This is a genomic window from Helicobacter sp. 16-1353, assembly GCF_003288815.1.
Taxonomy (GTDB): Bacteria; Campylobacterota; Campylobacteria; order Campylobacterales; family Helicobacteraceae; genus NHYM01.
In genome coordinates this window covers 57672-100967 of record NZ_NHYM01000008.1, presented here as the reverse complement: position 1 = coordinate 100967, position 43296 = coordinate 57672, and the positions used below count along the sequence as shown (strand labels likewise).

42 protein-coding genes, 1 tRNA gene and 1 pseudogene (1 of these 44 cut by a window edge) are annotated in these 43296 nt (G+C 33.5%); 20 read left to right on the top strand and 24 right to left on the bottom strand.

All coding sequences use genetic code 11. The features are described from left to right. Positions 1 to 282 precede the first annotated feature (282 nt). A complete protein-coding gene (locus CCY99_RS09590; RefSeq protein ID WP_181646869.1) occupies positions 283 to 459 on the top strand; it encodes a hypothetical protein in 177 nt (58 codons plus the stop codon). Positions 460 to 834: 375 nt separating this feature from the next. On the opposite strand, the gene CCY99_RS06355 is transcribed toward CCY99_RS09590, so the two are convergent. The 4 genes and pseudogenes from CCY99_RS06355 to CCY99_RS06340 form a co-directional block, all read right to left on the bottom strand. Further along, entirely contained in the window at positions 835 to 2064 is a 1230-nt protein-coding gene (locus CCY99_RS06355) for an ABC transporter permease (RefSeq protein ID WP_112060583.1), read from the bottom strand. A 230-nt stretch (positions 2065 to 2294) separates the two neighbouring features. After that, positions 2295 to 2957, bottom strand: a pseudogene (locus CCY99_RS06350) (ABC transporter ATP-binding protein); the annotation flags it as partial. A 9-nt stretch (positions 2958 to 2966) separates the two neighbouring features. Next, complete coding sequence (locus tag CCY99_RS06345) at positions 2967 to 4241, bottom strand: efflux RND transporter periplasmic adaptor subunit (RefSeq protein ID WP_112060581.1); 1275 nt, start codon at positions 4239 to 4241, stop codon at positions 2967 to 2969. Positions 4242 to 4251: 10 nt separating this feature from the next. Next, complete coding sequence (locus CCY99_RS06340) at positions 4252 to 5643, bottom strand: TolC family protein (protein WP_112060580.1); 1392 nt, start codon at positions 5641 to 5643, stop codon at positions 4252 to 4254. A 112-nt stretch (positions 5644 to 5755) separates the two neighbouring features. On the opposite strand from CCY99_RS06340, the gene CCY99_RS06335 reads away from it, so the two are divergent. Next, on the top strand, positions 5756 to 6706 hold the full coding sequence (locus tag CCY99_RS06335; RefSeq protein WP_112060579.1) for a glycosyltransferase family 2 protein: 951 nt from the start codon (positions 5756 to 5758) through the stop codon (positions 6704 to 6706). Positions 6707 to 6743: 37 nt separating this feature from the next. Here CCY99_RS06335 and cysE read toward each other — a convergent pair whose 3' ends face one another. From cysE to hemW, 5 genes are all read right to left on the bottom strand, one after another. After that, positions 6744 to 7436, bottom strand: a complete 693-nt coding sequence (cysE, locus tag CCY99_RS06330) for a serine O-acetyltransferase (protein ID WP_112060578.1) — start codon at positions 7434 to 7436, stop codon at positions 6744 to 6746. Further along, positions 7436 to 9283 (bottom strand): arginine decarboxylase, encoded by a 1848-nt coding sequence (speA, locus tag CCY99_RS06325; RefSeq protein ID WP_112060577.1) that lies wholly within the window; start codon positions 9281 to 9283, stop codon positions 7436 to 7438. Before speA ends, cysE begins: the two co-directional genes overlap by 1 nt. Before the next feature lie 116 nt (positions 9284 to 9399). Then, positions 9400 to 9783: a hypothetical protein gene (locus CCY99_RS06320; protein ID WP_112060576.1), complete on the bottom strand. Its 384-nt coding sequence runs from the start codon at positions 9781 to 9783 to the stop codon at positions 9400 to 9402. Further along, positions 9774 to 10223: an rRNA maturation RNase YbeY gene (gene ybeY / locus CCY99_RS06315; RefSeq protein WP_112060575.1), complete on the bottom strand. Its 450-nt coding sequence runs from the start codon at positions 10221 to 10223 to the stop codon at positions 9774 to 9776. The genes CCY99_RS06320 and ybeY overlap by 10 nt, the downstream gene beginning before the upstream one ends. 69 nt (positions 10224 to 10292) lie before the next feature. Next, a complete protein-coding gene (hemW, locus tag CCY99_RS06310) occupies positions 10293 to 11324 on the bottom strand; it encodes a radical SAM family heme chaperone HemW (RefSeq protein ID WP_112060574.1) in 1032 nt (343 codons plus the stop codon). Between the two features lie 68 nt (positions 11325 to 11392). Here hemW and CCY99_RS06305 point away from each other — a divergent pair, with 68 nt between their 5' ends. Genes CCY99_RS06305 through CCY99_RS06280 form a run of 6 tightly spaced genes read left to right on the top strand, consistent with a single transcriptional unit; the run spans position 11393 to position 16327 of the window. After that, on the top strand, positions 11393 to 11875 hold the full coding sequence (locus CCY99_RS06305) for an RNA pyrophosphohydrolase (RefSeq protein WP_112060573.1): 483 nt from the start codon (positions 11393 to 11395) through the stop codon (positions 11873 to 11875). A gap of 2 nt (positions 11876 to 11877) precedes the next feature. Next, positions 11878 to 13083: an aspartate kinase gene (locus CCY99_RS06300; RefSeq protein WP_112060572.1), complete on the top strand. Its 1206-nt coding sequence runs from the start codon at positions 11878 to 11880 to the stop codon at positions 13081 to 13083. Continuing rightward, the gene (locus CCY99_RS06295) at positions 13080 to 13625 is read left to right on the top strand and encodes a HobA family DNA replication regulator (RefSeq protein ID WP_112060571.1); all 546 of its coding nucleotides are present in this window, start codon (positions 13080 to 13082) and stop codon (positions 13623 to 13625) included. The genes CCY99_RS06300 and CCY99_RS06295 overlap by 4 nt, the downstream gene beginning before the upstream one ends. After that, positions 13597 to 14274, top strand: a complete 678-nt coding sequence (locus tag CCY99_RS06290; protein WP_112060570.1) for a DNA polymerase III subunit delta' — start codon at positions 13597 to 13599, stop codon at positions 14272 to 14274. Before CCY99_RS06295 ends, CCY99_RS06290 begins: the two co-directional genes overlap by 29 nt. Then, positions 14271 to 15374 carry a dihydropteroate synthase gene (folP, locus tag CCY99_RS06285; RefSeq protein ID WP_112060569.1) on the top strand — a complete coding sequence of 368 codons (1104 nt, stop codon included), beginning with the start codon at positions 14271 to 14273 and terminating at the stop codon, positions 15372 to 15374. The genes CCY99_RS06290 and folP overlap by 4 nt, the downstream gene beginning before the upstream one ends. After that, positions 15374 to 16327 carry a hypothetical protein gene (locus tag CCY99_RS06280; protein WP_112060568.1) on the top strand — a complete coding sequence of 318 codons (954 nt, stop codon included), beginning with the start codon at positions 15374 to 15376 and terminating at the stop codon, positions 16325 to 16327. The genes folP and CCY99_RS06280 overlap by 1 nt, the downstream gene beginning before the upstream one ends. An 18-nt stretch (positions 16328 to 16345) precedes the next feature. Here CCY99_RS06280 and CCY99_RS06275 read toward each other — a convergent pair whose 3' ends face one another. The 12 genes from CCY99_RS06275 to CCY99_RS06215 form a co-directional block, all read right to left on the bottom strand. Beyond that, positions 16346 to 17614 (bottom strand): MFS transporter, encoded by a 1269-nt coding sequence (locus CCY99_RS06275; RefSeq protein WP_181646867.1) that lies wholly within the window; start codon positions 17612 to 17614, stop codon positions 16346 to 16348. A gap of 299 nt (positions 17615 to 17913) precedes the next feature. Further along, on the bottom strand, positions 17914 to 18144 hold the full coding sequence (locus tag CCY99_RS06270) for a hypothetical protein (RefSeq protein WP_181646866.1): 231 nt from the start codon (positions 18142 to 18144) through the stop codon (positions 17914 to 17916). Further along, positions 18110 to 18823, bottom strand: a complete 714-nt coding sequence (locus CCY99_RS06265) for a class I SAM-dependent methyltransferase (RefSeq protein WP_346436933.1) — start codon at positions 18821 to 18823, stop codon at positions 18110 to 18112. Before CCY99_RS06265 ends, CCY99_RS06270 begins: the two co-directional genes overlap by 35 nt. Before the next feature lie 52 nt (positions 18824 to 18875). After that, the gene (locus CCY99_RS06260) at positions 18876 to 19112 is read right to left on the bottom strand and encodes a hypothetical protein (RefSeq protein WP_112060564.1); all 237 of its coding nucleotides are present in this window, start codon (positions 19110 to 19112) and stop codon (positions 18876 to 18878) included. Beyond that, positions 19113 to 21956, bottom strand: a complete 2844-nt coding sequence (locus CCY99_RS09585) for a YidC/Oxa1 family membrane protein insertase (RefSeq protein ID WP_181646865.1) — start codon at positions 21954 to 21956, stop codon at positions 19113 to 19115. It abuts the gene before it with no gap. Then, positions 21953 to 23638: a CDP-glycerol glycerophosphotransferase family protein gene (locus tag CCY99_RS06250; protein WP_258443678.1), complete on the bottom strand. Its 1686-nt coding sequence runs from the start codon at positions 23636 to 23638 to the stop codon at positions 21953 to 21955. Before CCY99_RS06250 ends, CCY99_RS09585 begins: the two co-directional genes overlap by 4 nt. Continuing rightward, positions 23610 to 23861: a hypothetical protein gene (locus tag CCY99_RS06245; protein ID WP_258443676.1), complete on the bottom strand. Its 252-nt coding sequence runs from the start codon at positions 23859 to 23861 to the stop codon at positions 23610 to 23612. The genes CCY99_RS06250 and CCY99_RS06245 overlap by 29 nt, the downstream gene beginning before the upstream one ends. Before the next feature lie 207 nt (positions 23862 to 24068). Then, on the bottom strand, positions 24069 to 25898 hold the full coding sequence (locus tag CCY99_RS06240; RefSeq protein ID WP_112060563.1) for an aryl-sulfate sulfotransferase: 1830 nt from the start codon (positions 25896 to 25898) through the stop codon (positions 24069 to 24071). Positions 25899 to 26710: 812 nt separating this feature from the next. Beyond that, positions 26711 to 27373 carry a protein-disulfide oxidoreductase DsbI gene (gene dsbI / locus CCY99_RS06230; protein ID WP_112060561.1) on the bottom strand — a complete coding sequence of 221 codons (663 nt, stop codon included), beginning with the start codon at positions 27371 to 27373 and terminating at the stop codon, positions 26711 to 26713. Positions 27374 to 27920: 547 nt separating this feature from the next. Then, positions 27921 to 28556: a thiol:disulfide interchange protein DsbA/DsbL gene (locus CCY99_RS06225; protein ID WP_258443692.1), complete on the bottom strand. Its 636-nt coding sequence runs from the start codon at positions 28554 to 28556 to the stop codon at positions 27921 to 27923. Between the two features lie 156 nt (positions 28557 to 28712). Continuing rightward, positions 28713 to 28789 (bottom strand) — tRNA-Ile (locus CCY99_RS06220). Positions 28790 to 28886: 97 nt separating this feature from the next. After that, complete coding sequence (locus CCY99_RS06215; RefSeq protein ID WP_112060559.1) at positions 28887 to 29996, bottom strand: FtsW/RodA/SpoVE family cell cycle protein; 1110 nt, start codon at positions 29994 to 29996, stop codon at positions 28887 to 28889. Between the two features lie 109 nt (positions 29997 to 30105). On the opposite strand from CCY99_RS06215, the gene CCY99_RS06210 reads away from it, so the two are divergent. From CCY99_RS06210 to CCY99_RS06155, 12 genes are all read left to right on the top strand, one after another. Then, complete coding sequence (locus CCY99_RS06210) at positions 30106 to 31059, top strand: RluA family pseudouridine synthase (RefSeq protein ID WP_112060558.1); 954 nt, start codon at positions 30106 to 30108, stop codon at positions 31057 to 31059. Further along, the gene (locus tag CCY99_RS06205) at positions 31010 to 32200 is read left to right on the top strand and encodes a fibronectin type III domain-containing protein (RefSeq protein ID WP_112060557.1); all 1191 of its coding nucleotides are present in this window, start codon (positions 31010 to 31012) and stop codon (positions 32198 to 32200) included. Before CCY99_RS06210 ends, CCY99_RS06205 begins: the two co-directional genes overlap by 50 nt. Position 32201: 1 nt before the next feature. Beyond that, on the top strand, positions 32202 to 33368 hold the full coding sequence (trmB, locus tag CCY99_RS06200) for a tRNA (guanosine(46)-N7)-methyltransferase TrmB (RefSeq protein ID WP_112060556.1): 1167 nt from the start codon (positions 32202 to 32204) through the stop codon (positions 33366 to 33368). Then, complete coding sequence (locus CCY99_RS06195; RefSeq protein WP_112060555.1) at positions 33369 to 34043, top strand: ABC transporter ATP-binding protein; 675 nt, start codon at positions 33369 to 33371, stop codon at positions 34041 to 34043. Beyond that, positions 34030 to 34842 (top strand): cell division protein FtsX, encoded by an 813-nt coding sequence (locus CCY99_RS06190; RefSeq protein ID WP_112060554.1) that lies wholly within the window; start codon positions 34030 to 34032, stop codon positions 34840 to 34842. Before CCY99_RS06195 ends, CCY99_RS06190 begins: the two co-directional genes overlap by 14 nt. Then, the gene (locus CCY99_RS06185) at positions 34842 to 36053 is read left to right on the top strand and encodes a peptidoglycan DD-metalloendopeptidase family protein (RefSeq protein WP_112060553.1); all 1212 of its coding nucleotides are present in this window, start codon (positions 34842 to 34844) and stop codon (positions 36051 to 36053) included. Before CCY99_RS06190 ends, CCY99_RS06185 begins: the two co-directional genes overlap by 1 nt. A gap of 70 nt (positions 36054 to 36123) precedes the next feature. Further along, positions 36124 to 36504, top strand: coding sequence for a flagellar protein FlaG (locus CCY99_RS06180; protein ID WP_112060552.1), 381 nt, complete (start codon positions 36124 to 36126; stop codon positions 36502 to 36504). Between the two features lie 66 nt (positions 36505 to 36570). Further along, complete coding sequence (gene fliD / locus CCY99_RS06175) at positions 36571 to 38595, top strand: flagellar filament capping protein FliD (protein WP_112060551.1); 2025 nt, start codon at positions 36571 to 36573, stop codon at positions 38593 to 38595. A gap of 24 nt (positions 38596 to 38619) precedes the next feature. After that, positions 38620 to 38994, top strand: a complete 375-nt coding sequence (fliS, locus tag CCY99_RS06170) for a flagellar export chaperone FliS (protein ID WP_112060550.1) — start codon at positions 38620 to 38622, stop codon at positions 38992 to 38994. Between the two features lie 11 nt (positions 38995 to 39005). Then, a complete protein-coding gene (locus CCY99_RS06165; protein WP_112060549.1) occupies positions 39006 to 39224 on the top strand; it encodes a hypothetical protein in 219 nt (72 codons plus the stop codon). After that, positions 39225 to 40115: a phosphatidylglycerol lysyltransferase domain-containing protein gene (locus CCY99_RS06160; RefSeq protein ID WP_112060548.1), complete on the top strand. Its 891-nt coding sequence runs from the start codon at positions 39225 to 39227 to the stop codon at positions 40113 to 40115. 15 nt (positions 40116 to 40130) lie between these two features. Then, positions 40131 to 41315, top strand: coding sequence for a tetrahydrodipicolinate N-succinyltransferase N-terminal domain-containing protein (locus tag CCY99_RS06155; RefSeq protein ID WP_112060547.1), 1185 nt, complete (start codon positions 40131 to 40133; stop codon positions 41313 to 41315). Positions 41316 to 41388: 73 nt separating this feature from the next. Here CCY99_RS06155 and CCY99_RS06150 read toward each other — a convergent pair whose 3' ends face one another. From CCY99_RS06150 to CCY99_RS06140, 3 genes are all read right to left on the bottom strand, one after another. After that, positions 41389 to 41856: a tRNA (cytidine(34)-2'-O)-methyltransferase gene (locus CCY99_RS06150; RefSeq protein ID WP_112060546.1), complete on the bottom strand. Its 468-nt coding sequence runs from the start codon at positions 41854 to 41856 to the stop codon at positions 41389 to 41391. A gap of 113 nt (positions 41857 to 41969) precedes the next feature. Beyond that, the gene (locus CCY99_RS06145; protein ID WP_112060545.1) at positions 41970 to 42830 is read right to left on the bottom strand and encodes a c-type cytochrome; all 861 of its coding nucleotides are present in this window, start codon (positions 42828 to 42830) and stop codon (positions 41970 to 41972) included. Beyond that, positions 42827 to 43296: the 3' portion of a cytochrome bc complex cytochrome b subunit gene (locus CCY99_RS06140; protein WP_112060544.1), read on the bottom strand. It continues 769 nt past the right edge of the window; only the last 470 of its 1239 coding nucleotides appear in the window; its start codon lies off the right edge, out of view; the stop codon is at positions 42827 to 42829. The genes CCY99_RS06145 and CCY99_RS06140 overlap by 4 nt, the downstream gene beginning before the upstream one ends.

The following is a 43296-nucleotide window of genomic DNA, read 5'->3' as shown; positions in this document are numbered from 1 at the left end:
ATGACGATTTAAAGAAAATTGGCAGATATATTTGGCAGTTAGGAAAAGATTATTTTAAGAAACATAAAGCCAAAGTGTAATTTCGTCCCGTTAGCTAATAGTTTCTTTTAAATTGAATTTAAGTTTATTGTTTAGATTCCCACAATCTTCGTGAGGGAAAAAGTGTAAGTGGGAATAAAATCAAAGCCTTATCAAAATAAAATCCTTTTTTCAAATGAAACTATTTGTTAAAATAAGCGAATCTTAAAATTTCAATTTGAACGTTTTGATGAATCTAGATTCTTGTTTGGTTTGGACTATGCGTATTTTATAGATTCTATGAAGTTGCCGAATCTTGGGAATCTCTATATTTTGAATTCTCATTTAGATTCGTTGAATCTATGGAATCTTGTGCGTTTTGTGAATCTAGATTCTCGCCATAGTTTAGATTCTACAAATCTTATGTGTTTTATATATTAATGCTTGGGAAGTGAACTTCGCTTATTTTCCAAGAAATTTTGCGTTTGAATGAAACTTCGCTTTCAAGGAAACTTTGTTTTCAAGGAAACTTCGTTTTGCTTTTGGAAAGTTTTCATTTAAGCCCTTCCCCTTGCTTACATTAAATCGCTAGAAAGCGTTGAATCTATATAAATCTTAGATTTACTAGAACATTTAAAATCTTATTTTTTATATGATAGGAAACTTCGTTTTACACAAAGATTCATTTTTCATTCGCTCATAATTTAGGGCAAGGAAACTCCACTTGTTTTTAAGGAATTCAAGAAAACTTTGCTTTAGAAAATGATTTAAGCGATTTTCCTTTTTTGAAATCCTATATTTTTAAAATTATAGGATTTACTCGTGTCTTAGGGCGTCTATTGGGTTTAGTTTGGATGCTCTTTTTGCTGGTAAATATCCAAATAAAACGCCGATAAATGCGGAAAATATAAATGCGATAATCGCCACAGAGACGCTATAAACAAATGGTAGATTCATCATTTGAGCTAGTGCAAAAGAGATGATAAATGACAGCACAATCCCGATAAATCCCCCAAGTGAGCTAATTACAATCGATTCAATCAAAAACTGCAATAGCACTTCCTTTTCCAACGCCCCGATTGCAAGGCGTGTGCCAATTTCTTTGGTTCGCTCGGTAACAGAAACTAACATAATATTCATTATCCCAATGCCCCCAACAATTAGGCTAACTCCCGCAATCGCCCCTAGAAATAAGGTCAGCATTTGCGTGGTTTTTGCTAAGGTTTCTTCGATTTGCTTTGTGTCCATTATCTCAAAATTATCGGTTTTCGTGCCATCAATATTGCGAATCTCCCGAAAAGTTTCTTTTATTTCTTCGGTTTTTTGCTTGGAATCTACCCCATCATTTAGCGAAATCATAATTCGATTTATATTATTTATGGATTGTTTTTCTCGTCCAAGCGTCCTAAGGTAGGATTTAAGTGGGAAAAGTATCACATCATCTTGGTCATTCCCCATCGCTCCTTGTCCTTTTGCTCCTAGAACTCCCACACATTCGCAAATAATACTTCCGTGCTTATTGCCGATTTTGATTTTTGCTCCTAATGGTTCGGTATTATTAAATAAAGCGTTTTTTACGCTATCACCAACTATACAGACATTAGCACCGCTTTTATATTCCTCATCTGTAAATTCCCTCCCCGATGCAATCTCCCAATTTCCAGCGACAAAGTAGCCACTAGTTACGCCGTAGGTTTCTGTCTCACGAGAATATTGCTTGTATTGGATTAATGCAGAACCATTGCTTATCGGGGCTAAAGCTCGAATTCCATAGATTCTATCATCGATAATATCCACTTCTTGTTGATTGAAATATCGCCTTAAGCTCTGCCCAGAGGTATCTAAACCGCGTGCTGGCATAATTATTAAGATATTACTTCCTAAGCTAGAGATGCTATCTTGTATTTGTTTGCTTGTCCCATTTCCTAAGCTAATCATTACTATAACGCTTCCAGTGCCGATGATAATCCCTAGCATTGTCAAAAATGCTCTTAAGGTATTCCGCCGAATCTGCCGAAATGCGAGCATAAAAGCATTAAATATCATTTGGATTCCTTAGCTGTGTATGTAGGGGTGGATTTTGCAGATTCTGCAGAATCTACCTTAAATGCAGAATCTAGCGTGGAATCTTTGCTATCAATCGTAGTTGTTACATTTTTAGAAAGTGCAGAATCCTTATCATTTATTGCAGTATCCATCTTAGATGTGGAATCTGCATAAAGTGCGGAATCTCCCCTGTAATTCGCTCCAGCTGTTGCATTTGCTAGATACCTTGGGTCGATATTTCCATCTAAAAAATGCACTTCTCTATGTGCAAATTTCGCCATTTCTGCTTCGTGTGTTACCATTAATATAGTGATTTTTAAATCCGTATTTAGCCATTTTAGGATATTCATAATCTCTAAGCTTCGCTTCGTGTCTAAATTCCCCGTTGGTTCATCGGCAAGGAGGAATAATGGCTTACTCGCAATCGCCCTTGCAATTGCCACTCTTTGCTGTTGTCCGCCACTTAGCTTATTTGAAGTATGCGTTTCCCAGCCATTAAGTCCTACCATTTCAAGTGCCTCTAATGCCATTTTTTTCCGCTCTTGCTTTTTAATCCCACGATACAAAAGTGGGAGTTCTACATTTTCCAATGCTGTTGTTCGTGGGAGGAGATTAAATCCTTGAAAAATAAATCCAATATAAAATCGCCTAAGCAAAGCCCTTTCATTGCGATTTAGGGCAAATACATCGACGCCATCAAAAAGATATTTCCCACTACTCGCCACATCTAAACAGCCCAATATATTTGCCATCGTGCTTTTTCCGCTCCCACTTGGTCCCATAAGTGCTAGAAAATCACCTTGATTTATATTGAGATTTACGCCCTTTAATGCCTTAAACGCACTCTCTCCCTCGCCATAATATTTTGTAATATTTGTTAGTTCAATAAACATAATAAGGCTTTATTTTTTGGTTTGCGTTTGGATAATTACTTGTGTGCTTGTATCGATATTATTAGATAATATTTGTGCACTTTTTCCATTTGAGATTCCAATGCTAACCTCAATTTCTTTTGGTATGCCATTTTCTAGAATCCAGATATTTCCAGTAGCACCTACGCCTGAATATGACCTTCTCTCGCGTTTTGGCGGACCCATCATCATTCCCATTCCACTATCTGTAGTTACACTTTTAGTTGGACTAAATAATAATGCTTGATATGGGATAACAAGAGCGTTTTTTTGTTCTTCCGTTTTTATTGTGGCTGTGGCACTCATTCCGGGGCGAAGTAGAAGTTTGTTATTATCAATATATGTTGTAACCTCATAGCTTATTATATTTGTGGTTGTTGTAGTTGTGGAAGACGAAGAATCTGTCGAGCTAGTGGAGGCGGAATCTGCAAAATTCACCTTTGCCACTTTTGCATTAAAGGTTTCATTTGGGTAGGAATCTACGCTAAATTCTACCTCTTGCCCCTCTTTTACCTTGCCTATATCTGCTTCTAGGACATTTGAGATTAGCTTCATTTTAGTTAAATCTTTGGCAATGCTAAAAAGCGTAGGTGTGGAAAAGCTAGCTGCCACAGTTTGTCCGGGCTCGATACTTCGCGATAAAACTACTCCATCAGTTGGGCTTGTGATAAAAGAGTTTTTGACATCGATTCTTGCGGCATTTAGGGAAGTTTCAAGCTGTTTTATAGTGGCTTTTCTAACCTCAATATCTGCCAAAGCACTTTTATATTCTAATTCACTAGTTTTTAGTTGTAATTGTGATGGGCTTTTGCCCCTAGTTTTCTCGTATAAATCCAAGTAATTATCATAATTCCACTTTTTATTTTCTAATTGCACTTCGGCACTATAAAGCTCGGCTTTGGCGGATTCTAGTTGAGCGATGAAATTATCCACAGTTTGATTTAGCTTCTCTGGGTCGATTATGGCTAGAATCTGCCCTTTTTTAACGGGGTCATTTACATCGACTAAAACCTCCGAAATAGTGCCGGAAATCTGGCTTCCCACCGTTACTGTATCAGTCGGCGAGAGCGTCCCTGTGGCACTTACATCTTGGGAAATATCTTCTATAGTTGGATTCTGTGTAATATAGGATATTTCCTCTTTGTTAAATCGCATAAATAATATAATCGCAATGCCTATAATAGCCACAATACCGCAAAGAATTAGAATCAATTTTATCTTGCTTTTATTTTGTTTTTTTATATTTTGATAAATATCATTATTCATTTATATCCCTTTATTTTTCTGTGGAATCTTGTTTTATAGAATCTTCTGTATTTATAGCATTTTGGGCTATTGCTATATCATTTCTATTTCCGCCGATGGAGCGATATAGATAGATAGTCGCACTAATCGTATTAAAATATGATATATTATTATTTTGCATCATTAATAGATTGCTATTTAGTGCAGTTATATATTCTATAAAATCTATTAAACCAAGTTCATTACTTTCTTTTAACATATCTAGAATCTCTTCGTTTTCTTCTAGCATTTCAATACTTGTAGAGAGCGTTTTTTGGTTTGTTTGCATAGCATATATGGCATTTTCTATCTCACTTAATGCAGTGTAAATTGCCTTTTGTAATGTGTAATAAGATTCTATACGCGTGTAATCACTGATTTTAATATTTTCATAAATCTCCATTCTTGAAAATATCGGCAATGTCAAAGATGTAAGGATTTGATATGCCAAATCCCCAACACCATTTGGAGAAAGTAGCGTTTTTCCTAGAGAGCCACTTAATGAGATAGTTGGATACAAACTAGCTTTTGCGGAATTTAGATTATAAACTGCGGCATTTAGATTAGAGATTTGTGCTTTTATATCTGGGCGATTTAGTATAATTTCTACGCTATTTGAGAGATTTACGCGGAATCTTGGGATTGTAAAATGATATATAGAATCATCAAATCTATAATCCTTATCATTAATCAACACCCTAAGCTCATTTTTCTGTACTTCATACTCATTTAGTAGATTGTTTAATGTTTGCTCCTCATTTTGTAATAATGCCTTATTTTCTAAAAACTCACTAAAATCAACAAAGCCATTTTCATACATTATATTCATAACCTCAAGCAAATCATAATAGTTTTTTATCCGCTCTTTGGTTAGAATAATATTTGATTGTAAATATTTAATATTAAAATATGCAAGGCTCACATCGCTAATTAAAGAGATTTTGAAAAAATCAAGATTCTGCTTTGCTATCTCAAACATTTCTTCATATGCATTTTTTGATGAAGCATATTTGCCAAATATATCAAGCTCCCAAGATGCCATAAGATTTGTATCTATGGTGGAATCTTTATTAAATTGATACGACACACTTCCATCAATATTTGGCATAAGTTTTGAAGTGGCGATTTTCACTTGTGAAGCAGCTGTTTTAATCCTACTATCATATATAAAAATATCGCTATTTTGTTTTAATGCTATGGTTATGAGATTTTTCAACTCCTCATCATTAAATACATCAAAAATGGAATCTGTTTGAGCATTTGTCAAATCATAGGTATTTCTAAAATCATTTATTTGAAAATCTTGGGCTATTTCTTCGCTGGTGTATGGAGCTGCACAAGAATTGATAAAAAAAGCTATTAATACCAAATAAATATATCTCATAGCGACTTAACCCTTATTGCTTTAATAAATACTAATTTTAGTATAAACTTTGTGAAAAAATTGTGAAATTTTTTGTTAAAATTTTTAAATATTAAAGTTTTAAGGTAGAGTGATGAAAAAACAGCAGAATCCTTGCTTATACTTAGTTGTTCCTTGTTATAATGAAAGTGAGATTATAAAAATATCAATAGAATCATTGGATTCTAAGATTAGCCATCTAATAGAAAATAAGAAAATCTCTAAAAAATCTAAGATTATATTTATCAATGATGGAAGTAGGGATAATACCTTAGATATTCTCAAAAAATATAAAACACAAAGAATAACACTCCTAAGTTTAAGCCACAATAGTGGTCATCAAAATGCATTGATTGCAGGACTTGAATATGCCTTAAATAAATGTGATTGTGCTATTAGCTTGGATTGTGATTTGCAAGATGATATAAATTTGATTGACAAAATGATAGAAAAATTTAAAGATAAATTTGAAGTGATTTATGGTGTTAGAGATGATAGAAAAGAAGATAGTTTTTTTAAGCGATTTAGTGCGGTTGGATTCTATAATCTAATGCGTTTTTTGGGTGTAAATATTATCAAGAATCACGCAGATTATAGACTTCTTAGCAATAGAGCGATAAACAATCTATTACAATATAAAGAAGTAAATTTATTTCTTCGTGGCATAGTTCCGCTTATAGGCTTTAAATCGTGTAATTTATATTACAAAAGAATTGCTAGAGTAGCAGGGGAGAGCAAATATCCATTTTTTAAAATGCTATCCTTTGCAATTGATGGCATTACTAGCTTTAGTGTTCAGCCTCTGCGATTTTTAAGTATTATTGGTGCTATAGTTTCACTATTTAGCTTAATCTTTGGAATCTGGGCTTTGATAACATATTTTAATGGTGGGACAATATCTGGTTGGACTTCGATGGTTGTGCCGATGTATTTTCTAGGTGGAATCCAAATACTAGGGCTTGGAATCCTAGGTGAATATATAGGAAAGATTTATAAAGAAACTAAAGGTCGCCCAAGATATTTCATAGATGAGATAATAGAATAAGATTAGATTTTAAGTGAATCTAGCAAAAGCTAATCGCTTAATCTTTTATGGTTTTTATAAAGCTATCATATATTTCATCAAGTTCTTTTGTTTCTTTTTTGCAATCTTCTTTTAGTTTAGATTCTATAATCTCAATTTTTTGTAATATATAATTAAATAATTGCCTATCAATATCTGGAATCTTATTCATAGCACTAGATTCTTGGATTCTACCTTTTTGTATTACTCTTGCTGGGATTCCAACTGCGGTTGTATTTTGTGGGACATCTTTTATAACAACAGAATTCGCTCCAATTTTCGCATTTTCACCGATTGTTATATTCCCTAGAATCTTTGCTCCAGCCCCGATTGTAACGCCACTTTCAATAGTTGGGTGTCGCTTAACCTGCTCTAAACTAACTCCACCTAAAGTAACACCTTGATAAATGGTAATATCATCTTTTAAAATCGCTGTTTCGCCTATTACTACGCCAATTCCGTGGTCGATAAATATTCGTCTGCCTATTATGCAACTTGGGTGAATGTCAATATTAGTAATAAACTGCGTCCAACCCATTAAGATTCTCGCGAAAACCTTCATATTTTTTGTGTATAACTTATGTGCTATCCTATAATGCACTATCGCAATTAATCCGGGATAATTAAAAAAAAGCTCAATATTCGATTTTATCGCAGGGTCGGATTTTTTGACTGTTGCAAAATCCTCTTTTATTATGCTAAATAAGCCCATTAGATATTTTTCCCTATTGTGCGTAAATATCCATTCTCACTAAGCATAATGTATAATTGCCCTAAAACTTCTTTTTTATACTCATCATTTAGGTCGGTAGATTCATCTATTCGCTGTTTCAATCGCCGCTCAATCTCTTTTGTATCATAATCCAAATCATCTAGCACATCTAAGATATTCTGTGCTTCAAGTAGATTTTCTATCACATATCCACAATCTTCCTCATCATCTAAAACCACGCTAAACTCCGTCGGGTGCGTGAAAAGATTATGCTTCATACCAAGCACTTCTTGATATGCCCCAACCAAGAAAAAGCCAAGAAAATATTCTTCCTTTTTTATATCCACATCGTGTAAAAATAGTGGCGTATTTTTATTAAAGCTAATTTCCCCATCGCTATCGCAGGTAATATCCCATAAAGATGCTGTTCTAGTAGGGTGGATATTTAGCTTTTCTAGTGGCATAACGGGGAAGTTTTGTCCCAATCCCCAATAATCCGGCATACTTTGGAAAAAGCTACAATTTAGCAAATATCGCTCTTGAATCTGCTCTTGGATTCTAATAATCTCATTGTGATTTTTGTGTTGCAAGATATTTATGACCTTTTTAATTATCAAATGCACGAGAATCTCGCAATTACTCCTATCAGTCAAATCGATATATCCTAGCTCAAAAAGCGTCAGCAAGGATTCCATATGGTCTAGGCTATCGTGGAGATATTCCATTGCGTATCGTTCATTTATGCTATTGTAAAGGTCGAGCAATTCCTCGATTAGCTTTGGATTTTTTTCTTTTAGTTTTAAGCTTTGTTCGTCATATTCTTGTGAAAAAAGCTCCAAAACAGGTGCTATTAATACCCCGTGTGATGCCGCTATAAATCTACCACTTTCGATGAAAATATCCGGCTCTGGCTCTTTTTTATTTTTTGCGATTTCTTTTAGGCTAAATACCACATCGCCACTAAATTCATCAAGCGTATAATTTCGATTATTATGCCCCTCGTGCTGGGTATATTCGACTGCTAAGCCTCCGCCGATATTTACGACGCTCAAGTTTTCGCAACCCATTTTACGAAGTTCAGCATAGATATTCCCAGCCTCCCTTAGGGCTTTTTTAAGCGGTGAAATATCTCTTATTTGGCTACCTATATGAAAGTGAATCATCGTAAATTGTGATATTAGATTGGATTTTTTTAGCATATTTACAGCTTCCAAAAGCTCATTTGAAGCTAATCCAAATTTTGAGTGAATCCCGCCACTCTTTGCCCAAACTCCACTTCCCATAGAATGCAAGCGGATTCTAAGTCCAATATTTGGATATGGTGCTCCCATTTCTTTTGCTACTTCGATAATCGTTTGCAACTCATTCAAACCCTCGATGGTAAGCGTAATATTATGCCCCATATTTGAAGCGATAAATCCTAGATTTATCATCTCTTTGTCTTTGAATCCATTCACTGTTATAGGCGATTTTAGATTTGTATAAGCCATTGCAATTATTAGCTCGGCTTTACTCCCAGCCTCTAATCCATAATCTTTATCCATAGATGCCTCAACTAATGGCAGAATGAAATTTGGAAATTGATTAACTTTAAGCGGGAAAACAGCACTAAAAGTCCCCTTGTATTTATATTGTTTAATCGATGAATGAAAAGAATTAAATAACTTATCTAATTGCTTTTGAATAAGATGTGGGAATCTTATAAGCAAAGGTCCTTTATATCCATTTTCACGAGCTTTATTTACAATGTCAATAATTGCAATTTTTGGATTTGTCCCAAGTTTTACCTTGCCATCTTCGATGATAAAATCGCCTCTACCCCAAAAATTAATTCCATAATCAAACACAAATTTATCCTTATAAATTAGTCTTTAAAACTTCTTATTATATCAATATATATTGCTAAAATTAAAATAATTTTAAATTTTTAAAGTTATATCTTACTTTTATGCTTGAGTGAGATTTATCGTAGGATTATTCCAATACTAACTAATAAAATATATGATAATGGATTTAAGAATTTCACCCAAAAACTCATCTTAAAATTCTCTAGCATAATCTTAAGTTCATCTAAAACATAATCTTTATTTATAAACCAAAGTTTTGTCGCAATATCAAAAAATTTAAAGATTCCAGCCACAATAACGCCGAATCCATTTATATCGAGTGCAAAAATAAGGAATAAAATATAGAAAAAACTTAGATTATTTAGTATAAACAATATCTTAGATTTGTGGAATTTTTCTACAAATATATAGATATAGCTATATGCGTTATTTGCATTTTTTACACTCCAAAATTCTACTAATTCCAAAATAATGTAAATGCTAATTAATATTATTTGCAAGATTCTAAACTCCTTTGTATAAGCGGACTAAAAATATTGTATTGCTTTAGAATATCAATCTCTTTTTGTCTATGTTCTCCATCATCAATCTCGTGGTCATATCCTAGCAAATGTAATAATGAATGCACAAATAAAATCGCAAATTCATCGCGTAATGAATGCTTATATTGCTTTGACACATTAATAGCAGAATCTATCGATATAATAATACTTCCAAGTGGCGGATTTGGTAATTTTATGCCACTATAATCAAGCCCAAAAGATAAAACATCAGTTTCATAATCCTTACCTAAAAACTCCCTATTTAATCGTCTAATCTCATCGCTATTAACCACTACAAGTTCAACTTCATTGTTACAAATGTCATTTTTTATTATGTTTAGAAAATCTAATATTTCTTTTTGTATTTCCATATTAGTTTGATTTATAAAATGTATCATTTCATTCTTTCGATTTGCAATCTTAATTTGTGTTATTTTATCTTAAAATATGGAATCCAAAAAGGAATCTTACATAAGCCATAAGCTTAACTCATCGGCTAGAAAATAGTTTGTAGCATAGATTCTAGAATCTACTTTCTTGCATTTTTTAGAATCTAATAAAATATCTAGTTTGCTTTTATTGTAAATATCACAAATATCCACACCCACTTCACTTCTAAGCCCAAGAAAGATTCTCTCCAATCTTTTGTCTTCATTGCTTAGCTTTTCTTCTAGTATTTGTAGTGGATTTTTTATATATGAGTGAAAGTCATTTTGTTTATATATTCGCTTATTTTGTATTCTACTAACTGCACCAAGCCCAATTCCAATATATTCTTTATACTGCCAATAGCCTAGATTGTGCTTACTTTTATGTGTTTTAGCATAATTTGAAACCTCATATTGATGAAAATTATAAGATTCCAGAATCTCTTTTATTTCGTAACAAAGGGTGTTATTTAATATGGGATTTTTATGTTTAGTGTAGAATCTTGAGTTTTTATCAATGCTTAAAGCATAGCAAGAGACATGCCCGACACCCAAGCTATTTGCGAGTTTTAGCTCATCTTTTATACTCTTAGCATTATCTAGTTTTGTATCATAAATCATATCAATACTTGTAGAAATGCCACATTTTATAGCATTTTCTATAAATTCAATGGCGATTTTTGGATTATGGTTTCGCTCTAGCAATCTAAGCTTTTCATCTCTAAAACTTTGCACTCCTATGCTAAAGCGATTAATGCCTAGATTTTTAAATAATGGCAAAGATTCTTTATGCTGATTTGGATTAAGCTCGATAGTAATTTCCGTATCATTTGTAATATAGCTTTGCAATATCTTAAAAATCTCTTCATAATCACTTGGATTTAGTGTATTTGGCGTCCCTCCACCGATATATATAGTTTCTATTTCTTTTGTGTTTTGTAGCATTTCTATTAAATCTAATTTCAACGATTCTAGATAGATTTTACTAGAATCTAGTTTGTTTGTAAGCGAGTTAAAACCGCAATAACCACATTTAGAATCACAAAATGGAATATGAATATAAAGTAACAAATATTTTCTCTTAGTTAGTTTTTATACATTTTTTTATAGAATTTGTTTTAAAATTATTTAGGATTATTATGCAAAACCAAGAACAATATCGTCCAAATGTGGCGGCTATAATATTATCAACAAAATATCCTGAAGTTTGCGAATTTTTCATAGCACAAAGAAATGATATAAAAAATGTTCGTAATATTTGGCAGTTTCCACAAGGTGGCATTGATGATGGAGAAACACCGATAAATGCCCTTTATCGTGAGCTAAAAGAAGAGATAGGAACAGATAATGTTGAGATTCTAGCTGAGTATCCAGAGTGGCTTAGATATAATTTTCCATCTGGAGTAATTAGCCGAAAAATGTATCCATTTAAAGGTCAAATGCAAAAATATTTTTTGGTAAAAATTAGAGATGAATCTAGCATTAATTTAGACACACAAACACCCGAATTTATGAGATATAAATTTGTAGATTATGATAAAATTTTTCATAATACAGTATATTTTAAAAGACCAATTTATAAAAAAGTATTAGAATATTTTAAGAAAGAAGGATATATTTAAAAATGCTTATAGTGCAAAAATATGGCGGAACAAGTGTTGGGGATTGCTCTAGGATAGAGAATGTAGCAAAAAAAATAGTAAGTGTAAAAGAGCAGGGAAATAGTCTTGTAGTAGTCGTTTCAGCGATGAGTGGCGAAACTGATAAATTATTAGGATTTGCAACCTATCTTAACACATTGCCAAATGAGCGAGAAGTTGATAAGGTATTAAGCACAGGGGAGATTGTAACAAGCTCTCTTTTAGCTATCGCTTTGGATAAACTTGGCTATAAAGCTGTTGGATTAAGTGGCAGGGCAGCAGGAATAATAACAGACACAGCACATACAAAAGCTAGGATTGATAAGGTAAATACAGAAATAATAAATAATTATCTAAAAGAAGATTATATAGTCGTAGTGGCTGGATTCCAAGGGCAAAGCATTGATGGACATACAACAACACTTGGTAGAGGCGGTAGCGATTTATCCGCAGTGGCACTTGCTGGGGCATTAAAGGCAGATTTATGTGAGATTTATACAGATGTTGATGGCGTTTTTACGACTGACCCGCGTATTGATGATAAAGCTAGAAAAATTGACAAAATAAGTTATGATGAAATGCTGGAGTTAGCATCACTTGGGGCTAAGGTTTTGCTTAATCGCTCAGTTGAGTTAGCAAAAAAACTAAATGTAAAAATTATCACCCGCAATTCTTTTAATGATAATATGGGGACACTTATAACAAATGAGGAGGAAATTATGGAGAAGCCGATTATAACAGGCATTGCACTAGATAAAAATCAAGCAAGAATAAGTATTGTAAATGTTGATGACAAGCCCGGAATTGCAGCGGAATTATTTACTTCGTTAGCAAATGCAAATATTAATGTAGATATGATAGTTCAAACAATCGGTAGAGATGGAAAAACAGATATTGATTTTACGATTCCAAAAACAGATATTGCATTATCAAAAAGGATTCTTGATGATTTTAAGCACTCAACTCAAAGTGTAGAATTTGATGAAGATATTGCAAAAGTTTCTATCGTAGGACTTGGAATGAAAAGCCACTCTGGGGTTGCTAGTAAAACTTTTGGCACAATGGCAAAAGAGGGCATTAATATTATGATGATTAGCACAAGTGAGATAAAAATATCTATGATAATTGATTTAAAATACGCTGAATTAGCGGTTAGAGCATTGCATTCGGCTTACGATTTAGACAAATGAATGATTTAGCTTTCGCGAATTGGACGCTTGAATTAGCTCGTAAAGATGGTATTGCTATGGGTTGGTTTGAGGAGCGACGATTTGATTGGTGTCAAATCGCATATAGATTTGCAAAAAATATTATCAATGGTAATACCATTATCCTATGTTCGGATTTGCAAAAAAAGTGGTTTTGCGAGTATGTATTACAAACAATAAATGCCAATAAAGGGAGACCGCTAATCCCTATTATTACCTTAGAATCTATGCTTCCTAAATGCCAAGATATAGATTTACCGCTTATAGAAGATATGCTAAGCGTTGCTTTTGATGATAGATATACTATTTGGTATATAGGATATGCTAATAATAGATTAGTGAAGCTTGCGACAGACCATCAAAGTAGTTTTATTTGGGCGTTTGATGGTAGTTTGCATACAGCTTTTAATATGAATTCTAGCGATAGTGGCTCTGATGTTAAGTTATTGCAATTATTTAAGATTCTAGATAGGACTATTGATGCAGTAATGTTTAATGAAATTAGTGATGATTATGGAAGCTAAAATAGATATTGGTGAAATTATTCTCACAAATGATGTAGATTCCCAAATAGATTCTATAAAACAAACATATCCCAATCACAGAATCTTCCCCAAAGAATGCGATTCTTATAATAAAATCGATTTTAAAATAGATGATGCTAGAGATGTTATAAATGAGAGTTATATATCATCAAATACGCAGAAATGCGTAGTAATTGCTGGGGATAATTTTAATATCGAAGCACAGAATGCTTTGCTTAAGATTCTAGAGGAGCCACCACATAATATAAAGTTTATTTTGATTACAAAATCTAAAAATGCGATTTTACCTACTATTTTATCTCGTATGATTATCACAAATAAGAAATCAAAAATTATTAGAAATGATTTTGATTTGGATATTAATAATCTAAATATTAAATCCATCACAGAATTTGTAAAAAATCTAAATTATGTCCCAAAAGAAGAAAGTAGGCAAAAAATAGAGAATCTTTTATTTAGCGTTAAAAAGTCAAATATTATATTAAATCAAAATGAGCTTAATTATTTCAGTGAAGCCATAAGCCAAATAGAGCGTGGAGGAATGGCTAGGTATATATTTTTAGCATTGTTACTTATGATTTTAGAGCATCAAAGGCGAATTAAATCTCATAAAATTGGCAAAATATGAATATCTATAGATTAAAAAATCTAAAAGAATTAGAAAATATTGGGGCAACAGAGTTTGCGAATAATCTAGCGATGAAAAAAGGCAGAATCTTTTATTTTAAAATAAATAATCTAAGATTACCTGCTATGCATATCCTAAAGCAAGAATCTATAAGTGTGGGCGGGGATTTTATCACTCCAAAAGAAGCGATTTTATCACAAAATAAAACCTATAGCGGAATCTTAATTGCCACTCAAAGCCAATTAGAGCGAATAATACAGAAATGTAAAATACAGGATTTTGGATTAAAAAATATCGCAAAAACACTCCAAACTCATATAAAGAATCCAGATTCCAAACCAAAAATTATGGGGATAATAAACATAACAGAGGATTCTTTTTATGAGGATTCTAGGATTATAAAGATTGATGATATTTTGCAAAAAGTCAATAAATGGATTGATTTGGGTGTGGATATTATCGATATTGGCGGTGTTTCATCAAGACCGGGCAGTGAGTTTGTAGATTCCACTATAGAATTAAATCGCATAAAGGAAGCAATAATAGCTTTAGAGGATTTTACCAAAAAAGCGGTATTTAGCATTGATAGTTATAATTTTGAAACAATTAGATTCTGCCTTGAACGGGGATTTAGGATTATCAACGATGTTTATTCACTAAAAGATGAGCGATTAATATCTCTAGCAAAAGAATTTCAAAGCGATGTTGTTCTTATGCATAATAGTTGGATTTATCCCCACACTAAGGATAATATCATATTAGAATTAGATGACTTTTTCACACAGAAAATAGAGCTTTTAGATAAATATGGCATAAAAAATATTATCTTAGATATTGGATTTGGTTTTGGTAAAAATAAATATGAGAATCTTGAGCTAATAGATAATTTAGAGCATTTTCTTCACTTTGGATATAGGCTTTTGGTTGGAGCTAGTAGGAAAACGACTATTGGAGAAATACTTTCTAAAGACGCTACAAATAGGCTTAGCGGAACTTTAGCACTGCATCAAATAGCATTAAACAATGGTGCAAATATCATTCGTTGCCACGATGTGGAGGAGCATTTGGATATGTTTAAGATTATAAATGAGTTTAGATAATGAATGCCGAGCGAAGAGATACGATAATAAAGCAATTAGAACAACACAATAAAACAAATATTAAATCCCTAAATGACGATGAATTAGAAAAATTATTTAAACAAACAATGGCGGAATGGACTAGGGGTTTTATAGCCTATAATAGTAAGGAAAAGCATATAAAAAATATTAATTTAGATGAGATGGAGCAGGATATTAAAAAAGAAATCTCAAATACAGAGAATCTATACAATGTATTTTATACATTATTGCAAAAATATCCATATGATAGTATCCGCGATATTGTGATAAATAATATTAGTGATAATATCATTGAAAAATCGCTTTTTATGCTAGAGATAAAATATAGAGAATATCAAGAAATATTGCTAGATAGCATAGAAAATAGGATTAATTTTATGCCAAAAGAAGAAGCCATATCATTCATAGATTTTATTGAAACAAAGAGAGATGAAACAGGGCTTTTAAAAGATATATTATCTCAACTGCAAGATACCAAAATCGCACTTAGTATAGATAGGATAACAAATACAAAGAAATATATCATAAGTCATTTTTTACCACAAGATTTGGAATCTAACTATAAACGATTTTTTACCAGCTCAAAAGATAAGCAGGAGTTAATAGCAAGATTAAGAGAGATAAGTAATGCGTATTCCAAAAAAGAGCTTGATGATATGACAAAAGAAGATTTGATGGATATTTTAACATCAATTAGACAAAAAGAAGTAGATGAGAAAAAAGATAAAGAGGATTTTGAAAAATATATAAATCTATTTAAAAAAGCATTGTATGAAGATAATAATGATGTGTTTAATGCCCTTGTAGTGCAGGTTATAGAAGATGTAAGCAGTGAATGTTTATATAATCTTAAAGTTTATTTGAGAAATGAAGACCCATTATTTGAAAATAAATTTCAAGCAGCACAAAAAGAATGGAATAAATTCAAATAATAAATTAACTTCATTGGGCTAAAATTTCTTTTTCATTCCTTTAATCCCTTTAATCAAAAATCCCACACCAAGCACAAATAAGAACATCGAAAATACCAAAAACATATCGATTAAGCCGACTAGATTTGTAACGGGTTGGGTTATTATAGGAGAAAGGAATTGCCCCATAAAAACTGCACTCACCAAGAATCCAAATGCTTTGGCACGATTATAATCATTTGTCATTGAAAAAAGCCACGAACTTCCAGAAACAAGCAGAATCCCCAAAGCCGCCCCTATGAAAATCAATCCTACAAGCAATAAAACATAATTATGAAAAATGCTAATTAGGAAATATCCAAATCCCATAGACATAAAGCCGATACAATACATATATTCCAATCTAAAATACTGCCTAAGTCTCGCATAAAAAAGCGAACTAATCGCAGTAAAAATAGATGAAATCGCAAGTGAGATTCCAACTAGCTCCCCGCCTTTATGCAATATCGAGATGATAAAGAAAGGCATTTGTGTAGGCACAATGTAAAACATCGCCATACCTAAAAATCCAAATGTATAAACAGGGAAAAATGTCCAAAAATGGAATCCAGAATTGCTTAAATCTTTTGTAGTAGTTTTGGATTCTATAGCAAGTTTAGATTCACTAGAATCTTGTTTTTTTGGCTTTGTTTGAGCGATTCGCTTTGGTTCAAATAGATATTTTAATGCTAGTATAAAAATCACAAAGCCAAGAAAATATACCAAAAATGGATATTGCCAACCGATATTTGATAAAATTCCGCCAAGCACTAAGAATAATGCCCCGCCAAACGCATTAAAAAAGCCCTGCATACTTAAAGCCTTTTCTCGTCGAATCCCCTTATAATAATCTGCAATTAAGGCAGATGAGCCAGTCATAACAAACGCCGTAGCAATCCCAAAAATCGCCCTAGAAATCAAAATATAATAAACATTATCTAGGAAAAATCCCGCCACTCCGCTAATACTCCATAAAATAATACAAGGGAAAATCAACTTCAATCTAGCAAATTTATCAAATAAAAAACCACTAATCGGAGACACAATCACAACAAAAATCGCAGGCATAGTCAAAACAAGCTTACTTAGCACCTCGATTTTGTCAACATTTTTAAAATGTGCTTGTAGATTTGGTAAGCTCGGGGCAATCGCAGTGCTACCCAAAACAGTCATCGCAGCCATAGAAAATAAGGCAAAATAAAATATTTTCGTATAGCGAATATCCTTAAAACCTAAGGTATTTTGGGATTTTTTAAGATTTTCATTCATTTTCATTATCCTTATTGTTTTAGAAAAGGCATTAGTGTTTTTGGCAGAAGCCTTTAGATTATCAAAAAGCAGTTAAAATACTATGCAAGTCTCTAATAGCATTGTTAAATTTAGATTTTAGCAAAATTGCCATTAAAAGATAATCTTAAAAGTTTCAAAATAAGATAATCAATAAGCAAGAATGCAAATAAAATTTGCTTGGATTTTATGCTAGTTTGTATTTATATGGGCTATAGCTTTATAAAGGTGGTTTATTTGTGTAGATATTTGCCATTAATGTAGTGTTTCTTAAGTGTTTTTTATTTGGCGATTTTTTGAGCTAGGATGCGGATAAAGTGGTCATTTTCATTTTTATATGGGGCAAATCCCCTTTTCTCGGCACTATAAATTATCTTAAAAATATAGTCTAAATTGCTGGAATCTTCGCTAGATTCACTCAAATCCAAGCTGGAATCTAAACTAGAATCCACATTAGAATCCACACTTAAATTCTTGTTAGAATCCAATTTCTCGCACAATCCAAATCGCACCCCCCCCCATATTAGAATTAATATTAGCATTTATTCCACACACTACACTAGAATCTACATTGAAATTTGCACTAGAATAGCCGTTGAAAATTTCATTAGAATCTATGTGGGAATCCACGCTGGAATCCGTTTTAGAATCCCCATTAGAATCCGCCTCGCAAATCCCATTTATAAACTCACAAGTTTCCCCAAAGTCCAAAAATCGCCTATAATGCTCCTCATAGATAAATGCGTCCTTTTCGACTTCTAAGCCTTTTTTGTATAGCGAGTTCTTTTTGCCACGCACTTCGATTGCTAGGATTCCGCCTATTTTTAGATATTTTATGCAATTTTTTAGGACTTTATCTTGGGCGTTTTTATCGATTGAATGGAGCGTGAAGCGGGAATAAATGCAGTCAAATTTATCTCTAAATTTAAAAGATTCTAGCTTTGTGAAGTCGCCGGCGATGAAGTTTGGATTTGGAGTTTTAGATTTTGTAAGATTGGATTCGGCGGATTCGCCGGATTCTGCTTTCCACTTTGAGTTAGATTCCATAGATTCGCTAGATTTTGCGTTAGATTCTGTGCTAGATTCTACAGATTCCATAGATTCTACTTTAGATTTTATTGCGGATTCCATAGATTCCACAAATTCGCCAGATTTGCTAGATTCTGCGAGTTTTGCAACATAATCTTGCAAATACTTTATTTCACTTTCCGCTTGGTCGATTGAAGTGGTAGCTATGCCATTTTTAGCAAAATATAGGGCGTCTCTGCCATTCCCCCCCCCCCAGCTCTAAAAGGCGTATTTGCGTGGAATCTAGCGTTTTTTCTCCATTTTCCATTGAGTGCGGAATTAAATGCAGATTCGCATCTTTCCAACACAATTGCTTTTGCAAATGTCCTAGCACAAACTCCGCAAATAGCGAGTTTCCCTCCGGATTTTTATGCTTTTTATAGTATTTTTCCCAGTAATTTTTAAAATTCATTTATTCTCCTTTTTTTATTTTGTCCCCAACAATCGCAGAATCTCCAATCGCGGAATCTCCAAGCCCACTATCTTTAATCATATTATTTTCAAGCTCGAGTTTTTCCCAGCTTTGCGGATTGTAGAGATTCCCTTGAATCTTATATGCACCATTTAAAATCCATTGATTTGTTTTATGCTCTTCTAAAATCCACGATTTTGGGATAGTGTGGATTAGGCTTCGATTTTTAGGGTAGTTTTTTAGGATATTGGGAGCGACATTTTTGCAGCCATTTGGTAGATTCTCGCAGAAAATACTTGCAATATCATAATTTGCCATAAGCTTTGAATCTACTTTCATTTCCCCACGAGCGTTAAAATCCTTAAAAAGCAAAAGTGCATCGGCACGAGTGGATTTCACGCTTATAGGGGCGTCTCCGCCGTGGTCGCTTAGGATAAAAATCTGCGTATTATCATAGATTCCATTTTCTTTTAGCCACTCGATGTAATCGACCACATAGCTTAAGGCACAAGCTGCCGTATCGTAGTGCTGGCGGTAGAATGTGGCACTTACTTCGCTTGGAAAGTCTATCTTGGCATTTTTTGGCGTATCTTCCCATGCAGTTCGCTCATCGAAAAATACGCATTTGCCATATTTATTTCCGCCAATTTCGCCATTTTTATCATCGCTTGAAGTATTATCAAAATACATTCCAAAAGGCATATGCGTCATCAACGAATGGAGAAATTTAAAAGTGGGCTTTGTGGAATCTGTATTGCCATTATGCGTGAAAGTGTAGAGCGATGAAGTGTAAGCAATGGAGGCTAGGGCATTTTGCAGATTCTCCATTTTAAGTAGCCATAAGCCATTATTATAGATTCTAGGGCGGAAATATAGCTCAGGGGAAAAGCGAAAAAGCCCATAGCTATAAAGCTGGATTATACTTGCGTGCTTATTTTTCTCTCGCAAATTTGCGATTTCTTCTTTTAGATTAAGTTTCGTCGTGTAGTAGCTGTTAAATGCATTCGCATCGCCCACATAAAAAATACTTTCATTCGCATATTTGGCAATGTCGTTATTATTCCAATTACTCAATGGCAACGTTAGAAAATAGCTCACAAGATAGCCATTATTCGCAAAATTATTTGCCATTTCGCCAAAGGCTTTTGTGATTTCATCTTGGAGATTCTGCCCCCTTTGGTTCATATTTAGCGGGTGATAATACTCGCCACTAATAAGCGTTGACATGCTGTGAATCGTGGAGTTTGTAGGGGAGAGAGTGTTGCTAAAAAATGTAAATCCATCGAATGCTTCGCCAAATCCAAATTGCTCCAAAAGATAGGGCATATGGGAGCCGCTAAACATATCTAGCACCAAAACTACGATATTTTTCTGCGTTTTGGAATATGATAAAAGCTCTGTTGTATATGGGGCGTTGGAATCTGCTTGAGTGCTAGAATCTTGGGAATCTTGTGGGTTTGTAGAATCTTGGGCGATTTTAGAATCTATAGAATCTATAGAATCTATAAAATCTTGGGCGACTTTAGCGGAATCTTGCAATGTGGAATCGCTATAGATATTAAATAAATTTATGCCATTTAGTATAAAAATCACGCAAAATAGAATCTTCCAAACTGCTACTAAACGAAGCATTAAAAGCCCCAAGATTCCAGCGATAAATGCTGATAATAATGCAAATAAATATTTTTGAAATCTATAATTTGGGTCGACAAATGGGAGCTTTTGCAAGATAAATCTATCCATCGCCCCATAATCGCCAACTAAAATAAATGTGTAGATTATGCCAAGAATTAGCGTGAAATTTAGAGCATAAAGGGCGATTTTGAGAAAATTAGAGCGATAAAAAAAGCTATAAATATAAATCCCAAGCAAACTAAAAAGAGCGAAATAGCCAAATAGAGCGCTTAGGGCTATCGGCAGTTGCGAAGCCTCAAACTGCCTAATATCGCTACTATAAAGGCTAAAAGGCGAATATAAAAATATAAGAAAAAATATATTTAATATCGCAAAAATCCCGCAAGTGCGGTATGTGGAAAGCTTGGCTAAATCTGGCTTAAAAAAGGGCTTTAATAATAATTTTGGAAAATGTTTAAAAAATGGCGAAATCGCCCTAATAATGGCAAATGGAAAACCTAGAATTTTTATAAATAAACTCTTAAGTGGCACTTTTGAAACTAGTCGCCAAAGCACCCCAAATGCCATATTTGTAGTCCAATACAAGACCAACGCACTCGGGGCATTGTAAAGCACAATTAGAAAAACAACCGTGATAATGCCACCTTGAGCCCTAGCTCCCTTATCATGCGAGTTTAAAAACACATTAAAAAGGCTAAAAACACTCATTAAAATTGGCAAGATGTGAATCCCAAAAAGGCTATCCGGCTTACTTAAATCGCTAATCCAAAGAAAACTCGCCCCCTTTAGAAACTCCGCCCCCTCCACGCTCATATTTGCAGCATTTCCAAAGCTCACGCCCTCCACCAAAAACCACATCGCCAAAAAGAATGGAATTTGTATGAGAAGCCCACCTAAGGCACTTAGAGCAAAAATAGGGTGGTAGTGATGTTGCGCGTATAATATGCGAATATAGCTTTGCAACTCCGCACCTTTAAAAATCCGCTTAAATTCCCTTACTTTTAAGTCGCATTTTGCCTTGAGTGCGTAAAAATTGGCGGCTTTTTGGTTGGTAATTTGCGTTAGTTTAAAAAGGAAAATATTTATAATTAAACTAAGTGCGATAATGCCCAAGCCATAACTGCCAAAAGCCCAACCTAAGCCCATAAGCAAAGAATTTATAATGCTATAAAGCGGATAAATGAAAATGTAAAATAGAATTTCACTCATTTGGATTCTCCTATTTGCATTTGTGTGGAATCTGCGGAATATGGGGAAATTTTGGGGCTTATAGATTCGCTGGAATCTGTGAAGTTTGTAGAATCTGTGGAATCTATGGAAACTCGCAAGGTGGAATCTGCTAAATATGGGGAATCTGCTGAATCTTTAGATTCTGCGAAGTTTGTAGATTCTGCGGAATCTGTGGCATTTTCAAGCACAGAATCTAGCTTTTTAAGATTTTCAAAAGTGCCTTTAAACGCCCCTAAGCGATTTAATAATATCTGTCGATGAATTTTTAAAATCTCCATTCCAGCCATTTCCCCTGCGATATTTGGGTATCGCCAGAGAGATTCCCTAACCTTTTTAATAGTCTCACTTTTTGCCTTTGAGTTGAGATTTTTGCGGATAATCTCGCTGATATTTTCAAAATCGCTCTCCTTGATTTTCCCGCCGATTTGCTCCAAAACCTCAAAAGTCCAAAAATGCTCCACATCAGCCACATCATATCCCGCTGGGTCAAACTCAAAATCAAGCGTCAAAATGGGCTTTTTAGCAAGACAGAGAAAGTCAAAAATCACACTTGAGAAATCTGAAATCATCAAATCCGCCCTTAAAAAAGCATAGATATTTGGCGTCCCAATATCCCAAATGACATTTTTATAGGCTCCCAAAGCCTCTTTTAAATGCTCGATATTTTGGCGTTCAATTGGGCTAATTAGGCTCTGTGGGTGTGGGCGAATGATGATGTTAAAATCACTTTTTGCAAGTGGCATTAAGAGCTTAAGCCCATATTTACTAAGAAGTGTTTCCTTGCCCCACGAAGGCGAGATGAGAATAGTTTTCTTGCTGGAATCTGGGAGAGTTATGGGATTTGCGTGGGCTACAGATTCTGCTAAATTTGTGGAATCTGTGGAATCTTTAGAATCTGCGGAATCTATGTGGTTTTTAGATTCTATAGATTGATTAGATTTGCCGGAATTTTTGGATTCAATGGGGTTTTTAGATTTGGCGTGGTTTTTAGATTCGCCCGGGTTTTCAGATTCTGCAAATGTGGCGGAATCTTGCGAAATAAATGCGGATTCTGCGGAATCTATGGAATCTTTAGCGATTGAGCGATATTTTTTATTTAGCTCATCTAAATAAGTTGAGCCAACTACAGCGATATATTTTTTTGCTACATTGTGGGCGGTTTCCACATCTCGCACGAAGTTTTTTTGAATCTCATTTGTTACCAAAACGCTATCAAAATAATCCACCCCAAAAACGCGATAAGTCATAGGAGTCAGCGAATGCACGATGTGGCAGTAGTGGGAGACGCCTTTGGTGCGTTTGATATGAAGGACATTTAGCCCAGGTGTGGTTAGGATAAGCATATCGGCTTTAAGGAAGTTTAGCTTTGTGTAGGCTTTATTCCCCGTGCCGATGAACTCGAATTTGGCGGATTTATTGGCAGAATCTCGCTTTAATGCTAGGTCATTTTGGCTTGAAGTGTAGTAAATATATGGGTAAGAAAATCTATCTAAAAAGTCTAAAATCCCCTTAAATGTGGGGTAATACTGATTTCCCTCGCTGTAAAATACAATGGAGTTTGGAGAGTTTGGATTTTGTGGGTTTGTGGAATCTGGATTTTTGAGATTTTCTAGGGCGTTTAAAATCTGCGAATTAGAATTTTCGCGATTCCCCCCCCCCATTTATCGATGAAAGAGAGCTAAGTGCATATCTTGGAGAAAAATTTATGATTTTATAAAAAAGATTTTTAAAGAAAAAGGCGACTGACACGAATATCGCAATAATTGATGAGAGCAAAAGAGAGCCACTTGCTGGGTCTAAATATGCAAATAGAGTGTTTTGAAAAAGTGCGATTAAAACCAATGATTTTATTAAGATTCTATTCAATGTTAAGATTCTATCCAAGCCTTATCCTTATAAATTCTATAGTAAATTTTCAAAAATAAAAGGGTGATTCTACAAAAAATGGGCTTAAATATATATTTGCCTAAAGTGATTTTATGGATAATCGCTAAAATTAAGATTTTTATATCTGTAAATAAAATAAAATGAGAGAATCTAAGATTCCCCCATTTTTAAAAGCTAATATACTAGCAATTATTTATGCTTATTCTATTTCCCAAATGCCTTATTTACGCTAAATGGATATGCTTGATAGCCCATTGCATTTTTCATACGAATTTCAACCGATGGCTCTTTTGCACCCCATTTAAATTCCGCAATAACTGGATTTGGAGTTCCTGTTGGCATACCTGTTGCGATGTCAAACTGCATTCCAGCAGTCGCATAATACGCAAAAATCGAGTTTTTATCCACTTGATATTCTGTTAGGCTTGTAACCGAGCTATACCAATCGCTTCCCTTTTCCTTGCCGTATTCCCAGATTTGCTCGACGGTCATTTTCTTTTGGTCGATTTTATAGACCACCGCACGAGAGTATTTCATAGTTGGCAGTGCTGGTTGCTCCATACCCCTACTATCGCCATTATCAAACGCAGATACATAGATAATATTGCCCTTTGACATAGAATCTATTTTGAAAGCCGTATGTTGCGTCCAAGTATAGTCGAATCCGCCATTTTCATTTAGATAACCCGGGCATTTTGAGCCATCGCAATTGATTTTATTGCCTTTGGAATCTACTGGCGTTAGGAGCTTGTTTTTATACTTATCGCTCCAGCCCTCTGGGCTTCCTAGTATCCACTTGACTTGCTTATCTCTGCCAATCTTAATAATCGCACTTTGGTGGCGAGAGCTAATGATAATGGAGTCATCTACCGCATCGTGGTCTACGCTATTTACATGCGCCCAGTTTCTACCCGGTCCGCTTCCTACGATGTCGCCGAATTTATCATTTTCATCAAGCTTTGCCAAATCTTCGGCACTTAGCGTATGTCCAGCTTGTGAAGCGTCGATATTTAGGCACACTGCACCTTGGTCTAGCACCTTGATATTTACATCTCTATATGGGTCTAAAATATCATACAATCGCCAGTCATCGACCACATTCCCATCTTTATCCACTTCTACGATTACATCTCGCACAGTTCGCACATTTTTCCCATCACCTCGCTTGTAGTTGGCATTTGCGACCCTTAGGAAGTAATTGCTATTTGGCGAGTTATCCATAGAGTGCGAGAAGTCGATATATCCAGCTGGAAGCTCTCTGTTGAAAACCTCGCGCCCCATAATGTCATACTTCACATATCGCTGTCCATATCCCCAAGATAAGGCTCCATCGACATTTTGTTTGAATCCCATCATAACTCCAGCGTGAAATGCGGATTTTAGATTGTAGATTCTATCAGCCAAGAGATACCATCGCACCTCGCCTGTTGTATCCAAAATAAATACACTTGGATAGTAGTTCCACTCTAAAGCACCGCCAGTTGGGTTGTTCCACACGATTTGTGTGCCTATAGCACTCTTATTTTCCATATTATTTACTAAGTATAATCTATCGCCAAACTCGCTATCGACCTTATTTACTGAAATATCATCAAAAAATGTCCCAGCTTTGCCATATCCAGCCATTTCGATATAAACTCCGCTTGTTGGGATTCTGTATGTTTCTTTGATTGTTTCCCTTTTGCCATTATAGATTCTGTCGTATTCGACATTTACCATATTTGCAAAGTTTGGATAAAGCCCAAAGACTGGGATTCCGCCGTGTAATTTCAACTTGGCATTTGCCACGCTGTAGCTTATAACCTGTCCGTTTTCCTTAGGCATTATTGTAACCTTGGCGTTTTCAATCACATATCCGCCGTCTTTGATAACTGCAGTCAGTGGGGCTATCCCATATGGATTGAGTGCCACTGCTCCAATTTTCCCAGTGATTATATAATCCTGCTTTGCACCACTAGGTCCGCCAATTGCAAACAAAGCACTTGATAGCATACCAAGCAATGCGATTTTTGCAAAAAAGCCACATCTTCTCATCGTTCTTCCTTAATGTTGAATTTGAGCTAAAGCTCAAGTATATAGATTTTAGGCGAATCTACATACTTGAGATTTAGGGTGATTTCGCCACGCTTTAAGGCAGGAATCTTAAAAAAATATTAATTTAGGCGGAATCTGGATTCTTTAAAGACAATTTTCTTAAGCGAATCCATTTCCTCGTTTACGCTTCTCCTAAGTTCTTTTTCTCGCAAAAAGGGCTTTAACCCATCCCCGCTCCCCTTACGCCAAAAAAGCTCCGCTTTTTTTACAAATAAGGGGAGAGCCTCGCATTTCCCTTGCTTTGCAAAAATCGAGCGGGAGGTACTTCTGCTCCCTTTTTTTCTCGATTTTTGCACACGCAAGGGGCGAGAACAAGGGTCGTGCTTCGCACAGGATTAAGAATTTTATGAAAAATCGCTTTAGCGATTTTTAGATTAACTTCTTAAGTTTCCGTGCGTTAGCACGGATACCGAAAGAAGCGTCATCGGGGGTTTGGGGGGATTGCGAAGCAAAGGGGGGATAAGGGGAGCGATTTCGCAATTCAAGCCCCCTTGTCCCCCCTTTACTAAATAAATTGCCTTGAAACGAAAAGTAAAGATTCTGTTGGAAAAGCGACTTTATAAAGGCTTTGCCTTTAGCAAATTTACCGCTTTAACCATTGCCCTCCCCTTGAACCGAAATGTTAAAGAACGCAGAATCTTAGGAGATTCCAAATTTACCAAAATATTAAAATATTGCATTTAAGCCACTTAAAACTTTAAAACGGCGTTTTTACACAAAGTGTGCCAAATTCAAGGCTTTTGCCTTAAAATCTAAGATTTACGAACCGCCGTAATAACCCAGCAAACAAACATCGCCCCAAGTGCGATTAAGCACACGCCATAGGCAAGACCACAAGCTTGAGCCATATTCATAAAGTGATATTTCGGCACCAAATACCAGCCCTCGCTGTAAAAATCCACCAGCCATTGCTGTAACGAACTCAACTCCACGCCCTCTGGCACGATTGGATTGTCATATCCGCAGTCCCCAGTAGGCTTAAACCAATCTGGGAACCACGCATCTAGTGGCAACCCAAAGGGGAATGTAGGCTCAGCCGAACAGCCTTGCACGCCGAACGGGTCGTCGCTATGGACTGCTTTGTGAATGGCGTTTAATTTTACGCTAAACATTAGCCCCTTGATAATCCCGTAGAATCCAAGCACATAGCCGATTAGCTTTAAAACCACATTGCTAGGCTTGATTGCAGCGATTACGCCACCAAAAAACATTACGAAAAATGCAAATCGAATATAGACGCACTGCTCGCACGGTGCCATATAAACATAGTGTTGAAATAGCGAATGTGCCACGATTACTAGGGCTAGGCTCACAAATGTCATTAAAAGCCACAAGAATCTACAATCTTGCCATTTTGCGATTTGCTTAATTGGGGATTCCTTGAAATCCCTCCATATGCGTTTGAAAAAGCTCATAATTGACCCTTTTGTTTTCGTTTAAAACGAAATTATTTTTTTAATAAGTATTAAGCCTTTTTAAAAAAGGGCAGGAAAGCCTAGCTTCGTATAAAACGAGCGATAGCTAAGTTTCCTGCTAACCTCCTTCCCGACGCTTTTTTGATGCTTCGCATAGAATCTTAGTTTATCTTTAAAATCGCATAGCGATAAAAAAAATGTGTGCGAGGCGTAACCTTACACCAAAAAAGGCGGTGGTTGGTAACATTAAATGTATTTTTAAAGGCAAAAGTCTTTAAAAATAAACAATAAAATATTTTTTAATTACTTTTTTATTTGGTGGAGGGCTTCGCCCTCGATTTTATCGCCCACCGCTCTAAAAAAGCAATAAAAACTCAGCTCAAAAAATCCCTAAGATTCTAAGCTATAAAAATCCCATAAAGATTCTTAAAGATTCCAAGCGTTAGCACAGAATCTTAGTCCACCTTTTAAAATCGTATAGTAATTTAAAAGATTAGATTTTATGGTTTGAATCTTTTACCATTATTCCAAATGCCCCAAGTTGCATTTATTTCACACTTAATTCCTTGATAGTTTCTACCATTCCATCAATGGAGCGAATGGATTTTGTAAGTATTAGATACTTGCCATTCACCACAAATGCTGGCACTCCCTGCACTTTTGCTACATCATATGAGGCGTCCCATTTGGATAAAAGATTTTTCACATCTTGACTTTCTTTTAGCTTCTCAAAGTCCGCTTTACTCATACCAACCGCATCTAAACCAGTTTTTAAGAATGCATCTGGATTCGCCCCATCGCCCCATCGCTCTCTTTTGTCGTGATAGGCTTGATAATACGCCATTTTCGCTTTTTTGAATTTTGAGTTATCGCTGAAAATATCATTTACCCCAGCCTTTTTATCTTCTACTAGCATCACGGCAAAAACTTCACTTGCGAGTGCTCCGTATTTCCCCTTTGTTTTTAGGTGGTATGGCTCATAAACCATTCCGCTTGGGAGTTTTTTGACAACTGCTGGAGTTACGCTCTTATCGTATTTATAGCAAAATGGGCAGTCATAGCTAAAGACTTTAATTAATGTGTTTTTAGAATCTGGAATCTCTTTTTCTAATACAATATAATCTTTTCCCTCAACAACGGCTCCATATAAACTCATAAAGCCAAAAATGGTAGCTAAAGCCATTATTTTTAAACTTCTTTTTAATGACATATTTTCTCCTTAAAAAAAATTATTGTTGCTTTTAACAACATTGCCAAATTATAGGACAAAAAAATAACAAAAAAATCATTTATTTTAGTTATTGTAAAAATTAAATAAATTTGGATTATTTGAAGTGTGTGGTGGACCTTGCAGGACTCGAACCTGCGACCTATCGGTTATGAGCCGATAGCTCTAACCAGCTGAGCTAAAGGTCCTAAAAATATACAAGACTTTCTAAAAAGCCAAAACTTTCTAAAAAGCTTGATTTGTTTTTAGTAAGAAAAAAGATGAAAAACATAGATAAATTATGCTTTATTTTTTATTAAAAGGAAACGAATTATACTCAAAGATAAATCTAAAAGCAAGTAGATTCTGCAATATCGCAAATAGTATCCCAAATGTCAAAAAGCTACTTCCGCCATAGCTAAAAAATGGCATAGGAACTCCAACAACTGGTGCTAATTTTATAGTCATTAAAATATTTACAGATAAGTGAATAAATATTAAAAATCCAAGCGAAGCACTTAATACTTGCAAGACCCTATCTTTTTTGTGAAAAAAGCTTAATATAAATAAATGTAGTATCAATAATAGATATAGAGATAATAAGATAATTGCACCGATTAGCCCGAATCTTTCCATAAAATATGCAAATATAAAATCACTCTCTGGCACGGGGAGAAATTTAAGCTGTGCTTGTGTAGCATTCTCGAGGGCATTGCCTATAATGCCACCGCTTCCTATCGCAATCATTGATTGTTGCACTTGATATTGTGGCTTGTCGCTTAGGTATTGCTCTATACGCTTTATTTGGTAATCTTGGAGATTGCTATAAACGATTGGGGCTATTATTAATGATATGAAAAATATCGCAATCATTATTTGCTTACGAATACCAACTAAGAATAAAATACCATAGCCAACGATGAAAATTAATATTGCTGTTCCTAAATCTGGTTGAATCTTTACTAAAACAACTGGAAGTAATATGAAAAATGAATGTTTTAAGAATCCTTTTAGATGATAGCCATCTTTTGGTGGCGGGTCATTTGCGACATTGTAGGCTAACATTAATATTAATGCACTTTTTATTATCTCACTTGGTTGGATAGACATTCCAAATAATGGAAGCTCAATCCATCGTTGTGCACCATATTTTGTAACGCCTATAAACTCAACTGAAATAAGTAGTATTATTGCAAACCAATAATAAAATGGGATAAGCCAAAAGAGTCGTCTTATAGGTAGAATAAATATTATAACACTAATAGCAAATGTGATTGAAATGTAGATTACTTGTTTTACCATAAGATTAGGGGCGACTTCATATACAAGCATCATTGATAGTAGTATTATTGGTAATGTAGTAAATACTAGCAAGTAATCAAAATGTGCGATAATTCTTCTATCAATATTAAGCAATAGTAAAAACCCCTTAAATGGTGAAATTATGATAAAAAAGGTGATAATTTGGTTAAAATTCCAAGATTATATATAAAAAATATAGAAAATATCAATAGAGTAATAAAAAGTGAATATTATTTGTGATACGACTTCTCCGCTTAGACTTGATTTATTTTTAAATCAAAAATTAAATATTAGTAGAAGTCAAGCGTTAAATCTCGTAAAAAAACAACTTGTTAAGATAAATTATAAAATCGCAGTAAAAAGCGGAATCTTAGTAAAACCAAATGATATTATTACATTAAGTAGGATAATTCCTAATGAATGCGTGGAATCTAAAAGTGATATTTTTATCCAACGAATCTATGAAGATAATGATATTTTAGTGATTAATAAACCGCCACATCTCGCTACACACGGAGCCCCAAGCCTAAAAGAAGAAAGCCTTGTGGATTGGCTTCGGGCAAATAAGATTCAGCTATCAAATATAAGTGGAGAAAAGCGAGAAGGCATTGTGCATAGGCTTGATAAGCAAACTAGTGGTGCTATGGTTATTGCAAAAAACAATATTTCACATATGTATCTAAGCAAACAATTGCAAAATCACACGATGGGACGACTTTATATAGCTTTGATAGATTTACCGCTTAAAGATAATATGGAAATAGAATGTAATCTATCTAGGAATCCAAAAAATCGCCTTAAGATTTCTAAAACAAATAGATTAAATGGTAGATATTCAAAAAGTAATTTTTTTAAATTACTTTTGAGTAAAGATTCTAAGAAAGAAATGATTCTAGCAAAACTCTCTACGGGTCGCACTCATCAAATAAGAGCACATTTAGAGAGTTTTAATCGACATATTTTAGGTGATAGTTTATATGGTTATAAGGGTGAGAAAATGCGTATAATGCTACATTCTTATATATTGCATTTGGAGCATCCAAATCTTGGCAAAATGTCGTTTGTTGCCGATATGTTTGATGATATGCGGGATTATCTGCAAAATAATTTTGATATGGAGAGAGTAAATGAGATTCTGGAAAATCTTAGTAATAATAAGCTTAGCTTTAGTATTTAGTGCGTGTTCTAGCACAATATCTTCACTTGATGGCATTGATAGAAATCTACCACAGGTAAAAAATATTAAAACAATTCCTGATGTTAGCTCTGTTGCATTTGAATGGGAAGTTATAAATGATGCTTCACTTAAAGGATATGTTTTATACCGAGATGATGGAGATGGATATAAGGAAGTGGCATATATACAAAATCCACTTGCAAGTCATTATGTAGATTCTGGGCTTTTCCCTGAAAAAGATTATAGCTATTATTTCCACACATTGAGCAAAAATGCATATTCATCTAGAAGTGAGGTTGTAAAAGTTAGAACATCATTTATAAATCCAGTTGAAAGTCTTTATGCCTCAAATGACTATCCAAAGAAAGTAAAATTACTATGGAATCCACATCCAAATCCATCTATTTCACATTATTTAGTGCAAAGACAAGAAGATAATAGTGAGTTTAAAACAATAGGTATTGTTAATCATAGGCTTATGGTGGAGTATTTTGATGAGAATCTAAATGATGAAAGTAGTTATAGATATAGAATTGTTGCTATGGATTTTATGGAAAATCCCTCTCGCCCTAGCAAGATTGTAACAGCTAGAACAAAAAAGAAACCTGTAGTTAGCGGAAGTATCACAGCATCGAATAATCTCCCAACTACCATTGTGGTAAATTGGGATAAAATAAATGATGCATCAAGTTATAAGATTTATCGCTCAAAAACAATTGATGGTGCTTATAGTATGATAGGCTCTACTTCAAATACAAGATTTGTGGATAATGTAGGTTCGCCTAATGTTAGCTATTATTATAAAGTAAGCGGGGTAGATTCTACAAATATTGAGAGCAATATGAGTGCGGCGACAAAAGGTAGCACGAGAAAGATTCCACAAACACCAAAAATCATAAAAGGTTATGTTGATAAGCAAGAAGCACAAATACAATGGGAAGCAAATAGCGATGCACAATATTATCTAGTATATAGAAAAAGTGGCTTATTTGGTGATGTTACAAGATTTAAGATAAATGGAACATTATTTGTAGATAAAGATATGAGAGTTGGTAAGGAATATACTTATTATGTTGTTGCTGTAGATGAATTTGGCTTGGAGTCAAATAATTCCGAAGAAGTAAATTTATCGATAAAGTAATATGCCACATTTTTTTGCCACACAAATAGATAATATAAAATATCCCGTAGTTTGTGGAGATTTTGAATTTATATGTGAGGCAAAGTCATTATTTGATAATAATAGCATTATATTAGTTTTGCATAATGGTGAGCATTTTTTGTTTTTTAAGCAATACAAGGGAGGAAAGATTCTTCTAAAATATAATAAACATCTAAAAGTCCGCTCTATTGATATAGTTAAGCGAGCTTTGAATATATATGCAGAGATTGCAAATGCCAAGATTCTATCGCATAATCTAAATATTAGAAAACAAACTAAATTAAATCAATATTTTTTAAATATTTTAGATATTAATGAGTTTTTAGAATCTACTAATAATCTATCCATTGAGATTGGCTTTGGCTCTGGGCGACATATACTAAATCTAGCAAAAAATAATCCTAATTCGATTTTTCTAGGCATTGAGATTTATCGCCCTGCAATCGAACAAGTGCTAAATCAAATAGATATTTTGGGATTAAAAAATCTATTTGTAATGAATGCCGATTGTAGGAATCTATTTGAGATTCTGCCATCAAATGCGATAGATTCTATATATTTACATTTTCCAATTCCTTGGGATAAGAATCCACAAAAAAGAGTTTTTAGTAAGATATTTTTAGATGAATGCTGTAGAATCCTAAAAAAATACGGATTTTTGGAGCTTAGAACTGATAGCAAGGAATATTTTTTATATGCTTTAGATATTGCTAAGAAATATCAAAACATACAAATAGAATCTAATCTAAACACTCAAGCAACGATAATTAGCAAATATGAGGCACGATGGATTAATCAAAATAAAGATATTTTCAATGCCAAATTTATCCTAAAGGATTGCATAAAAGATAATGTTAAAAATGCAGAATCCTTAAAAATTATACTAGAATCCATTGATATGGGTAAGATTTTAAAATCTCGCAACCTAAAGTCTTGGAATGAGGAATGTTTTTTGCATATAAAAAGTATATATCAATCTCAATTTGGCTATATTTTATTTGTTCTTTTTGGTGCGTTTAATACTCCAAATAAGATATATTTGGTTGTGTCAAATGAAGGTGAAGTTAATATTTTAGGAGATATTATACCAACTAAGTCTAATGTAAATGCCCTTAAAATGTTAGTAAAATTGTATGGAGTGGATTAAGTGAAATCATCAATTATAGCGGCATTGAATCTAAACCTTGGATACAACAAAGACCCGCTTATAATTAAAAATGCTAGTTTTCAGGTAAAAGAAAATGATTTTGCATTTATTACAGGAGTAAGCGGAAGTGGCAAATCAACGCTTCTTCGCTCAATGTATGGCAATCTTCCTATAAGAGATGGGCATTTAAGTGTTTGTGGATTTAATCTATTAAATGCCCCAAAAAGCAGTATTCGTAAGCTTCGGCGACAAATTGGCATAGTGTTTCAAGATTATAAGCTTATAAAGGAATGGAATATTGAGCGAAATATTATGTTTCCTATGGTAATTAGCGGATTTCCTAAAAATTCTTGCAAGATTAAAACAGAACGATTATTAAGACATATAAGATTAGAGCATAAAGCAAAAAAATATCCACTTGAATTAAGCGGAGGAGAGCAGCAGAGAGTAGCCCTCGCAAGGGCATTAGCTGGAAATCCTAAGATAATATTTGCCGATGAGCCAACTGGGAATCTTGATGATTATAGTAGCGATTTGATTTGGAGTTTGCTTAAAGGCGTAAATGAACAATTAAAAATAACAATAGTTGTTGTAACACACAGAATGCCCGATAAAATAAGTATGCATCATAAGCATTTGTATATAGAAAATGGAGTTGTTCATGAGATGGTTTAGGCAGTATATTTCTTTGCTTGTGCCACTTATAGCACTTCTTGTGGGAATTGAAAGCATATTGCTAGTTAATCGTGCGGTTCTTAGCCACGAGGAGCTTATTGGTAAGAATTACGCTATTGTAGTTGTAAGTAAAACAGAATTAAATGAATCTGATATAAAACAAAAGGTTAGTGAGATTCATTCATTAAATAAGCTAGATACAAGCGGAATCTTAAGTGAAATAAATGCAGAATTCCAATCTAGCAATATTGATGATTTGAAAGATTCCCTGCCATTTTTCTATACACTCACATTAAATTCGTTTCCAAATCAACATAGAATAAAACAGATTGAAAATGATTTATTATCTCTAGGCGATATTACAAGAATAGAATCTTTTAGTAAATCTCATAATCAAACATATCGCTTACTTGTTTTACTTAAAGGTTGTGTGCTTGTGCTTTCGAGTCTTATTTTTATTTTGAGTTTTCTTTTAATGATAAAGCAAATAGAGGTTTGGAGATTCGAACATAGCGAGAGAATGGAGATTATGACATATTTAGGGGCACATTCAAAGTTTAAAAATGCTCCGCTATATCGCCTTGCTTTGATTGATTCTATCATTTCATCATTATTTGTTATTATCCTTGTTCTTATTTTGTCGAATAATAATAAGATAAATTCTATAATCTCTATGCTAGGTATTAATATTTTTAGTTTGAAAACATTTGTATTAGATTATTTTATTCTATTATTTAGTGCTTATGTAATATCAATGTTTTCTGTGTTTATGGTTATTCTATTTCAAAAAGAACCATAATGCGTTTAATTATTTTACTTTTTTCATTTACTCTGCTTTTTGCTAACACAGATAAAAGTATTAAGGCAAATCAGCAAAAACTACAAAATATTTCTTCCCAACAATCCGCCATAAATAAAAAACTAAAAACCTTAGGTGCAAATATAAATGATAAAAATGCAAAGATAAAGGAGTTAGATAAACAAATAAGGCTTATTCAAAAGAATATTGATACAAATCAAAAAGTATATTTAGAGCAAGAAAAGGTTTATACAGACCTTCAATCTAAATTAAATGAGCTTACAAATAGACTAGAAACCCTACAAAATAATCTTGTAGATACCATTTTAAAAGATATGACTATCGCTATGATTTTAAACTCTAAAGAAGCTTTGAGTGAAGATTCTATAATCAATGAAGAAATCCTAAAACAGATGAGTAATGTCGCAAAACAACATATAAATAACATAATAAAAGAGCAGGAAGCAACCACAAAAGAGATGAAAGATATAAAAGATGGAATAGATTCTGCTAAAAAAGTCATAACCTCACAAAAAGAAAAAAAGGAGATTCTAGAGATTGCAAGGAAAGAGCAGCAGAATCTCGCAAAAAAATTAAATATTGAATTAGATTCTTATAATGATGAATTAAAACAACTTGATAAAGAAAGAGTGGGGATTCAAGAGATTCTAGTCAGTCTAAATATATTAAAAAAACAAGAATTAGAAAATCAAGAACAAAAGCGTGAAAAACTACTTAAAAGTGAGCCTGCAAAAACTAGCAATGAAGCACCATTAGAAGTTCGTCAAATCGGTAGTTCATATAGAAATGTAAGCACTGCAAAATATAGAGGTTCTAAAACTATTGCACCACTTAAAAACTATAAAATTGAAACGAAATATGGACCATATTTTGACCCAGTTTATAAAATGCGTGTTTTTAATGAATTTATCACTTTTAGTGTTAATAAACGAAGTCCTGTATTATCCGTGCTTGATGGAAAAATAGTATTTGCAAAAGATACTGCAATGCTTAAAAAAGTAGTGATTATCGAACATAAAAATGGAATCCATACAATTTATTCCTATCTTGATGAGATTTTAGGCACTACAAAAGTTGGTTCAAATATCAAAAAAGGTGCAACAATCGCCTATGTTAATGATAAATTAAATTTTGAAGTTACACAAAAAGATAAACATATTAACCCTCTTGATTTTATTGTTGCTAAATAAAATTTTTTATAAAAAATGTCGATACTATACAAACATTCAAATTCTTATGTATGGTGAGGAATAAATTATTATGGTAGATTCTATAAACAATAATGTTAATAGTCAGCTATATAGTATGATTCAAGAAAGCAATTATGACAATATTGCAAAGGAAAATGTATTTACCACAAAGCTTAAAATCGAAGATGATAAATTAAGCAATCTAAGTAGAGAAGAGCGGAAAGAATTAGAACAGAAACTTCTTGATTTAACAAAAGAATTAAATAAAGAAATGGAATCAATAAATACTAATCTACTTTTTGATTATGAGGATTCTATATCATCGTTGGTTTTGACAATAAAGCAAAGAGATAGCGGAGAGGTTATACGAAAGATTCCAACAGATGAGGCATTGGAATTAATGAAAAAAATGAGAGATATTATAAGCGTGATATTAGATACAAAAGGTTGAATATAAAAAGAACTTAAGAAGTAGCTAAGCTAGGGAATTTAAACAAAAATATAAAGGTGTAGTTTTATGAATCCATTAAGCTCGCTTGGAGTAGGTAGCGGGGTTTTAAATTATGATATTATTGATAAATTAAAACAAGCAGATGAAAATGCTCAAATAGCTCCAATCGATAAAAAATTACAAGAAAATATAGAAAAACAAACCGAGCTTGTCGGGCTTACAACAATGCTAAATTCCCTAAAAAGTAGCTCCAAGAAAATAGCTGATTATTCATCATATCTAGAGAGAACGGCGACTTCAAGCGATGAAAGCTCAGTAAAAGTTAGCGTTGGTGCGGGTGTGCCGGTGCAAGATATAAAAATCAATGTAAGTGAGATTGCTAGAAATTCTGTGAATGAATTAGGATTAAAATTCGCTTCAAGAGATGATATTTTTTCTACAAGTAATACATTGTTTAAATTTAATATTAATGGCAAAGATTACAAGATAAAAATCAACAATACAGATACCCTAAATGATGTTGCACAAAAGATTATCGATGAAACTAATGGCGAAGTAAATGCCTCTATTATGAAAACAGGCGAAGGAGAAAATGCTTTTTCCTTAATGATAAATTCTAGGGATACAGGTGAAAGCAATAATATTTATTTTGGAAATACGCTTATTTCAAGAGATATTGCAAATGGTGCTTTAAACCTAGTAGATGGGGATTTTAGTATAAGTTTTGTTGATAAAAATGGCAATAATAAAATAATCAATGTCAATCTCTCTCAAAGCAATCCAGAATCTAAACAAAATGCAAGTATCTTAAAAGAGGCAATAATAAATGCTATCACCAATGATTTGGAACTTGTTGAATTACTAAAAAATGGAGATATAAATATTAGCCTTAGTGGCGATGGTAAAAGATTGATTTTAAATGACAAAAGGGGATTTGGTATTAGCGTTGATGGAATCAAATCAAGCGAATTATTTACAAATAAAAGTGTTAGCGAAGATGATACTATTGTTGGGACAAATAGTATTAGTGCAGGGTTGATTTCAGGTGTAGTTACTATTGGGGGAGAGAATCTTGATTTATCAATGATTACTTCCGTTGATAACACAAAAGAAATGAACGAAACTGCTATCGTTAATGCCATAAATGCCATTAGCGGATATTATGCCAAAATAAATAATGATGGATTCTTAGTTATCAATACTAATACAGGGGAAGCTTCTATTAGGGCAGTAGATGATAATCAAGAGGCACTAAAAAAATTAGGACTTGTTCCGGGGGATTTTAAGGATTGGACTATTTTAGCACCATCTATTGGGATTAAAAATATCCAACAATCTTCAAATGCGAATCTAACCTATAATGGTGTAAATGTAAGTCGCCCTAATAATACCATTGATGATATTATAAATGGCGTTACTTTAGAGCTTTTATCCCCTAGCCAAAAAGATGTAAATATTAGAGTTGATAGAAATAATGCGACGATTTTAGAGGAAGTAAAAGCATTTGTGGAAAACTATAATTTACTTATCCCAAAATTAGATGAATTGACTAGATACGATGAGGACACAAAAATCGCTGGAATCTTTAATGGGGTAAGTGATATTAGAGTGATTAAAAATTCACTTCATCGTGCTTTAGCTTCGATAAATTTTGCAGATGGACGATATGAAAGTATTGTAAATTATGGTCTTAGTTTTAATGATGATGGACTTTTAATTTTAGATGAAGGTAAATTACAAAGTGAAATTACTGCTAATCCAGATAAAGTAATGGATTTTTTTAGAGGCGGTAAAGCTACTATAAATGGCAAAGAGGTAGAAACACAGGGAGTTTTTAGTCTTGTAACAAAAGAGTTGGATTCCCTTACTACAGGAGAAAACGCAAGATTGAAATTATTTGAGGATAGTATCACGAATGACGATAAACGACTAAAGGCAGATAGGACACGAAATATGGAATTATTAAATAGTAGATATGAAATGATGGCTAATCGCTTTGCAGCATATGATGGACAAATAGCAAAAGCAAATAATTCATTCAATAGCTTAAATATGATGATAGAGCAATCCATTGCAGATAAAAAGAAATAATTGTAAATTATATGAGGGGAATCTATGAATAGTCAAAATGTTTATAATCTTTATCAACAACCCCATATTGGAGTAGAATCTCCATCTAAATTAATAGAAATGCTATATGAGGGAATCCTACGATTTGCAAGTCTAGCTAAGCGTGGGATTGAGGTTGGTGATATAGAAAAAAAGATTTATTATATTAATAGAACAACAGATATATTTACCGAGCTTTTGAATGTATTAGACTATGATAATGGCGGTGATGTGGCAAATTATCTAACAGGATTATATATGCAACAAATAAAATTTTTAACCCAAGCCAATGTAGAAAATAATGTAGATAAAATAAATATCGTAATAAAGGTTACAAAAGGATTATTAGAGGCTTGGAGAGAGATTCACCAGTATGATTGATAAGAGATTTTATGTCTTGGATAGATGAGCTAAAAATTGCAATTTTAAATAAAGATGATGAAAAAGTATTAAATTTAATAGAAGATTTACCAAAGTTTGATAACATTGATGATTTGATTTGTGCTAGAGAATTAGTTGGAGAGTTTATCAAAAAACTTCAAAAAGATAGAGACTCGCTATCAAAATCAATGATAAAATTAAAACAAATGCGGTTTTTTCTGGAGGATTAGTTGCAATTTCTACCAATAGATATTAGTTCAAAAAATATAATTAAAGAATTTTTTAATGCCCAGAGAATAGAAGCAAGTGATATGCTTTTTGGGAATCTTTATATCTGGCATTTTAGTAGAGATATAACCTATAGCATTATAAATGATTGTTTGGTTATTAAAACAAAGTTTGCTAATGAGCATTATCCATTTATATTTTATCCTTTAGGACTTGGCGATAGAAATGCAACCATAAAGCAAACAATGGAATATTTTTTGGATAATGGAATGCCCTTTTCTTTTCGCTCCATAGAATCCTATCAAAAAGATGAGTTAGAATCTAATATGCCAAATCGTTTTAGTATCGCCCCTAATCGCGATAGATTTGATTATCTTTATAATGTAGTTGATTTGATAAAACTAAGTGGCAGGAAACTTCATAATAAGAAAAATCGTCTAAATAAATTTATGAATCTATATCCAAATTTTATCTATGAGAGGATAGATTCTACTAATGCTTTGGAGGTTTTATCCACTTATACGAATTGGCTGAATGATAATCCAAATCTAAATGATGATTTAAAAAATGAATATAAAGGCATAGAAGCTTGTTTAAAAAACTTTCATTTACTTGATATGAAAGGTGCTATTATTCGCATTGAGGGGAAGATTGCTGCATTTAGTTTAGCTGAACAAATTAATGATAATAGCGTTGTTATCCACATTGAAAAAGGAAATATTTTTTATGATGGAGTTTATCAAGCTATTAATCAGCAGTTTTTAGTAAATGATTGGAGTGATATGGAGTTTGTAAATAGGGAAGAGGATTTGGGTTTAAGCGGTCTAAGACACGCAAAAATGACTTATAATCCAATTCGATTTGTAGAAAAATTTAATGCAAATCTAATATAAAATAAAAGGAATAAAATGATTAAAACTATTGATGAATTTAAAAAATTTGTAGACGAAGAGGGCAAAAAATTCAAAAAGCCACTTGGTTTTGGAATCTGTCGTGTAGATTTAGGAAAAGATGGGAAAGTTTTACAAGCAACTTATCCTATTCTAAATTGGAAAGATGAGAATCTTGGCTCTTATGCGGTATTTTGTGCTTCAGCAAAAAAAGTAATTGCTAAGAGCGAAAACGAAGCTATTTTTAGAGTGGATTCAAGCTTTGTAGAAAATGCATTAGATTTATTTAATCCATTCTTAGCGGAATCCTTAAAAGATGGAGAAAGTCATAAAAATATCCAAGTTTTACTTGAATTACGAAAATTGCAGAATCTAAATTGTCAAAAATCACCATTTAGATTTGTAGTTATCTATGAAGATGTTAAATGCGAAAGCGTAGAAAGCTCATATATAAAACTTTTGGCATTATCTTTAGGTAAAGCAAAACTAAGAAGCCTAATGCTTGATGGAATCTTTGGGCTTTTGGAAAATGTTGCTTGGAGTGGAAATAAACCTTATGAATTATCATATTTGCGTGAAAATGAGATAGGCTTAAAACTAAGAGGCGAATATCCAGCCATTGATTTTGTGGATAAATTCCCGCGATATTTAATGCAAGTTGTCCCGCAATATGACAATATTCGACTTTTAGATTCTGCTAAAACTCGCTTTGGAGCGTATCTTGGAAGTGGTGGATATACACAAATGCCGGGGGCTAGCTATATAAATTTTAATGCTGGTGTAATGGGAACTTGTATGAATGAGGGTAGAATCTCATCTTCTGTAATTATTGGAAATGGCACAGATGTAGGCGGTGGAGCTAGTATCTTAGGAGTGCTAAGTGGCGGAAACTCAAACCCAATCTCTATTGGTGAAAATTGTTTGCTTGGCGTGAATAGCTCAACGGGAATTAGTCTTGGAGATGGTTGTATCGTAGATGGCGGTATTGCAGTTTTGGCTGGAACGATTTTTTATATTGACCCAAATGAAGCTTTGAAAATCAAAGAAATCAATAATGATTTTACCATCAACGATGATAATCTCTATAAAGGTATGGAATTATCAGGTAAAAATGGGATTCATTTTAGACAGGATTCCAAAAGTGGCAAAATGACAGCTTTTAGAAGTAAGGTAAAAATCGAGCTAAATAAAGCATTGCATTAGAAACATATAAGGCTTGTATAAATCTATACAAGCCTTTTAAAAGATATTTATGATTTTAGAATCTAATAAAATCTTATTCAATCATTAATTTACTAAAATTTTGTCGCAAAACCTCATAAGCAACGATACTAACACAATTTGAAAGATTTAAACTTCTTGCGTTATTAAACATTGGTATCTTAAGCAATCTATCTTTATTGGATTCTAGAATCTTAATATCTAATCCAAGGTCTTCTCTGCCAAAATATAGAAAACATTCATTATTATAATGTATGTCAAAATAGTATTTCTCTGCCTTTGTGCTTAAGAAAAAATGATTATCATCTATTGGATTTGCTTCCCAAAAATCACTCAAATTATCCCATTTTATCAAATCTACATATCTAAAATAATCCATTCCCGAACGCTTTATGGCTTTAGAATCTAGCATAAATCCAAGTGGATATATCAAATGCAATCTTGCATTAATAGCTAAGCAAAGTCTGCCTATATTTCCTGTATTTTGCGGGATTCTAGGCTCTACTAAAACGATGTTTATCATATAACCTCTATAATTTTATACAAATATTAAATTTTTAGATAAATGAAATTTTAAAAGATAAGTGTAGATTTTTGCTAGGATTTATCTAGTAAGAAAATCTTACTAGATAACGATTAATGTAAGTCGTGCCAAATTTTGCGTTTCCACAAATACGCCAAAATCGCCATAATAATCATAAATCCAATTAATATTTTTCCTACAAATTCCCGTTCACCTTTTTTGCTATCGCCAATTTTTTCCATATAATTTATAATTTTATCTTGGGATTCTTGAGTTAGTCCCACTCTAGGCATTGATGCACCTTCAAGGATTTTTTGTGGGTCATTTATGAATTTATTCAATTTATCTGCACCACGACTTCGTATCATCATTGATAAATCGGGAGCTTTAGCACCTAGATATGCTTCAATTGTATCATCTGGGGTTAGTGCCACAACTTTATCGTATTTCATACTATGACATCTAACACAAGCTTCCGTGAATACTTCCTTATCTGTTAGATTAGGATTTGCAATACTTTTAAAATATGCCACTATATCGCCTATCTCAGCATCACTCACATAGGTTGGAGTCATTGGGAATGGCTTATTATCATCAAATTTATGGCTTAGTTTTAGAGCTTTCACTGGGTCTTTTATAAGATTTGCTAAGAAATTAGACTCATACAAAATCCCAATATTTGATAAATCTGGTGGGACTACGCCATAAGCCATCGCTGCATCTGCATTTGATAGCATAGCTGGGAATCCATCTTTTTCTATACTATGACAAGCGATGCAATACAAACCTGCTAATTCCTTGCCTTTTTCTACATTGCCATCAGTTGGTAATTTTTCTAAATCACTAAATGTAAAGTCTGCTGGAGCAGTTTTCGGGTAGAATATGGAATGTGCCAAAGGCTCAACACCCCAATATAATATCCCGACCAAAACAACTACAAGAGCTAGAATCTTTAATTCTCTAAATGCACTCATTTTGCACCTCCACATTTACAATTTTTTTCTAATGTGGTGATAATCGGCAATGCGATTATAAGCAATATAAATGTAATCGCCGCTACAAAGCCCACAACATTATTTATGCCCTCCGGAGGTAGTTTCCCAAATATCGTTAGCACGATTAAATCCGCTACAAGTATGAAAAACCACACACAAAACATAGGTCTTTTATGTGCAGGGGCGACAACTGGGCTTCTATCTAGGAATGGAATAGCAAAAAGTATCACTTGTGCAAATCCAAAGAATATCAATCCAAGCGATTCGCTCATAAAGAATCCTCGTAAAATCTCATAGCTCCATAGGAAATACCACTCTGGATAAATATGTGCTGGAGTTTTCATATGATTTGCTGGGTCAAAATTTATTGGGTCCATCGCAAAACCAAAATTAAAGCACATTAAGTAAAAGAAAAGTATCAAAAATACACATATTACAAAAATAT

Bases quoted from the DNA above. Each gene is read 5' to 3' on its own strand.
- CCY99_RS06355 (WP_112060583.1), bottom strand. From the start codon at position 2,064: ATGATATTTAATGCTTTTATGCTCGCATTTCGGCAGATTCGGCGGAAT.
- CCY99_RS06345 (WP_112060581.1), bottom strand. From the start codon at position 4,241: ATGAATAATGATATTTATCAAAATATAAAAAAACAAAATAAAAGCAAG.
- CCY99_RS06340 (WP_112060580.1), bottom strand. From the start codon at position 5,643: ATGAGATATATTTATTTGGTATTAATAGCTTTTTTTATCAATTCTTGT.
- CCY99_RS06335 (WP_112060579.1), top strand. From the start codon at position 5,756: ATGAAAAAACAGCAGAATCCTTGCTTATACTTAGTTGTTCCTTGTTAT.
- cysE (WP_112060578.1), bottom strand. From the start codon at position 7,436: ATGGGCTTATTTAGCATAATAAAAGAGGATTTTGCAACAGTCAAAAAA.
- ybeY (WP_112060575.1), bottom strand. From the start codon at position 10,223: ATGATACATTTTATAAATCAAACTAATATGGAAATACAAAAAGAAATA.
- CCY99_RS06305 (WP_112060573.1), top strand. From the start codon at position 11,393: ATGCAAAACCAAGAACAATATCGTCCAAATGTGGCGGCTATAATATTA.
- CCY99_RS06300 (WP_112060572.1), top strand. From the start codon at position 11,878: ATGCTTATAGTGCAAAAATATGGCGGAACAAGTGTTGGGGATTGCTCT.
- CCY99_RS06295 (WP_112060571.1), top strand. From the start codon at position 13,080: ATGAATGATTTAGCTTTCGCGAATTGGACGCTTGAATTAGCTCGTAAA.
- CCY99_RS06290 (WP_112060570.1), top strand. From the start codon at position 13,597: ATGAAATTAGTGATGATTATGGAAGCTAAAATAGATATTGGTGAAATT.
- folP (WP_112060569.1), top strand. From the start codon at position 14,271: ATGAATATCTATAGATTAAAAAATCTAAAAGAATTAGAAAATATTGGG.
- CCY99_RS06280 (WP_112060568.1), top strand. From the start codon at position 15,374: ATGAATGCCGAGCGAAGAGATACGATAATAAAGCAATTAGAACAACAC.
- CCY99_RS06275 (WP_181646867.1), bottom strand. From the start codon at position 17,614: ATGAATGAAAATCTTAAAAAATCCCAAAATACCTTAGGTTTTAAGGAT.
- CCY99_RS06260 (WP_112060564.1), bottom strand. From the start codon at position 19,112: ATGAATTTTAAAAATTACTGGGAAAAATACTATAAAAAGCATAAAAAT.
- CCY99_RS09585 (WP_181646865.1), bottom strand. From the start codon at position 21,956: ATGAGTGAAATTCTATTTTACATTTTCATTTATCCGCTTTATAGCATT.
- CCY99_RS06250 (WP_258443678.1), bottom strand. From the start codon at position 23,638: ATGGGGGGGGGGAATCGCGAAAATTCTAATTCGCAGATTTTAAACGCC.
- CCY99_RS06240 (WP_112060563.1), bottom strand. From the start codon at position 25,898: ATGAGAAGATGTGGCTTTTTTGCAAAAATCGCATTGCTTGGTATGCTA.
- dsbI (WP_112060561.1), bottom strand. From the start codon at position 27,373: ATGAGCTTTTTCAAACGCATATGGAGGGATTTCAAGGAATCCCCAATT.
- CCY99_RS06225 (WP_258443692.1), bottom strand. From the start codon at position 28,556: ATGGCTTTAGCTACCATTTTTGGCTTTATGAGTTTATATGGAGCCGTT.
- CCY99_RS06205 (WP_112060557.1), top strand. From the start codon at position 31,010: ATGAGATTCTGGAAAATCTTAGTAATAATAAGCTTAGCTTTAGTATTT.
- trmB (WP_112060556.1), top strand. From the start codon at position 32,202: ATGCCACATTTTTTTGCCACACAAATAGATAATATAAAATATCCCGTA.
- CCY99_RS06190 (WP_112060554.1), top strand. From the start codon at position 34,030: ATGAGATGGTTTAGGCAGTATATTTCTTTGCTTGTGCCACTTATAGCA.
- CCY99_RS06185 (WP_112060553.1), top strand. From the start codon at position 34,842: ATGCGTTTAATTATTTTACTTTTTTCATTTACTCTGCTTTTTGCTAAC.
- CCY99_RS06180 (WP_112060552.1), top strand. From the start codon at position 36,124: ATGGTAGATTCTATAAACAATAATGTTAATAGTCAGCTATATAGTATG.
- fliD (WP_112060551.1), top strand. From the start codon at position 36,571: ATGAATCCATTAAGCTCGCTTGGAGTAGGTAGCGGGGTTTTAAATTAT.
- fliS (WP_112060550.1), top strand. From the start codon at position 38,620: ATGAATAGTCAAAATGTTTATAATCTTTATCAACAACCCCATATTGGA.
- CCY99_RS06165 (WP_112060549.1), top strand. From the start codon at position 39,006: ATGTCTTGGATAGATGAGCTAAAAATTGCAATTTTAAATAAAGATGAT.
- CCY99_RS06155 (WP_112060547.1), top strand. From the start codon at position 40,131: ATGATTAAAACTATTGATGAATTTAAAAAATTTGTAGACGAAGAGGGC.
- CCY99_RS06150 (WP_112060546.1), bottom strand. From the start codon at position 41,856: ATGATAAACATCGTTTTAGTAGAGCCTAGAATCCCGCAAAATACAGGA.
- CCY99_RS06145 (WP_112060545.1), bottom strand. From the start codon at position 42,830: ATGAGTGCATTTAGAGAATTAAAGATTCTAGCTCTTGTAGTTGTTTTG.